This is a genomic window from Janthinobacterium sp. C22, from assembly GCF_057919405.1.
In genome coordinates, this window is sequence record NZ_CP193659.1 from 5,428,134 (window position 1) to 5,485,424 (window position 57,291).

The window sequence follows — 57,291 nt, forward strand, 5'->3', positions numbered from 1 at the left end:
GACAGCGCCACCGTGGCCGTATTGCGCAGCGGATGGGCTTGTATATGGTCAGCATCCCACACGGCCTGGTCCAGTATCAGCTCCACCGATTGCGCGCCGTCATGGATCAGCGCAAACAGGCTGACGGACCCGGGCGTGATGCCCAGATGCTGCAGCAGGCGCTCGGGCGAAGCCATGCTCAGCTTACTGGCCGGCAATAAGCGCCCCAGCGCCGCCAGGTCGATGCGCTTGTCGAAGGGCACGATGACGAGAAAATGCCGCCGGCCCTTGTCATCGCGCACGAACAGGTTTTTCACCATCAGGCCGGGCATGGCGGGCACGTGAATCAGCGCTTCATCAATGGTGTGCACGGCCGGGTGTTCGACCAAGGCGTAATCGCCGGCACTGCTTGCCAGCCAGCGGGACAGGATCTCTTGCATGGGTATTTCCTCAGCGCGAGTGCGATAGGAAATTGTAGCGGATCGGGCCGCTGTCACCGCTAAGGTTTTTTCTCCGCCTCTTCTTTATCGGCCGCCGCCAGCCCCCAGTCATTCCAGCCTTCGCCAAACAGCTCGACTGGATGCTGCGTGCGCTCGGAACCATTGCCGCAGCGCATGGCGTCCGGCGGACAATACTTGTCGCAGCCCCAGCAGATGCGTTCGGGGTTCTTGGGGTTCAGGGGAAAGGGCTTGGCCATGGGGGGCGATAGGGTCGGTGGAGGTCTCTTTGACGACTCTAGACCTGGCGCGGGGGAACGGTCAAACGAATTTCAGTGAGGAATTTGCTTAGGTCAAGTTTGCGAAGATTGCTGCGGCAGCAGCTTGCATCCTATGTTCACCCAAGAGACCAGCGAACGTCATTCCCTCTCATAACTACTTACCGCATCATTAGCATGACTCTTGATGACCTTCATTATTTTTCCATTGCCTTTATATTTCATTTCAAGAACTCTCAGCTGATTTTGCGCCACCTTGCAGTATTTATGTATGTTCTTGAGGAGATCATCCTGCTGCCGCTTAGGTAGCTCCCCATCAAATTCTCCCGCCAAGTGCTCACATGCTTCTGCGTTATAGATAAACCTGCTGACATCCTTAGGGAGTGGCTCGGCTGAAAAGGCAAAAGGAAGAACAAAGCAAATAGGCACTATCAGAAGAAATTTTCGCATGACTGTCCTTTAATAGCCATTATTGGACCAGTGTGGCCGGTCGCTTCCAGGCCCGCTGTATTTCTTTACCCCATATGTTGCAGCGACCGCAATAAGTTGCCTGTTCATGCCCGTCCTCGGCAAAGTGGCAATCCTAACCAGATTGCCGCTCGCATCTTTCACCTCAACCGTTCCGCTCCACAGCAAATCCATATCAATCGCCAGACCAGAATTGTGTTGCGAGCGCAGTGCGGGTTTGATGGGTAAATGATTAATCTGCAAGACAATCAACATTGCCTTTGCAGCCTTGACAGATGCGTCAATTTCACCGTGATCCCATTCGATATGCACACCCGCCATTTTCGGGATGTGTTGGGGATCAAGCTGTTTTCTTGCGATTCTCCACGCATAATGCATCAGGTAGGAGCGCTGCGGCGGTCTGTAGGTGGCATTGATTGCAACCCTGATCCCCGCCTCTTTCATTGCATATAGAAAATCTTCCACTGCCAAACGAAAATTTCCCGACAAATCCCTGGTGTTGGTGCTGCCTGGAAATTTTCGCCCCCATTTCTCACCACTGAGTTCGTCGTCCATCTCGCCTCCATCATCAAATGTCCTTAATTTAATGCAAACCTGGAGGGATGGTGTTGACAGAGAACAGGAGGCTTTGGCAGCAATATCAAGTGGCTATAGACGCCTTATCCCGCAGAAACAGATACTTCCAGCACGGTCCGCGCGTAGCAGGCACCACCGTCAGCCGCCTGCGCCTTCATCTCGTCCAGCGCATACACCATCGTCACCGTAGCGCCGGGCACGAACAGCTTGATGTCCTGCTTGCGGTGCGTGTAGATGCTCTCGTTGACTGTCGAGCCATCGGCCAGACGCAAAGTGAAGCTGTTGACTTGATCGCCGCGCCGGCTATCCTGGCCAGCGAAATACGTGCGCTCGATGCAGCCCGTCAACGTTTGCGTCTGGAGGCGGCCGGCTTTGATGCTTTCCCACCACTCGTCGGAGGCGAACAGGCCGTGCCTGCCTTTCAGGCCCATGTGGGGCCTGGAGCTGTCGAGGGTAAGAGCCTGGGTCTTGGCCACGCGAGCGGGGTCTTGTGCCAGGGCTTCGGCGAGGGTGTAGACGGGTCTCATAAAGGCACAAGCGTTCCTGGAAGCGCTCACTTAATGTTTGCGCCGAATGATAAAAGCATTCGCGGCAGGTTCAAAACCGAGCGTCGGATAGTAGGACATGACATCGGGAGCGGAAAGCAATATCAGGGACACTTCGTCGCCGATGACGGCCTGGGTGCGCTGGACAAGCGCTTTGCCGATACCCATGCCCTGGTATTGCTTGTCTACCGCCAGATCCGAGAGATAACAGCAATACGCATGGTCGGTCAGCGAGCGGGCAAGCCCCACCAGCTGGCCATCCACCCATGCCGACAGTACCAGGCAAGGCACAGCAAACATGCGCGCGATTCGCGGGAGGTTGCTGGTGGGCCGCTTGATGCCGGACTGATCGAAGACGCGAACAACGTCCAGCGGATCAAGGGGAAAGTTATGACGATATTCGACAGTGGTGTTTTTCATTGGTTCACGGATGTAAAGAGATGGCGCATGGGAAACCTCTGCCATGCACCTAGTATAACCAGCGATGATCGAGGCATGCGGACGATACGGCATCGGTGACGGGGCGCCAGGAGTGCGCGCCAGAGGCGCCATGCTGCCAGCGGCCACATCGCCGGCATGCCCGTTCAGTGATTAAAGCACCTCCAATCTGTTAAAATAGTTGAAAATTTTAATGATCCATGAATAACCTGTATTTTTCAGACACAAGGAATGTGTTTAGCAAATGAAAGCCATTATATTCTGCACCAGCTTTATAAAAGATGCACCATCATGGGAAAGCCGGTATCAGCGGTGGCTCGATTACTACGAAAACATTCCAATTAATGCAGTAAAGAAGATAATGATTGACGATGGATCGCCATTTCTTCCGCCTGCCGACATTATCAAGACTGTTTCCCATAGCGCTGCGCTGGCTGCAAATGGCGATAAAAACCTCATCATTCGCTTCGACAACAATCTGGGACGACAAAGCGGGGCTGACTACCCGGGCTGGTGGCGCAGTTTTCTTCACTCGGTCAAGGTGGCCAATGAAATGGGCGTGGATAAAATCATCCATATCGAATCGGACGCCTATATCATGACGCCGCGCCTGGTTAATTTCATCAACGAAATCGATCCGGCTGGAATGTCCTGTGGTCCCCGCGCTATCGCATGCCAGAAACGGCCATTCAAGTTATCTGCAGAGATCAATTTGCGATTTTTGAGAAATTCAAGGATGACCACCCGGATTATTCTTTCCCGAATATTGCGGAAAAGTTGCTTCCTTTTACAACTGTACATACACAGTTCAAGGGCGACCGTTACAGCGATTTCACGAAAAACAGATGGATATTTCGTTCTAAAAAATTCAACAAAATCCCCATTTTTAAACATGTTTTTTTCTGGGAAACAATCCCGCCCGATGCGGACTTCGTCACGCAAGGCATCAGCCGTCAACAATTCGTGTTCAGGCGCGATGAAGTGGCTTGATCTTGTGATGGCGGGGGATATCAAACAGACTTGGCAAGGGGTGTAAATATGCAGCTACCGTTACGATGGAATCAACGCATGTGCGCCGCCCTTGCCGGCGCTCTTTTTCTAGTCGCTGGTATCGCCTCGGCAATCGCTGCCACGCTTGACGAGGATAGAACCCGCGGTGACATACATGGCTTGTTTGAGATCAGGGCGGCCGCAGTCAAGTTCATGGCAGCAGAAAATGCCAAAAACGGCACACAGTGGCAGGTATTGGAGCCGAACCGGAAGATTCTGGTGGCGAAATGCGCGCTACCTTTGCATGTGACATGGGTGCCGAAGAGCCATGGCCTGTCTGGACCGAATGTTGCTGTGAGTTGTGCCAAGACCGTAAAGCCGACGATACAACATAAATGGGACGTGTTTGTGCCGGTCGACAAGAGGCCACAACGCGCCGCAGGTATGCCGGCAAACTCCTGAGATTCCCCAACGCGACGGGCAGTTCCGTCATTTGGACACGAACGGATGCGTTGGGCGTCGTAGAAGGCGGCTCGGCGCAAAAGCTACGCAGGCCGACTCGTCAGAGGCTCGATACAGTCGATACGGTGATGACGCGGACTGATGGTCCCTCTCGTCCCATGCCGCTCGGTCAACGTCTTCCGAAACGGTCATGTAACGCACAACTCGTCCCTGCCCGAGTCAAGCTCCGCCAGGGACGAGACTCAAGTACATTGGCGGCGGAACTACTCTGCCGTAGTCGGATCAATGACTGAGATGACTTCCGACACACGGTTTGCAGGAAAGCCACCTTGCTGGGCATGTTCGCGAACCTGCGCTTCATTTTCAGCGATGTAAACACAATAGATTTTATCGCCAGTAACATAGCTTTGCAGCCATTGAATTTGTGGCCCCATCTTGTTTAAGACACTGCAGGACTTCCGCGAAATGGCTTGAAGTTCTTGCTCAGACAACTTCCCGGCCCCGGGAATATCACGCTCAATAACGTATTTTGGCATAGCGGTCTCCTTGTGAGGTTTCCGGGCGAGCACAACGCTCGCCGGTTCTGTGCGTCACACATGCAGTGACATGTATTCGTTATATACCATGCTGGTGGGGTGGTGTTGTTGGAATTGCCATGAAACGTACCGGAGTCTGGTCTGCTATTCAGAGACGGGCTGATGTGTGGAGTGCTGTGAGAGCTGGTTCGGCTGATTGGAACGACGAATGCGCGGCTGGGGTGCGTGGGGGCTGCCGCGCGGAGGCAGTGGTGTAATGCATATAGTCAGCATTCATGCGCCGCCCAAGGCCATCATGGGATTGCATACCTGCTTTTGTACCGTCGCGTAGTACAAGTAGTAAATTTTTAAGCCTCACCCTTGATATACTTAAAAAATTTACCAACAACTCAGGCTCATTCTTTATGATCTGTTTAAACGTATTTAAAAATCTGTGGTACTGTGTATAGGTACAGTAATATTTTGCACCTTGTGCCGATGGATCTGGATTGAAATCCTTTGAGCTAATGTTTTAAAAATAGCGCAACCAAGAGTAAAAATATTTTCTCGCTCCCATATAAATTCATTTAGATATCAATAACAATCATTTGGCATTTCAATTATCCGCACTCGTTTAACTTTCAAGGATATCGTAAGGCGATGAGTCGCCGAGGAAAAATATGAGCGAAGAAATAATTCGTATGGTTGACGAAGCAATTGAGGAAGAATTAAATTCACAGGTCAACTCTTTAATTAAAAATGGTATCTCGATCAACCTCGCTGGAGAGTTTGTAGAGCACTTTTACGCGATAGGCAAGTTTGACATCGCCCAGTACTTTCAAGCGGGACTTGGCATCTTAATTCCAAAGATTATGGAAAATTCCGCCACTCGGAGTTTCATCGCAAGCCCAAACAATGCAAATTCTCGGGATTTAAAACGGATCGGCACTGCACTGGATTTCGGCGCATCATATCGTTGGCTACGTGACATGATTTACATGTCTTATGCTCAGCCAGATTCAGTGTCTTGGAAACTTCGCGGCAACACGATATTAGTCGGCATTAAAGATAAATCAATACCAAGACAATTTGTACATGAGCTTCAAATGTGCATCATGAATTCGCGGTCGCGTAAAGATGGGGTTGAATCAGGGACGTTCGAATATCGGACTTTGAAGGGAACCCAGCAATGGGATTTTAATGATACTCGAGTCACTTCGGCACTGAAGTCAATCAGTATTGAAAGCACTTGGAAAATTCAAAACTATTTCAATCACCTGCCTCCTGATTCGGAAGTCGACGTCGGCGGCTATAGCTATGCGATGTTTTTGTTAGTCTATCGAGAGATCCTTTCCCTTGCTTTGTACGAGCGTTATCACTCGTCCGCGAACTCGATCCCCTGTGTAGTTACCTATTCTGAAGATGCCCTTGCGGATGCAGTAGCAAGAGCAGTAGAACTGGATGTGGAAAAGTGCAGGGCCATTCTTCTAGATGTGTCGGAATGCTCCGATAGCACGCTGAACTATATCTCGGCCACACGTAGCTATGTCCTCTTCCCAAGTGGATTTTCCCTGAAGGATGGAATTGGATCTGCGCTGAAGCAGCTCGCAACACGCAATAGCAAAGGATTCTCTGGAACTTTAGCCGGTCCAATTGGTGAGTCTTTAGTTAAGGAGGTTGCAGGTTACTTTAGCAAATTTAAGAATTTCAAAGTAATGCAGGAAGTTTCTCTACAAGGTTTTGATCTTTCCTTACCAGACATCGACTGCCTGGCTATTTCTTACGAGCCATCGATGGGCTTTCACTTCTTCCTCTGCGAGATCAAGAATAACCTTCCTGCAAGCTGGGCCAAAGAATACTTAAAAGCCTTAGGAAAAAAAGGTTTTATCGAAAAAGCGTTGAGCCAGACAAAAAAGATATCACAATTTCTACGATCTCAAGAAGGGCAAAAGCTCTTGTACGACCTCGCTGTCTCATCTTTTCCTCACCTAGATCTGAAAATTTTGTTTCCAACTGGATTCTGCGGCGTTATTGACATGATTATTGTGTCGTCGCAAAGTGTTGGAATTTTTTTCCTGAGACTGAAATCACGATCATAGACAATGATGGATTAAGGCACATTCTGTCAAATTGCGACGGAGATGTGACTTATATCCAGCATAACCTGAGAAAATGGAATGAAACTCTTGATGCATGTTACACGCTAAAAAAGAAAAAATTAAAAATAGGCAAGTTAAACATCGAGTATGAAGCCCCTACATTGGAGAAAGTACTTAAGCTAGCACAAAACAAATATCTGTCTGTCGGTGTGCTAGAACAGATCGAGTCTGAATCCATGGATTCAGGATACAGGTATATCGATACGTTATTGGAGAAACGCTAGGTTGCATTGATCCACGATACCCGCTCGGTGTTGCACTCAGTCTGACGCTAACTGTGCACCAATTAGTAGACAGCCAACCAAGTGACGAAGATTTTCGGGGCACGAGCGGGGCACGAGGGTCAGGTCCGCTATTCGGACACGAACTGATGCGTCGGGTGCTGTGAAAGCTGGCTCAATCGCAAACCTAATTAGAACCACGAACGCGCGCCCTCGGCGCGCGAAGCTGCCGCGCAGCGGCAGCGGTTGGAGGATTCGGGGCGGGCTGGGCCGGTAGGCCCAGCCCTTCGAATCTCACACGCAGGGCGCGAAGGCGCCCGGGCGCGAGGGTCAGGTCCACTATTCGGACACGAACTGATGCGTCGGGTGCTGTGAAAGCTGGCTCAATCGCAAACCTAATTAGAACCACGAACGCGCGCCCTCGGCGCGCGAGGCTGCCGCGCAGCGGCAGCGGTTGGAGGATTCGGGGCGGGCTGGGCCGGTAGGCCCAGCCCTTCGAATCTCACACGCAGGGCGCGCAGGCGCCCTGCTCGCTTCCGCCAGGAAATAAAAAAGCCGCCCAAGGGGGCGGCTCTTCTTTTATTTCCTGGCGGAAGCGGTGTCAGCCACATACTGCTCCACAGAAATCCATCAAAAACCAGCATAGCAATAGAACATGCGCTTGTTCAGCTAACGCTTGTCCACGTGAATCCAATGGGATGCGCCACCATCGAGTAAAATTTTGATAGTCGATTTGTTAGTCGACCACTTAGGAGAGAGTATGACCAGAGGAATCCACCGTCTGAAGGCATTAACAATCACACAAACCAACAAACCCGGCCTGTACAGCGACGGCGGGGGATTGTACTTACAAGTAACCCGAGCAGGCGTCAAATCCTGGCTGTTTCGATATATGCGGAAAGGAAAAGCCCGCGCTATGGGACTGGGTCCGATACACACTGTTACGTTATCAAAAGCTCGGACCAAGGCGCACGACTGCCGAGAACAACTTCTTGCTGAAATAGATCCATTGGATGCAAAAACAGCCACCAAAGAAGCACATAAATTCGACGCGAAGCAGGCTATTACATTCCGGTCGTGCGCAACCGACTACCACGCTGCCCATGAGGATGGTTGGAGAAACGCAAAACATGGCGCACAGTGGTTATCGACAATCGAAACGTACGCGAATCCGATTATTGGTGACCTTCCTATCTCAACGGTGGACGTCGGACTGGTCATGCAAATTCTAGATCCAATCTGGAAGACGAAGACGGAAACGGCATCGCGTCTACGCGGACGCATTGAGTCTGTGCTCGATTGGGCGACTGTCAGTGGCTATCGTTTCGGCGCAAATCCAGCTCGATGGAAAGGGCACTTAGATCATCTACTCATCAGCCGATCAGCGGCCAAGAAGGTCGAACATCACCCAGCCCTACCATATGTGGAAGTTGCAGAGTTCATCGCTAAGTTGAAGGAGGATGGTGGCGTAACCCAACTCGCATTGGAATTTACCATACTCTGCGCTAGCCGAACGAGTGAAGTGTTGAACATGGTGTGGAGTGAAGTAGATTTACCATCAAGAGTGTGGATAATTCCAGCTGACCGCATGAAGGGAAATCGGGAGCATCGCGTCCCTTTGAGTGCAAGGGCTATTGACATCTTGCAACAGATGAGGAATCAATCAGACTTAAATTATGTTTTCCCAGGGCGTAAAAATGGAAAACCTTTATCCAATATGGCGCTATTGCAATTATTGAAGCGTATGAAAAGGAATGACCTTACAGTTCATGGCTTCAGGTCAACATTCCGCGACTGGTGTGCTGAAGTTAGTGACGCATCACGGGAAGTTGCCGAGATGGCGTTGGCACACGTAAGAGTTGATAAAACAGAGGCAGCCTACGCACGTGGAGACTTATTCGAGAAACGACGGAAGCTGATGGATGCCTGGGAGCATTATTGCATACGCAGAAATCAATAGAAATTCTGTATTTTAGTAACTTTAAAATTCATAGAAAGCAGATTATGTTTAATCTGACCGGTGCAATGTGGGTCGACAAATCAATAATAGTATCTTGGATGCTATACCCAAACCCAATTGACGATGATCAACGATTAGCAATTCGGCGTGCTATTGATCGAACAAGATATTTGAACATTGTAGAAGCAACAAAAAAACCACAAAAATCTCAACCCTATCGATGGGTTGAGACCTCAAAAAATGAATTAACCCGTGAATCCAATTTACCAGCACCAGAATCTGGAATATTTGCCAAAATATTACCTGATGATGAAGGGGTAGCTTTTGAATTAATTTCTCGTATGCTTGAAGAAGAAAGAAATTCAAAAAATAAGGAAGTGAAATCAGTCCAACTAGCATACCGCAAAGGATTTACGGCTGGTTGTGTATTACTTTGTTCATACATTTATGATAGCGATTTTTCCACCGAGAGAAATTCAAGCCAAGCAAAGAGCGAATCAGCAACACAAAACATAACTAAAATGAAAGCGAAAAGTGTCCAGAATTTCTTTCGAGATTTCAATTCGGTAGCCCACTTCTGGTCAGCCTACCATATCTGTACACCATACAGATTCACAGAAGCCTCGGAAAGAGGGATAATGGAATACTCTTCAAAAGAAGTACAGTTCGACTTTCTTGATCAAATCGATTACGAAAAATTCTTAAGTAATGCTGCGGAACTTATTAAGCATGGCTTAACGAAAAATACTGCAAAAACAACACTCATCAATTCTGAAACGGTGCTGGGTATGACCTTTCTGCCGGAAGCCCCAAACTCGCTGAGCATCTCACGAGAAATTCTAGACAATGTTCATAAGTCATACCTTCCAGGAAAGCGTGAAAATGCCTCGACCGGAAGATTTTAATATTTATCGGGGTGGCAAAGTCACTTTGCCATCTTTTCATCGGTTCAATTGCCCCTTACAGTTCGTTTGTGCAAGCCGCACTGACATTTAAGGAGCTCCAAGTGGACATTGATCCGTTAGACAAACTTCCCGTTACAATGATGATTTCTGGCCTGAGTCGTTCAGGAATTTATGCACTGATTGCCAGCAACAAATTTCCGAAGCCAGTAAAACTCGGTCGTGCTAGCGCTAGGCTGCGCTCCGAGGTTTTGGCTTGGGTCAACGCCCGCATTGTGGAGCGTGATGAAAAGATGGAAAAGACGGAAAGTTCGGGGGGATCGCATGAAAATTAAAATGACTCGAATCGAATTGCAGACTTGGCTGCTTGAAAAAGGTTGTGAAGTTATTGAAGAACGCCTCGTAAGTGCCATTAGCACAAATATGTACCTCAACAATAATGGAGTAATTGCCATTTATGACAATGGCACGGTAAACCTGCAAGGAAAACCACCTTTAGATTTTATAAATTCTTTTAAATATTTATGTGAGAAAAAATCTCTCTCAAAATTAGACACCACAGACTCTATTTCTGATGAAGATGTAATTTTTTTAGGCGAAGATACCAACATTGAGGGCTTTGAAAAGGATGTGACAGACCTTTCGGATTTTTTCGATCAAATGCTGATTGAAGCAAAAACCCCAGCCGTAGGTGTACAGGTTCAGCACAACGATGCCGTCAACGACGACGACGACAGTGGTTGGTAGCAAGCTGAACTCGCCATACCAAGACATGAAAAATACTAAATCCGCACAGAACGGATACCGCCAATATCATGCATATTTCATCGACTGTAACGAAAAACTCAAGCGAAATTTGCAAGGTATTGGCGTGTAATTTTCAAACCAATGCGGCATGTTACTGCATTTCAAAAGGCAAAACTTCTGACATACACCGAACCTGCGCTAACGCATCGCAGGACGGTCGTTGGACGGTGTAAAGGCTCAAAATGGCGATTAACGTCAGATCGAGTGATCGAATCACGCATATATATAACTAATGCAGTAACAAACCACAACAGTTGACCATGGCAATCGATAGTTAGGTACATCAGTTGCAGCACTTAACTAGCCACTTCGCTGCATCGCGGATACCACATGGCACCGATACCTGACGATCAAAGCAGATGCCAACACCCTTCAATAGGCCGACCACAATGTGTGACTCCATAACTATCTTGATCCTATTGCCTGACCAGTCTCAGGCTGAATACGACGATTGCAACTACCCCACCCGTGGCAAGGAGGACACTGACGAGGCAAGCAGTGACTTTAGGGATCAGTATCCGAAATCGCCATTGACGGGGGCTGGTTTCAAAATCACACCTGTTGGCGTCAAGCTCAACTCTGCTCGCAACATGGGCTCTGTTCAGACCAGTCGTATGCGCCATGGCAGGGTCGCTGGCTACGTAGTCGATTTCAACCCACCTGCCTGCGCTGTCGGGCACAACCGGCTATTGGTAAATGGGGTTCCATTTGCAGTTCAACTAGGGGTTAGATTGCTGCAATACTGGCTGGCAGACAATGGCTGTACAACTGGCGGACTTGAAGCCATAGGGTATGGCGACAAACGCATCATTTCGGTTACGCCAACATTCTTGTTTAAGTTCGCCTCTGAAGATGAAACCCGTGTAGTCCTTGCCCATTACCGCATGCAAATGGAGACGCTGTGCAATCCACGGAAGCCGAAGCCAGGGCAAAAGGCGCCTGCATATTCCATCCCAGCTAAGCCGCCTGAAGGTCAGACGACATACACGTACACTACGTACCTGAAGCGACGCGAATATACATTAGACTGCTACGTAAAGGTCGCCGGTGCCTGTGGGGCATTTTTCAAACGCATACCAGACGCAGGAGCAGAAGTCGAAGTCGAAAGGGATTCAAAATGTACCCTTCGGATCGGCGTGAAACTCAATGGCAAATGGCTGGAGAATCATGACCTGCATGAGGTGCAAAACTGGGTTGGCAAGGCGGGTATTAAGGCCTATAAGATGGCGTTTGCATTAGTCCGTGCTGAACTCAGGCTTGATGATGCCTTACGGCCAAAACAGTTACGGTCCCCAAGCGTAAAAGCATTGAATTTGCCGAAGAACGATCAAACATTGCTTCTTTACCATTTGAAGGGGAACATTGCACGAGAGCACGATATGTTAAAAATGCTGTCTCCCTTGAAAGCGAGTAAGGCTTATTCTGCCAGCAGGAAGCGGATCTACGACCGTATCCGGATTGATCTCGACATCGAATATTCGCTACAACTCAAGGCCGTCTACCCTGAGCTCACCGATATCCTGGCGTACCCGGGCGAGTACAGCCCGTCTACCAAGGTGGCGTCATTCATTTATTCACGTGTGAGCGTACCCTCTGCGATTGAAAAGTTGGAAAAGTTGACGGCTGAATTGTTAGAAGCCAGCGCTCAGTCGACGTTCCATCCGGTCACAGCGAACGTATCTATCTTTAAGAGCCGCAGATCTGCCAAGGTGAAACACTCTGATGAAAATCCTGGTGCGCGTGGTCGTGGCATTAGCAATGTACCCTTGCCGCCAGACGCGTTGGCTTAAGGTTTTTTGGGTAGGCGGCAAGTAAGCTATTTGTACGTGATCAACTGCGCAAAATGCAAATTTCAAGAGTAACCCTGCTTCATCAATGCAATTTATACATTGGCTATACATTTTGAAGGATCGGTCATGACTGCAATCTGCAAGTGGGGAAACTCTCTCGGCCTGCGCCTACCAGCACCTGTTGCTGCGGCAGCTGGCATTAAGAACGGTACGCGTGTTGGGATACGCTTGCTGGACAATGGTTCAATCCTTGTGACGCCGCTGTCAGGATCCATCTCCATAACAGACGCTGGCCCGTTGGCTAAGACATTGCCAAATACAGAGAAATGGTGAGTATTCTAGGGAAACACTGATTAATTCGCAGCACCCTGTTCCTGCTGGGGCGCCGAACTGAGACAATACAGTCACACCTACTGCCCGCCGTCAACCATACAAAAGAGCTTTTCCGACCTGGAATATGCCGCCAAGGAAAAGCTGACCCGACGCGACCGCTTCCTTGCCTAGATCGACAACGTGACGCCTTGGGGCAAACTGCACAAGGTCATTGAGCCGTTTTATCCAAAGGTCGAGGGCGCCAGCCGTCCACCGATTGGGCTGGCGCGGATGTTGCGTATGTATGTGGCCCAGCAGTGCTTTGGTTTGTCGGACGAAGGCATAAGGACGCCGTCTACGACAGCCAGTCGATCCGTGCCTTTGTTGGCATTGACCTGGGCCGCGAGTCGGCTCCGGATGCAACGACGTTGCTGAAGTTCCGGCACCTGCTGGAAGCAAACAACCTGACGCGCCAAATCTTCGATACCATCAACGGGCATCTGGCTGAGAAAGGTCTGATGATGCGCGAAGGCACCATCATTGACGCCACGCTGATCGCCGCGCCACCGTCAACCAAGAACAAGTACGGCAAACGTGATCTGGAAATGCACCTGCCGAAGAAAGGCAACGCCTGGCACTTTGGCATGAAATCCCATGTCGGCGTCGATGCCGATTCTGGCCTGGTGAATACGGTTATCGGCACGGACGGCAATGTCGCCGATGTGACCCAGGCGCGCTGCTGCATGGCGAGGAGACTGCCGCATTAGGCAATGTCTTTTAGCAAGGCGTGAAAAAGCGGCCTGAAAACATTATCAAACCCATATCATCATACATATTTTTCATTAATAAAATCAATGACTTGCAACCGAATTTCGTCAGGCATCGCGGGCGTCGAGACGAACGAAGAATGCTTGCATTTGATACAAAAATCACACTTTTCACTCATTTTTCACTCATTTTTCAGGCAAAACCTTATGAAAAGCATCGCTCCGAGCTCAATTCGCGCTTGCCGAAGAAAAATGTGTATAACGGTATGGATCAGACGCTGAAGTCAGATTGCGATGGGCAAATAGCAGCCGCAAGGCATGCAACAACTCCGAAATATAATGACATAGGGTATCGGTTTAGGTACAGTTTCTTATCTATCCCGCTGAGATCCCTATATGAATCACAACATGACTCTTACATGCTCCACCTGTTTGAAAGACATTGACTTTCGGTTGGGCATGTCAAACCGCGACCTTCAACCATTTAGCTTAGCTTGTCCGCATTGTAGCGCGCTTATCAATATTACGATTGGTAAAGGCGTCGGCTTCAAGGTGGAAGGCGCAGAGCAGCTAAGTGAGCGCCAATACGGAAAATTCGACGGGCGAAATCCTTTCGTCGATATGCATCTTGATTTCCCTGTTTACTTTGGTCCGTATGTGATGGGTGCTACGCCGTTTTTGATGGCGATTCAAATGATTCAGAAAAGTGCCAAAGCAACAAACTTCGGCAACCCAATGGAGTTATATCAGTTTCACAACAATAGATTAATTCAACTAAATCACTTCCGTGAGAAAAGCGAAAAAATAAGAAATATCATTCGCCTATACCATGGGAAAGACAAGAAACTATTCAAGAAGCAGGTGGGTGATTTTCTTGAAACAAAAGAGAGTTCCTCCCTCCTTCCTCAAGATATTAATGCGACTTTGTATAAATTCATTAGCTTTGTGTTTCTTCCATTCCTGGATCACCATACAATTACCAAATTCGTAGAAGATTTTGGACCGTTTGTAATGAACTTAGCTGAAACGACGAATGGAGCATTCGATAAGTTCGTTGACAGGCTTGTCGATACCAGGTTCTTACAAAATGTACAGCGTGATACCCTTAAACTGTACCCTGAAATTTATGATGCAGAGCTACCGCTTAGGCCGGCACTTTTGCTGGACTTCATTGATTTCTATGACCGTAATAAGGTAGCAGCGAGAGTTTCAAATGAAGATTTCGATACCTACAAAGACCTCTACAAAGACATTGCAGAAGTATTAGGGCGCCAACTTGTTTTGGTTGCAGGACTCAACAATCTTTATCATCGTGGTAATTATGATGATTTTTCAAAGCCTGAACATGGGGCCGCTCTTTCATCACTCGACAAGTTTGCCGATAAGACACTGTCAGACAAATTCAAATACCTAGACGACTGCTGGTACATAATAAGTAAAGACGTTGTAGATACCGGAGTTCGCAACGCCATATCACACTATACAGCCACATATGATCCAGTATCACAGGTAATTACTTATTACCCAGACAAAGAAGGCGTTAGACAGGAGAAGGGTGAAACAATGTACTTTCTGGACTTCATGAGAATGATTCTTCAGTTATTCCGAGAAGTTCACTATCTTCATCATGTTATTAAAATTCTCTTCTACTATGAGCATCTTATTCGTTCCAAAGCCCGGAAATAAGCACTTAGGCCGTTCTGCGATAGTCCAACGGACGGCACCGTCACACGCATTATGTGTGATTGAAAACTGTTTGATGGCTTAACCAGTTCCAAGCGCTAACTATCGAAAAGCCACCATTATCGATAGTTAGCGTGACTCTTTATGCAGCTCGCCGCTTGTGGCGAAGCTCGCCCGCTTCATTAATTAGACGCTCTCCTCTGACTGACTCAGTTTCTCGGATCAACCATAGCCAGTTATCTCCCGTTGCCGAGTCATCGTTACGAAGAAGTAGGTCGATATCTTCTATGGTATGCGCACGGAGCATACTAGCGACGTAACGAACACGGTTTAAATCGACTGGACCTGCTAGTAGCCTTTTAATTAACGCAGCGTGTACTGATCGGTGAAGTGGATTGCTGGTTGCACCAAGCCGCCACATTAAGGTGCCCTGATCAATAAGTGGGGATTCTATACAGCGATAAAGTTCCGAAACGGGGAACGTATCAAGCGCATTTCCAAACACGCTAGGGATCAGCCCAGTTAATTTTGAAGTCGTCAACATGTAGTCGAGAAGGTCCGCATCATATGTCTTTATATTTTGGAGGGATTTTAAAATCAGCTCACTTTTTTCAGCATCGTTCTTCAATTGTCCGAGCACTATTTTTATGGCAAGTTCCGGCAATAATGACAAAATTTTCGGTGTAAAATCCTCATCCCAATTAATTATGCTACGCATTGCTATAAGATGTGAAAAATCGATGGATTCACCGTTCAACAGCGGAATCAAAAAAGTTCCGCCATTTTTTTGCCAGTCAATATAAAGTTGTAGTGCCTGTGATAGATGATAAGCCGGAAGGTCATTCAGTTGTTGACAGACAAATCCGACAAAGCCAGGTGAATCGGCTAAGTCCACTTTTGCCATAGCGTTTAACATGTCCTGTGCCACCTTAGGTTGTATCTTTCCACGAGCACGTTTCAGAATTTCAAAAAGCAAAGACACGGGCGCAGTGTGTAAAAACCTCATTACATCGAGTGCAGGAATATCCCCCTGCTCATCGAACGTTTCAGGTAGCTCTGCAATGAGTTCCGGTAGGACTAGAATGCCATGGCGTGCAATCAGTACGCGCCAGCCGACTTCATGATGACCATTATTAATCCAAGCCCGAGCAGTCTGATCTTCAATATTCAGGGATAATATTTCTTTAAGCTTGTGATGTTGGTAGGCGTTTGGTTTTGCGAAGGCAATTTTCTGGAATTCAGCGATCCATGGTTGGCCTTTTTCAGCCACCGCAAACCCTAAAAGCTCTTGAGCGCGCACTGTCATCGAATTAAAGTCCCTAAGCAGAAGTTTAAATTCAGAATCTTCGCCGCAGCTCGCCAGCGCTTCATTCAGATTAATCCAACCACTCGAATTCGGAGTAACTATTGTTTCTATTAAGCGTTCATAGTTCGTCGCAATGTACTGAGCCAATTCGCGATTGCATCTGCGTGCCTTTGCACCATTCAATGCCCATGGTCTCTGACGAAACAAATCGTCTAGGTATGGCCATCCCCAATCGGGAACACTCGCGTCACAAGCTAACGCAGTTCCTAGTGCGGCCAAGTACGTGATTTTACCTTCTGATGCTACTTGTTCAAGCCATGGAACCCATTCTGAACCTCCACGCTCACCGATAACATCGAGAACCATTCCACTTCCTTCTGAACCGATCCAATCGGCAAGGATCGCGCGCTGGGCATAAAGTACCTCAGGCTTCAGCGCATTTGGCCAATCGGAAACGTATAGATTTGAAGATGTCAGCATGCTCAAGGTGTCGAGTGCTTCTTTCAAATGCGTCGAGCTACCTTTGGCAAGCGCGGCCAGTGCCCCCCGATTACGTACTGCTAAACGTGTGTCCTTTAATAATTCACATATAGCGGCATTTAATGCATTAGAAACAAGATCATGATGAAGGGCGTTGTCAAATACAGCGGCCAGAACAAGATCTTCATGTATAGTGATCTCAACATCGATTTCCTTCGGTCGAGCACCAGACTGTAGAGCTAGGCGATAACTCTCGCGAGTGTGTAGTTGGTTGATCGCGCCTGTGGCGGGTTTGTTTAAAAGTCCTAGGCCAACTAGCCAGCTCCAATAAAGATCATGGATTGGTAGGGCTTGTCCATTGCGCTCGACAATAGTTCCTAAACGTTGAAGGAGTTTTACGGGCTCTGTAATTTTTCTTGTAGAGGCGAACGATTCCAAATGGGCTACTAAAGAGCCGTAAGAGCGATCGCCGGATAATGCAGCAGCTGCAACTGCATCTGCCAGCACTGTGGTAAAACCCTCGGGATGTTCTCTAGCAAGGTGATGATGAAACTGACGTAGCAACGCACCGGTCGCACCTGTCGATGATGCTAGATGGACATGGATTGTTAGAAGTAACGGGAGCCGTAGTAGATCAATGACCGAACTCTGCGGGAGCGGTTTGCCTGGTTGTGCTGTAGTCAAGACGTCGGCGACCTGCGTAGGAGTAAGGAGTTCAAGTGCCCAAGTCTTAAATGGTGTATCGCTAACACTGGAAACCTTCCCGTTGGCGATTATCCGAGTGTTTTGTAGAGCCCTTAGGGTTCTCTGTTTTTCCCTCGCATGTTCGCCGCTAGCAAATTCGGACCACCCATCGATCAAAATACAAACTCGCTGGTCGCGAAGAATATCGTCAAGTTGAAGTCCTGGCGCCGCCTGCTTGAGCATAGCTGCGAGATCGTCCCAACTATCAACTTGGCCGGCAGGCAGGAAAAGCGGAATGAAGTTTCCGTCCTTCAGCAAATGAACGGCAGCTCGCCATAAGGCGTGTGTCTTGCCAGAGCCGGGCGGGCCGAGAATAAGATGTCGTCGCTGCTCCGCAGATACAAGCAGAGCAATTAAGTTGCGAGGGGAACCATTCTGTGATTTATCTACTTCGATGACTGTTCGTTCTATTTTCTCTGCAAAGTCTAAAGCGTTAAGAGCAGTTGATGTGACATCGGAAAAAGCATTCTCATCGACGGTGGTTTACCCGCATCAATAAGGGAACCCGCCATTGCTTTGAGTGCCGATATTTCTGGAAGACTTTCCTTTTTTATACTTGATGTTGCAGGAAAGTCGATTCCGAAGCCCGATAAAATTTCAAAGGCAACAGCAGTTGCTGCATCTGCGGCGCGTTCTTGTGATCCTCCGCGATCGGCATTTGTTTTCCCAGATAGAAGATCTGATATACCACGAACAACACATCCTTGGACTGGATGGTTGATATGTACTCCCTCTAGAAAACCTCGTCCTTCCATCTCAATTGCCACGGCATCACCATACAAATTCTGAATTAGTTTGGCGGTCGCTGCACGTTTGCTTGCGACGACTTTTTCCCCGGCTGCTATTGGGCCAACATGTAAGACTGGGGTATTGTGAGATAACTGCGGATTAAGGCGTGACCTCCACTTCTCGATTTGACGCATGCTCCTTGCACGTTGTTCGAGCGCATGGGAACTTGTCAGCAAGGTAGGGCGGCCCTTAAAGCCGTTAGCATTGTCTTTCCCCGACTCATATCCGTAAACTTTCGTCGCGACGACAATATCGCCAACGACAACATCTTTCACGCCACCAGCAACTCCGATGAAAAACGCTACACTTGGCTTATAGTGTTCGCAGGCCCTAGTAGCGATAGATGCAGCGGCTACGTTACCCGCTCCGGTTTCAGCCACGGCTATATCCCAATCCTCAAATTTTCCTCTAAAAAAAGCGGTACCTGATACCGTCTCGGTCGAAATGTCGGTTAGATGGCGTAATACGGCCTTTGTCTCCAAAGCAAGTGCGGTAAGGATCACCGCACTTGAATTTATACGCATGCGGTTGGATGTGGACATATAGTCTTTCTGCGAAAATGGGAAAATTGCAATCATATCAGATTGCCATATGAAAAAAACACGGATTGTCACTTCGCAATTTTTCTGCGGCCCAAATAGTTATCTTGCTCTTCTCTACATAGTCGTGTCTACCGTATAGTTACCATTTTATCTCCGGCCTACGAGGGGGCACCATAATTCAGTGAGCTAAAATACCTGCATTTTTCTGCTAAACTTGCGATTCTGCTGTACCCATTGACTAGCACGGTTCTAGATGACTCAGGAAGAATTCAGCACATACAGGGCTCTCGTCGAGTCCCTTTTCAATCCTCTATGGCTTGGAAAGTCCGCGCCACATCGGCTAAGAACCATTTGGCGACGAACCGACAACCTTGCCAGAGTTGAGGTTGCGTCGCTGGGCTTCTTCATTAAGCAGTTGCAGACGGAGCACAAGAAATGGCTTGCGGATACCGCCAGGGCTATTCGAGAGCAAACACAGAGTCCTCACGGCCTGCTCTTTGAAATCGTCATTCTTGGTAGCCTTGCTGCCCGTGGCATGAAGGTCCGTCCCATGAAAAAGAATCATCCCGGCTATGACGCCGAGGTGTCGGGTCAAAATGGGCATACGCTTCGTGTATCTATCAAAAATCATGATGTTTCAACGCACGAGGCGCAGTTCCGGTTCGCGAGCGCGAGACTGGCCAACATCGTACGTCGGCGTGTACTTGCGTCAGGAGGAGGATGGCAGGCAGTCATTCGATCTCGCACCCATCTAGACACGCATGCATTTGAAGAGATCGCCGGCATCTTGAGGCGCTCGCCTATTCTATCCGGTGAAATTGCGCCCCGCCATTTGATCCAGAAGAGAGGGGCGTCCGTCCAAATGCTAAAGATTATCGATCCAAAGTTTCTGCCCGGTTCGTACACGTGCAATGTTAGTTGCCCACAAACTGCGTATGAGCAGGATAGGTTCCAAAGTAACATCAATAAAGCAATCAAAAATCTTGACCAGTATTCACTGCGAGATCCCGGGCACAGTAATGTGATCTTTATGCGAGTTCACGGCTCAACAGATGTCGAGGGTGTGAAACGCTACGCGCGCGAAGCTATTGCTAGACCGGGCTGTTCGGTGGACGCGATCCTGTTGTACCAGGCGGTGGTCGGTCACAAACACTCTGCTCAGGGAATAACGTATTACACATGCGAGGTGGTCTCGCCTCAATATAAAGGTCCTAGCCTTAAATTTCCATTGCAACTGCTATCAGGCACTGTCGTTAACAAGCCCCTCGGCAGGGAGCTCGCAATCGTGTCGGGTAAAGAGTCTTTAGCCATTGATGACATCACAGGAGAATACAGCTATCAGCGTGGACAACTACGCTACAGGTTCGACGGCGCCGGTACGTCCTTCGCGTATCCCGATTCGCTCCTTGGAATTGAACAAATGATAATAAGCGAACGGTCAAATGGTCAAATTCACCTTGTTCAACCTTTTGTGCAGGATGAAGATCTCTTCCTTCTCTAGGGAAACGCTGGATCAATTCGGTTTTCTCAGGAGGTTGGCGCGGAATATTCGACAGGTGAGCCGTTCAAACCCTTTTTTGCTCAATTTGAAGCGATGTTTCGCATCTTTCTGAATCCAGACGGATTACGTGATTCGGTGATCGTAAAACGTCTTCTGTCCAGTATCAGTTGGTAAAGCCGAACAGAGTAAAAAGCGGTGTGGTGTTCTTGGCCAAGCCGTGATAGCGCGTTTTGCGATGACGAAACAGTTTCTTGATGACATGAAACGGATGTTCGACTTTCGCCCAGCAAGCTGGCCTTAAGATGCTCCGACTTCTCCGTCAGGTGCCCCAGCTTGTTATTGGGCAGCGCCTTGCGTTTGGAGCGCATCAGGGCCACGTGTCGATCTCGGCAAGGAAGCGATGGCGTCGAGTCAGCTTTTTCTTGGCGACATATTCCAAGTCGGTGAAGCTCTTTTGCATGATGGATCGCGGGCGGTGAAAGTGTCACTATTGTTTCAGGTCGGCGCACAGTAAGGAACCGTATCCGGCGAATAAATCAGGACATTGCCATCCTGGAACGTCGCCTGACAGACTCCTTGCGAGGAACGGAGCAGTGCAAAGAGTTGATCAAAATTCCAGGCGTCGGTTTGCTCACAGCGACCGCAGCGGCTGCCACGATCGGCGATCCTGCCACCTTCAGTTCCGGTCGTCAATTTGCCGCATGGCTCGGCTTGGTACCGCGACAGACCGGAACCGGCGGACGCGTGCGGCAACTTGGTTTAAGCAAGCGCGGCGACGTCTATCTGCGGACACTGCTCATGCATGGCGCCAGGGCGATCATCGCGCGCAGCAAGCACTCGCCTTGGATTGAGGAACTCCTCAAGCGCCGGCCATACAGCGTTGCGGTAGCGGCGCTGGCGAACAAACTGGCGCGCACCATTTGGGCGGTGTTATTTCACCATACCCCATTTGACCCGAGCATAGCTCGGGGCCATCAATATAAAAAGCACGCCACAGCACAGGCCAATACCATTTCACTTCAGGAGCGCAAGCGACGAACACATGATGGCGAACAGGTAGGACCGGGGCGAGGATAACCTGATAGGGAATTGGAGCCGTTGAACTCGCAAATCAGATAAGGACCTCGTCAGCGAATTCCATCAGGGCCAGCAGGTAATCGACCTGCATCAACAGGCCGGATATAAGACTGCGACCTCAACTGGACCCATCTTGTAAAGTTACTTGACCTCCGGGAGGCGTCCATATAAGCGTTTCCCTAACTGTACTCGCATCCGCAAGGATGCATTTATGATGATGCCGTGAGCAGACTTACAACAAACTCGGAATTTTTCTCTTTGCAACTGGTCTAATATAGCGTGCAAGCGTCACGTCCGACCGGTGTCCTGTCTGCTCACGAATTTGGTAAGGTTGTAAGCCAACGGTCGCGGCCTCGGTGCAATATCCCGCGCGCAGGCTGTGACCCGCCACCAACTTTGCAGCGTCATTTCCTGCCATGCTGCGAACGGAAGACTTCACAATCAAAGCGACGGACTGAGGCGTTAGGCCTTTGCTGCCTAAGACTTGGTCGTGTCGGTTAATCGGTCTGAATAATGGGCCATCGACAATCCCGGCCAACTCAAGCCAATTCTTTAGCGCCTTGACCGGACAACGACTACCTCTCGCATGCGGGATGAACACGGTTCGTCCTACTCCTTCTTGGTCTGTCTTAGACCGTCGAATCAACAACTCCACCCCCTCGAATTGCGTCATGTCTTCGTATTGCAGAGCAACCAGCTCAGAACGCCGGAACGCGCCGGAAAATCCGATGAGCAGAAGCGCCTTGTTGCGTGCAGCCTTCATCGGCGCCTGCTGATCGATATGCACCATCATTTCCAGCAGGTCGTCCTTGACGAGGGCCGTTACGCGGCGCTGCTTCGTGCCGAGCGTCCTGCGAATCCCCTGCATCGTCCGTTTGACCAAGTGATCCTTCACTGGCGATTCCAGCCCTTGATCAGTATGCGCCCTATGGATAGCGATAAGGCGGTGTTGCAGAGTGGCGACCGCCAAAATATCGGCAAAGCTTGCCAGATATTCAGCGACCATCGCGGCGCTTGCTGGTATGGCCCCACCATGCTGCTTGAAATGACGAATGTCCGCGTCGTAGGCGCGCGTGGTGGCGTTCGACTGAGCCGCCGCTGAGTAGCTAACCACTAGCGCTGATGGCGCCGCCTGATGCGTTATGATAGGTGGCACGACATGGATACATTTCGACGAATTCGTGGCGATCTTGCTTGAGGTTTTCATATTTGCTTTCGATGCGCTCTGCCGGGCAGTTGCGCTGAAGAGAAACTCTGCAACCAGATCATTTTTCCATGCAGCAGCGACACCTATCGATGCGGAAGGATTCAAACGGTTACAGCGGAAGTGACTGAAATGACGATGCGGCAACTAGTACCTGGGATATGCAGATTGATAGATCAACCATCTGAAAAATTCAGCTTATGCACGATCAGCCTTGTCTATCGGCCAGCGTGCTCCGACTGGAATACGCGACTTCAATACTCGCTTGGCAGCAGCAAGGTGGTGACCGACCGGTCTGCCTCGGTGATTACCCACAGACAAGCTTTGCCGATATCGTAGGCTGAGAACACACGCAGTCCATGTGTGATCGCATCAAGGTTCGATTGCGCATCCTCCGCGCAGATAGATCCAAAGTCACCGTGACGATGCCTGGTCAGGTAGTCGGAAGCATTCACTCCAGCTTGATCAAGTAAATCCAAAGCCCCTGGCGTAGCCACGGTAGCACCTAGAGCAAATTTAGGAAAATCATGTGTCACTGCCTGCCCTGTATTGCAGGGCAACCAACGGCTATTGTAAAAATTTTTCATGTCAACCTTTGATGGTAAGAAATTACGCACGTGCGTACACCGCAGCCTCGACAGAAGAGAGATGCACGGTTTTGCTGATTTGAGGATAGGGAACAGCAGGTCAGAGTAGTTTTTGACCTGCTTGCAAACTAATTGAAGGCATCAATTGACGTAAAGATGCTGTTACTGGAAGGGAACTGCGGGGACTGACAAATGCAATGAGACTACTTGCATGTAGAGGTGGCAGCAGCTATGGCCTCATTCCGCACAAGCTCTTCCATACCAGCACTGGAGCGAAACTCTTCCCCAGCGGCTGTAGCGGCCGCGGCAGCCTGCTCAACTTCGCTGGAGTGCTGTTTGTCCCAAGCCACCATTTTTGCCTCTACGCAAGGAGAGACCTGAGTTGAAGCGTCTTGATCATTGCCCTTTTGCTCACTTCGCGCAGGCGGCGTTACTGCAGCAGTGGAAGATTTAAGTTCGGGACGGTTGGTACCTTCACTAACTGCAGCCCATTCAGCAGCATCCCGACTAAATGCTAACTGCACCAGCTCGCCCCTTAACCGCCAGCCGCTCTCTGATTTGACTAGCTCACCAGCACCAGAGATATCATACTTTTTCGTTGGTAAGCCTCGGATGCGCACATCCACCAATTGCGCAATAACGAAATGGCAGCCTAGATAGGCCGTGTCTCGTTCATGAGCCATAAACGCACTCGATGTTTCCTCTGGCGTTGCTTTTAGAGTTAATTTGGCTGAAAAATCGACCTGATAGGAATCCTCGGTTGCAATTCCATCCAACTTGCGAACATCGCTTACTGACCATAATGGGCAGTTCGACAGCTCTGCCATTACATACGGCTCTATATCCGAAGCACCTGGCTTCGGCTGGCCGCATGCTGAAAGTATGCAGGCAGAACTAAGAATAATCGCCCCTCTAAAGACTTCATGCATGGTGGGCAAAAATAGAATTTTCCGGCAACTTAGCCGGTCCTTTGTCGCGTTCAGTTGCATAATGCTCCTCATAGATAATGTTGAAAACGGCTGGCGACTCACACCTAGCTACTCAAACCCACCTGCCCTGATTGAGCGACGGGATGCCGATTCGATAGCAGCGATGCATTCGTCCCGCTTTTGCTTGTTGGTGAAAGTCATCGCCCGCGAACCGAATGTGCCGTGTACGTACAGGCTTTTACCGGCTTCGCGGGTGATCTTTGTAATTGCGGACAGGGGAACACTGTCTACAGTTCCCATATCTCTCAAGATGCGAAAGCTCAGGTAGTCGGTAACCCCATAGCTGGCCATATCGCATGGAAGCACAACTCTGTCCTGCAAGGGGTCGACTAGAACACCGAAATACGTTGCGGCGAGCCAGCAAGCAACCTGTCGGCCCAAGTATAAGAACAGGAGGGCAAGGCATGGTGCCACGACGATGCTGAGGTACCAAGGCCCCTGTACGAGCGCAAGAATCAAGTAAGCCGACACGATCGTGAGAACGCCCCCAACACCCAGTGGATACCAAAGACTTTCGGTATCGAAAATCCGCTGCGATGAAGCGTTCGCAGCAAACTTCCTTTTTAACCGGCTGTAGTGTCTCCACGCGAAGACAAGAAACGGAATGAAAACGATCATGCTCAATGCGATGTACAAATCGCTATCGTCCTTCTTTTTTGCTGCCAATTGAATCTCCTTAATGAGGAATACAAGAATAGCCAATCAATGAAATAACACTTTGAGTTTACTTATTGTCTCATGGAAATTATTTTAAGCAAACTCAAAGTGGGTGGAGTTAGCTATCGAAAAAATGGATGCTTGCGCCTGTGACAAGCCTCCAATACCAAAAATGCGATGCGCAACTGCTGTTCGCCGCCAACATGAGACGCATACGCCTCGCCAAATCTCTGACCCAAGAGAAGGTCGCGGAGTATGCCGAGCTGCACAAGAATTACATTTCTTCCGTTGAACGCGGCGAGAGAAACATTTCAATCTGCAATATCGAGCGCATCGCACGCGCTCTTGGTGTGTCCATGGCAGAGTTGCTGTCTCCCTCACCGCCTCAGGAATAGAAGATAAAGTCGATCCCTTTACCTACACATAGACGCGCGCCATCTCACTTCTTCGTCGATGAAGCGATCTTTCCCATCGGATGCACGCCGATATACCAAGCAGGCAGTAACACATCGAGATCAGTACGGACGTGCAACTTCACATCTGCTACCGCAGGGTCAATTGCGTAGGTGACAAACTTCCCGTCGTGACTGCCCTTGGCCTTATGGACGACAACAAAGCGCCCCATCTCCCAATCGGTGTCGTAGTCGACCAGGGCCATGCAGAGATCCGGCAGGGTTGCTGGGCCGGTGCACTCTTTCCACACTGTTGCTACCCAGCCATACTTTGCGAAGATACTCGCGAGAAAATCGGCATCGATCCAGTGGCTATACGGCCCAGTTGCAGGCATGCCAAGCTCCTCTGCCTTTTTGAAGACATCCTCAATCGTTGTGGAGGCGATAATCGCAATCGATGCGAATGCATACGCGTGACGATCCTTGGTGCCAACATGTTTGAATGCTGGTTGGAAGCCTGCGGCGCTGGAAGTCACTACATTTGGGAGGATTGGTACGGTGGTCATATTTGTTCCTTGAAATGATAAAAGAAGCGCGTAGCAACGCCTGCCCGAACAAGCGGCGACCAAGATCAGGCTGTAATGACATAGGGGGAATGCTGAAGCATCGATCCGCCGTCCTTGCTTCGGAGGCGACTTGCTCAGACTTGCGGCGCTGCGCGATGAATCGAGTTCTGCACAATGAACGGTGCACAGTTTGAACTCAACATCAATATTTTACCACAAAGACAACATTAACAATAAGCTAAATAACTTTGCCGCCTTCGCTGCTGCTCTAACCATTCAGAAGGAATTTGCTATGCATATCGGCGAACAGCGGCTGAGCATTCGTGCGCAACATGCCAGAGAACCGCTTAAGCGGCCAGACAAGCACATAACGCGCATCATGTGTCACTTTGCATCACCGACGACGCGAAATGGCATACAGCGCGGGATTTTTGGCGCACACGGAACTTCAAGAAAAATCGATGGACAATCTAAGACTGCAGAAAGCAGTCCTTGAGGAAGAGGAAGAGGCAGAGGCAGACCTACTCTCCGAGCAGATGAAAGGCACTGAAACCAGATTACGAGCCTAAACCATCTGCAGCCAACAAATACGCACTATGAATACAAAACGATTTGATAGTTGAATTGTGTGTCGGCGCATGATAAAATAGAAAAAGCCATTAAAAATCAATGGCTTATCTACATATCTTGGCGGAAGCGGTGAGATTCGAACTCACGAACAGTTTAACCCGTCGCTAGTTTTCAAGACTAGTGCCTTCAACCACTCGGCCACGCTTCCAGATGGCAGCATTATACATAAAGGTCACTGGCTTACCAATGGCTAGTACTGTCGTGGCCTTACTCCCCCAACGGCAAGGGCTGGGGCAGACGCCCTACAGGCCCCAGTTTTCCCGCAGCGCCGTCTCGAACTCCCCCGCCGGCAACGGGCGCGAGAACAGGTAGCCCTGCACTTCGTCGCAGCCTGAACTCTTCAGGAAGGCCAGCTGCTCGGCCGTTTCCACGCCTTCCGCTATCACCTTGTGGTGCAGCTGCTGGGCGATGCTGATGATGGTGCTGGCGATGGCGCAGTCGCTGGCGTCGGTCGGGATGCCGGTGGTGAAGGACCTGTCGATTTTCAGGGTGTCGATGGGGAAGCGCTTGAGGTAGGACAAGCTGGAGTAGCCGGTGCCGAAGTCGTCCAGCGACAGGGCCACGCCCAAGGCCGTGATGCGGTCCATGATGCCGATCACGCGCTCGATGTTGTGCATCAGGGTGCTTTCCGTGATTTCCAGTTCCAGCCAGGCCGCTTCCAGGCCGTAGCGGGCCAGGGTCGCCGCCACCCGTGCGGGCAAGGCTGCCGTGAATTCGCGCGCGGAGACGTTGACGGCCAGGCGGATGGGCGGCAGGCCCGCCTGTTTCCACGCCTGAGCCTGGGCGCAGGCCGCTTCCAAGACCCATTCGCCCACCTGCACCACCAGGCCCGTCGATTCGGCCAGGGGGATGAATTCGGCGGGCGGGATCATGCCGTGCTGCGGGTGGTGCCAGCGCACCAGCGCTTCGGCGCCGATGATGCGGCCGCTGCCCAGCGCATACTTTGGCTGGTAGTGCAGCAGCAGTTGCTGTTCAGATAATGCCTGGCGCAAGCCTGTTTCCAGGCGCATGCGTGCCTGCATGCCCAGGTTCATGTCCTGGCTGTAGAAGGCCACGCTTTCCGCTTCGCCGCCGCTGTCCTGCTTGGCGCGGTACATGGCGATGTCGGCCAGGCGCAGCAGGGTTTCCGCATCCTGCCCGTCCTGCGGATACACGCTGATGCCGATGCTGGCGCCCACGCGCAGGTCGTGGCCTTCGATCAGGAACGGTTCCACCAGCGAAGCGAGCAGCTTTTGCGACACCATGCTGGCCTCGAAATGCTGGCCGATGTCGAACAGGCCGACGGCGAACTCGTCGCCGCCCAGGCGCGCCACCAGGTCCTGGTCGCGCAATGCCTGGCGGAAACGCAAGGACACTTGCCGCAGCAGTTCGTCGCCGATGCGCCGGCCCAGGGTGTCGTTGATCAGCTTAAAACGGTTCAGGTCGATGAACAGCACGCAGCCGAGCATCTTGCTGCGCTGCGCCACGCTGAGCGCCTGGTCGACCAGCTTGGCCAGCAGGGTGCGGTTCGGCAGGCTGGTCAGCGGATCGTAATACGCCAGGTGGTGCAAGCGCTCCTCGGCCAGCTTGCGTTCCGTGATGTCCGTCAGGTAGGCGATGAGTCCGATGGGCTTGCCGTCCATGTCCTGCAGCGGCGACAAGGAGAGGCTGGCCCAGAAGATCTCGCCCGACTTCTTTCGGCGGCGCACCTCCATCAGGCGCCCGCCCTGCTCCAGGAATGCGTCGTGGAAACCCGTATCTTCGTCGTCGTACAGGAACAGGATGTTGCGCCCCACGGCTTCCACCGAGGTGTAGCCGAACAGGCGCTCGGCGCCCTTGTTCCAGCTGGTGATGTAGCCCGTCAAGTCCATCGTCAGCACGGATTCGTGCAACTGGTCGAGGATTTGCGTCTGTTGCGCCAGCAAGGCTTCCACTTGCGCGTAGGCATGGGTCGAGCGTTGCGCCAGCGAATGCACCTGCAGCACGCCAGCCGTCAGCGAAGCCAGGCTGGCCAGGTGGCGGCGGTCGGCATCGTTATACACAGGGCGGCCGGCCACGCTGTAATGGCCGAAACAATGGCCATCAAAACTGATTTCCTGCAGCAAGGCGGGCGTATCGCGGGGAAACGGCGCGGACGGCGCAGCCGACGTGGCGGCAGCGGCGCTGGCCGCGGGCAGGAACTGGCCATGCGGGCTGGCCATCACGGCGCTGGCGATACGGCCCAGCTCGGCCACCAGCGCGGGGCCGCGCAAACGCACGACGGCGTCGCACAGGGCGGCGCTGTCACCGAGGTAATCCGACAACGGCAGCAGGGCCATGCTAGAGGTTCCGGCTGACATGGATGGCCCACTGGTAAGCCTGCAGCAGGCTGCGCCAATAGGTTTCTCCATCGATGCCGGCACGGCGCAAGCCTTCGGGCGGCGGCGTGGCGCTGTCGACCAGCGCCAGCAAGGTGCCCAGCTCGCCATTGCGTTCAAGCAAGGCGGTACTGACTTCAGGCGCCAGATTCAGGGTCGCGATGATCTCTTCCATCGGCATGCCCAGCAGGACGTCGAGCAGGGAAAACACGCCCGCCATGAAGGCCAGGTCCTGCGCGTCGCGGTCGCCGCCGCGCAACTGGCACAGCGCTTCCATCTGCGCCGCGCGCACGGCCGCCAGCGGCAGCAGCGCGTGGATCTTGCCGTCGTCTTGCTGGCGCGCATACAGCAGCAGTTGCAGCCAGCGCTGCAGCTGGCGCCGGCCCAGCAGGGTGATGGCCTGGCTGAAGCTGGCAATCGGCGCCGTGAAACCGAAGGCGGCGGAATTGACCAGTTTTAATAGATGATAGCTGAGCGATGGATCTTGCTTGAGCGGCACTTCCAGCTCGTGCGCGTCGGCATCGCGGGCCAGCAGGCCCAGCAGCGCCAGCACGCGGCGGCGCGACGTGGCGTCTTCCGGCTCGCTTTGCTGGCGCGCATGGTGCAGGGCGTAATCGCCGGCAAACCAGCTCACGCCGAGTTCTTGCAATTGGGCAATATGCTCCGCGTCGGCGATATTGTAGGCCAGGTGCGGCCCCGGCAAGGGCAGCAACTGATGCAGGGCCGGGCGGGCGCCGGCCGCGTCAAAGCTCAGCGCGCGCGCATCGACCTGCGCCGCCGTCACGGGACCGGCCCCGGCGCCATCGAGCAGGATGCGGTAGCCGGCGTCGCGCCATTGCCGGCATTTTTTCTGCAGCCCTTTGTCGCCGGCAAGATGGGCCGGCAAACGGAAGATGGTGCGTTGCGGCGCCAGTTGCGCCAGCACGGCCTCGTCCACGCCATGCGGGTCGGCCAGGGGAATGATGCAGTCGAGCGGCGCCAGGAAGGCATACGCATCGGCGGCGGCCAGCGCCGCCAGCAGCGGCGCCGTCGAGGCTTGCGGTACATGCAGGGTGACAGCGACCCACTCGTTATGAGCATTGGCCACTGCTTGTAATCCCACCAACGGAAACAGGTTTGATTCAGACGCTGACATCGGTATCTCAGTGTGGGTAGGGCGCCATAGTAAATAAACTGACCAGCATTGGCAACCCTGGCCCGACAGGGATGCCATTTCGACAGCGAGAATCATTCTATCCGAATCTCACCCACGAAACAGTTTAATTTTGGCAATAAATGTTCAAAAAGAACATTCCCCGCGAGACCCGCCTGTCATGCGGGTTTAATAAAAGCGTGGCGCCGCGCGCGCCTTCTCAGGCGCCGCCGCCATGCGCGTGCTCGACCGCGTATTTGATCAGTTCGGCCTGGCCTTCGATGCCGAGCTTGCGCTTGATGTTCAGCCGGTGCGTCTCCACCGTGCGCACGCTCAGGTCCAGCGCGCGGGCGATCTGCTTGTTCGCCTGGCCCGCCGCGATGTGCTGCAGCACCTGCTGTTCGCGCGTGGTGAGGAAGGAATCGTGGACTTGCGGCCGCGACAGTTGCCGCGCCAGCGCCGCGCTGTAATAAATGCCGCCGGACATCACCGTCTCGATGGCAAACACAATATCTTTCCCTGGAGCATCTTTGAGCACATAGCCGCGCGCGCCCGCGGCGATGGCTTGCGACACATACTCGAGCTTGTCGTGCATGGACAGGATCAGCACGGCGATCTGCGGAAACGCCTGCTTGAACAGCGCCGTCGCTTCGATGCCATTCGTGCCGCGCATATTAATATCCATCAACACGAGGTCCACCTGGTGCGCGCGCGCCTGATTCAACGCTTCGTCGGCGCCGCCCGCCTCGGCCACCACGTCGAAATGCGCGACCGCTTCCAGGCGCGCGCGCAAGCCGTCGCGCACGAGGGGGTGGTCGTCCACCAGCAGGATGTTGATTTTCTCGGTCATGGTTGCGTATCTATAAGTGTGTGGATGGAAGGGCGAGCCGCGCCAGCACCACGGTGCCGGCCGGGGACGAGGTGATGTGCAGGCTGCCGCCGATGGCTTCCATGCGTTCCGTCATGTTGCGCAGGCCGATGCCGCGCTGCGGGTGCAGGGCGATGCCGTCGAAATCGAAGCCGCCGCCATTGTCGCCGATGCGCAATTCCACCGCCTTGCCCGTCTCGCGCAAGCTCACTTCCACGCCGCGGGCATGGGCGTGGCGCTCGCAATTGGTCAGTGCTTCCTGGGCGATGCGGAACAGCACGGTATTCACCATGTCGGGCAAGCCCTCGCCCGCCGCGGCCGGGCTGGCCGTGAAACTGGCTTGCGCGCTGCTGCTGTCATTGAATTCATGCACCAGGTGGTCGAGCGCGGCGGCCAGGCCCAGGTCGTCGAGGATGGCCGGGCGCAGGTTATGCGAAATGCGCCGCACCTCGCCCAGCACCTTGTTCAGCTGCTCGGCGGCCCGCTCGAAGGTGGCGGGCGCTTTTTCTTTCTGCTCGGCATTGCCGGCCAGGCGCGCGATGCCCGCCTCGATCTGCAGCTTGATCGACACCAGCCACTGGCTGATGCCGTCATGCAAGTCGCGCGACAGCCGCGCCCGCTCCTCTTCCTGCGATTCGACCACGCGCTGCGCCAGCACTTTCAGCTTGGCATCGGCCACGCGCAGTTCGCGCAGGTTCAGCACGAGGCCGCAGGCGGCCACCAACAGGGAGCCGAGGATGGCGATGGCGGCGATCAGTTCCATGGTCGAGCGGATATTGCGCGACTGCTGGGCGTCGACCTTGGCCAGCGCCTGGTCCACGTCATCCATGTAGATGCCGGTACCCATCATCCAGCCCCATTCCGGCATCAGGATCACATAGCCGAGCTTGGGCGCGGACTTGTTCGTCGACGGCTTGATCCAGTTGTAGCGCTCGAAACCGCCGCCGCTCTTCGCCCGCTGCATCAGGCGCTGGATGGTCAGATTGCCTTCGGCGTCGCGCAACTCCCACAGATTCTGCCCCACCAGCTCAGGCTGGCGCGGATGCATCAGCGACTTGCCCTGCAAATCGTAGATGAAGAAATAGCCGTCGTCCCCATAGCTGAGGGCGGACAGGATGCGCTTGGCCTCCTCTTGCGTGGCGGCATCCTTACGGCCCGAGCCATATAAGGAGGCGATGGAATGGCTGGCCAGGGTCACGTAATGCTTGAGTTCGGCTTCCTTGCTGGCCAGGTAGGCTTGCTGGATGGTGGCGCGCTGCTGCTCGGCCAGGGTGATCGCCTGGTGCCGCACGGCAAATGCGATGGCGCACAGAGCGAGGATGAGCGGCGTGATGGCCAGGAAGATGACTTTCTGTCTGAGTTTCATGGCCTGGCGCTCCGGCGGCGTCTTTACGGATGGGAAGGCGTGATTTTACGTCGCGGCGCGGCGATCGGTCTGCGTAGTAATACTGAGCGTTACTGCGTAGTGCTGCGCTTGCGGCAATTATACGATTCCTGAATACTCGCCATAAGCTGCAGATACACCAATTCATACCAAACTGGCAACGACCAGGCTCGGCAGCACACATCATCGCACGGCACAGCGCCCGTCACATCTCTGGAGGAAGCATGAACCGCATTTTCAAACAGCTCGGCTGGGCAGCGCTTGCGCTGGCAGGCGCCGGGTCCCTGGGCGTTGTCGCCCTGCAACGTGGCGAACCGATCAGCGCGATCTGGATCGTCATCGCCGCCGTCTGCGTCTACCTGATCGCCTACCGCTTCTACAGCCTGTTCATCGCCGACAAGGTGCTGGGCCTGGACGCGCGCCGCATGACGCCCGCCTTCAAGCACAACGATGGCCTGGACCACGTGCCGACCAACAAATATGTGCTGTTCGGCCACCATTTCGCGGCGATTGCCGGCGCCGGCCCCCTGGTCGGCCCCGTGCTGGCCGCGCAGATGGGCTATCTGCCCGGCATGCTGTGGATTTTGGCGGGCGTGGTGTTCGCGGGCGCCGTGCAGGATTTCATCGTGCTGTTCATTTCCATGCGCCGCGACGGCCGCTCGCTGGGCGACCTGATCAAGGCTGAACTGGGCGAAATCCCCGGCATGATTGCCTTGCTCGGCTGCTTCATGATCATGGTCATCATTTTGGCCGTGCTGGCATTGATCGTCGTCAAGGCGCTGACGGGCTCGCCTTGGGGCAGCTTCACCGTGATGGCGACGATTCCCATCGCCCTGTTCATGGGCGTGTATTCGCGCTTCATCCGCGTGGGCCGCATCGGCGAAATCTCCATCATCGGCTTTGTGCTGCTGATGCTGGCCATCATCGGCGGCCAGTACGTGCAGGAACACGCCGTCCTCGGCCCGATGTTCACGTTCACGGGCACGGAATTGACGTGGATGCTGATCGGCTACGGCTTCATCGCTTCCGTCCTGCCCGTGTGGCTGCTGCTGGCGCCGCGCGACTACCTGTCGACTTTCCTGAAGATCGGCACGATCCTGGGCCTGGCCATCGGCATCATCGTCGTCGCGCCGTACCTGAAAATGCCGGCCATGACCAAGTTCATCGACGGTTCCGGCCCCGTCTGGTCGGGCAATCTGTTCCCCTTCCTGTTCATCACGATTGCCTGCGGCGCCGTTTCCGGCTTCCACGCGCTGATTTCCTCGGGCACCACGCCGAAGATGATTGAAAACGAAAGCCACGCCCGCTTCATCGGCTACGGCGCCATGCTGATGGAATCGTTCGTTGCCATCATGGCCCTGGTGGCCGCCTCGACCATCGAGCCGGGCATCTATTTCGCCATGAACAGCCCGGCCGCCCTGATCGGCACCACGGCGGAATCGGCCGCGCAGGCGATCTCGCAATGGGGCTTCTATGTCACGCCGGAGATGCTGACGCAGACGGCCAAGGACGTTGGCGAGCACAGCATCATTTCGCGCGCGGGCGGTGCGCCGACCCTGGCCGTCGGCATGGCGCAGATCCTGTCCGGCGCCATCGGCGGCAAGGCCATGATGGCCTTCTGGTACCACTTCGCCATCCTGTTCGAAGCGCTGTTCATCCTGACGGCCGTCGATGCGGGCACGCGTGCGGGCCGCTTCATGCTGCAGGACTTGCTGGGCAGCTTCGTGCCAGCGCTGAAACAGACGGAAAACGTCATCGCCAACCTGCTGGCCACGGGCCTGTGCGTGGCGGCCTGGGGCTACTTCCTGTACCAGGGCGTGGTCGATCCATTGGGCGGCATCAACACCCTGTGGCCGCTGTTCGGCATCGCCAACCAGATGCTGGCGGCCATCGCGCTGATCCTCGGCACCTGCGTGCTGTTCAAGATGAAACGTGGCCAGTACGCATGGGTCACGATCACGCCGACCATCTGGCTGCTGCTGTGCACCCTGACGGCGGGCTGGCAAAAGATTTTCGACGCCAATCCGCGCGTCGGTTTCCTCGCGCATGCGAAGAAATACTCGGCGGCCCTCGACGAAGGCACCCTGCTGGCGCCGGCCAAGTCCGTGGCGCAGATGCAGCAGATCATCTTCAACGATTACCTCGATGCCGGCCTGGCCGCCTTCTTCGTCATCGTCGTGATCAGCGTGCTGTTCTTCGGCATCCGCACCATCCTGAAGGCGCGCGCCGACAGCAAGCCTAGCACCAAGGAAACGCCGTTCCAGGCCATGCCCACGGTGCAATGATGATCGATGAAATCATCAAGGCTGGACGGTATCTGGGGCAAAGCATGCGGCTCATGTGCGGCTTGCCCGAGTACGACACCTACGTGGCCCACCGGGAAGTGACCCATCCCGGCGAGCCGATGATGACGTATGAAGAGTTCTTCCGCGAACGGCAGGAAGCCCGCTACGGCGGGGCCGGAAAACGTGGGGGTTGTTGTTAATAGTATGGTCAGTCCCTTCGGTATCGGAATGTGCCCCATTGGGACACATTCCCCCTCCTGCGTCTGACCCCGGCCTTTCAGGGGTTTAATTACATCCCCAAAAGCAAATACCGGGGTCAGTTGCGTAGGTCGGATTAGCGCGCAAGCGCGTAATCCGACAATATCGTTGGCCGGTGATGCTGTCGGATTACGCGCGGCTTTGCCGCGCTAATCCGACCTACGTGCTGCCCTCCGTTGTTTCATCTCTTATAAGTTCCCCTCCCTCTCCTCCCTTAGACCCACATCAATATCGGGATGTGTCTTCGCGTCTATATTTTTCCAATAGGAATTAAATAACAGTCAACGGGCGACCGGGGAAGCAGCGAATTCATGTTCAATTTCCAACGCTCCAGCATCAGCCAGAAGCTGACCATGATTTCGGTATTGTCGTCGGGCTGCGCGCTGCTGCTGGTGTTCGTGGCGTTTGCGCTGACTTCCGTGCTCAACCACAAGAACGATGAAGGCCGGCAATTGCTGTCCCTGGCGGGCGTGATCGGCGCGGCCAGCGCGGCGCCCATGCTGTTGGGCAAGCCGGCGCAGGCGCAGGCGGAACAGGTGCTGGCGGCACTGTCCGCGCGCGACGAGGTCGCCCAGGCTGCGCTGTTCGACCGGGGCGGCCGGCTGTTTGCCCTGTACCGCGCGCCGCAGCATGCGGACGGCCTGGCGGCGCCGGAAGACATGGACCCGGCCCTGCTGGCCGACATGGCCGTGCAGCCCGTCACGCAAGGCTCGGGCACCACCCTGGCGCCCGCCATGCGCTTGTACCGCCCCGTCTACCGGCCAGGCGAACCGCAGCAGATCATCGGCGCCGTGCTGATCGAGGCGGACCTGAACCACATGTGGCGCGACATCGGCCGCCACGTGGGCGCCATCGGCGGCGCCACCGTGCTGTCCTTCCTGATCGCCGTGTTCCTCGCGCGGCGCTTCAAGAGCGTGATCGCCGAACCGATCACCAAGCTGATCGATACGGCGCAAAAAGTGTCGAGCAGCCAGACCTACAGCCACCGCATCGCGCACCAGCGCAGCGACGAGCTGGGCGTGCTGATCGACAGCTTCAACGACATGCTGGCGCAGATCGACAGCCGCGACAGCACCCTGGCCAATTACCGCGACCAGCTCGAGCGCCAGGTGGGCGTGCGCACGGCGCAGCTGGAAAAGGCCAAGGATGCGGCTGAGGCGGCCAGCCAGGCGAAGAGTTCCTTCCTCGCCACCATGAGCCATGAAATCCGCACGCCCATGAATGGCGTGCTGGGCATGACGGAATTGCTGCTGGCCAGTCCGTTGACCCCGCAGCAGCGCCACTACACGAGCATGGTCCAGCGCTCGGGGCAGAATTTGCTGGTGATCATCAACGACATCCTCGATTTCTCCAAGATCGAGGCGGGCAAGCTGAGCGTGGAATACATCCGCTTCAATTTCCGCGAATTGCTCGACGACATAGAACACGTGTTCGCGCCGCAGGCGGAAGCGAAGAATATCAGCCTGGAATTCGATATCGCCTACGATATTCCCATCGCCATCTGCGGCGATCCGAACCGTTTGCGCCAGATCATCGTCAATCTGCTGGGCAATGCCATCAAGTTCACGGAAACGGGCAAGGTCACCGTGAAAGTGACCGTGTGCAGCGAAGACGCGCCCAGCGTGGGCTTGCGCTTCGAGGTGCACGACACGGGCATCGGCGTGTCGAGCGAAGCGCAGACGCGCATCTTCGAATCGTTCTCGCAGGCGGACGGCTCGACCACGCGCAAGCACGGCGGCACGGGCCTGGGATTGACGATCTCGAAACAGCTGGTGGAGCTGATGGGCGGCACTATCGGCGTTAATAATGCTTTAACGCAAGGATCGATCTTCTGGTTCGAAGTAAATTTCGATAAGCGGCGCGTCGACAGCGACGACCCGTCCTTCAACCTGAAAACCACGCGAGGGTTACGCGCCTTGATCGTCGACCACACACCCGCCACGCGCGCCGTGCTGGAGCGGCAACTGGCCAGCTGGCGCATCGTCAGCGACAGCGCCGGCACGGCCAGCGACTGCCTGGCCAAGTTGCGCGCGGCCGCGCAGGCGGGCACGCCGTATGGCGTGGCCCTGCTCGACATGGAATTGCCGCGCACCAGCGGCCTGGCCCTGGCCGCCACCATCAAGAGCGACCCGCTGCTGGCCGACCTCAAATTACTGCTGCTGAGCACGGAACAGGCGGCGGCCGATCCCGTGCAGCGGCGCGAGGCGGGCGTGGCCTTCCAGCTGATCAAGCCGGCCCGCGAATGCGATCTGTTCGACTGCATCGTCACGCCGCCGCGCGCCAGCGAGGGCATGCGCGTCCATCCGCCGCACGCGGCACGGCAGGTGGGCCGGCGCCAGCGCCGCCGCGTGCTGCTGGCCGAGGATAATCCCGTCAACGTGGAAGTGGCACTGGCCATGCTCGACAGCCTGGGCCTGGATGTGGTCTGCGCGCGCAACGGCGAAGAAGCCCTGCAGGCGGCGCAGGCCGAGGATTTCGATCTGATCCTGATGGATTGCCAGATGCCCGTGATGGACGGCTTTGCCGCCACGGCAGAAATCCGCCGCCACGAACAGCAGTGCGGCCACGCGCGCGTGCTGCCCATCGTCGCCATCACGGCCAATGCCCTGCAGGGCGACCGCGAAGCATGCCTGGCGGCCGGCATGGACGATTACCTGAGCAAACCGTTCACGCAGCTGGACCTGGGCCACACGATCGCGCGCTGGATCACCCTGCCGCGCGCGGCCACCGTGCACCACAGCGAAGCGCAGGAGCCGCAGACGCCGCAAGAAGCGCCGCAGGAAGCGCCGCCCGGGCCGCCGCCCGAGGTGACGCCGCCCTCCGCCGCCACGGCATCGGTCCAGCCGCTGAACCGGCAAGCGCTGGAAAACATCCGCGCCCTGTCGCACGCCGACGGCGATGCGCTGCTCGAACGCGTCATCCAGGCCTTTGTCGGCGAAACGCCGCGCCAGTTGACGGCCATGCGCGAGGCGATCGCCGGCGCGGATGCGGAAGCGCTGCGCAAGGTGGCGCACAGCCTCAAATCGGGCAGCGCGAACGTGGGCGCCGATGGCCTGGCGCAGCTGTGCAAGGAGATGGAAAAACTGGGCCGCGCCGGCAGCACCGAGGGCGCGGCTGCCCTGCTGCAGCAGATGCAGCAAGCCTTCCTGGCCGTACGCGAATCGCTGAACGCCATCCTCATGAAGGAACACTGACATGACAGCGCCCCTCTCCCCTCCCCGCGGCCTGGTGCTAGTGGCCGACGACGATCCCGTGATGCGCTTGCTGATGCGGCAGATGCTCACGCAGGTGGGCCTGGACGTGATCGAGGCCGAAGACGGCGTGCAGGCGCTGGCCAGCTACAAGCACAGCGGGCCGGACCTGGTCATGCTCGACGTCGACATGCCGGCCATGGACGGCTTTGCCGTCTGCCGCGAAATCCGCCACCAGGAAGTGGGCGGCACGGTACCCATCATCATGGTGACGGGCGGCGACGAACTGGAAGCCGTCACGCGCGCCTACGAGGTGGGCGCCACCGACTTCATTTCCAAGCCCATCAACTGGCCTATCCTGGGGCACCGCGTGCTGTACGTGCTGCGCGCCAGCGACGCCATCGCCCGCCTGCGCATCGCCGACGCGCACAACCGCGCCGTGCTGGCCGCCATCCCCGACACCTTCTTCCGCCTCAACCGAGAAGGCTTTTATCTCGACTACGAACAGGGTCACGACGCCAGCGCCGGCTTTTCCATCAGCGACTGCGTGGGCAGCCATATCCGCGACGTGCTGCCGCCCGAAATCGCCGCGCGCCTGCTCGACAAGGCGCACGCCGTGCTGGCCACGCAGCACATCGGCTCGGTCGACTACACGCTCACGCACGAGGACAGCACGCGCCACTTCGAGGCGCGCCTGGTGGCGACGGGAGCCGATGAAGTGCTGGGCCTGGTGCGCGACATCAGCGAGCGCAAGCGCACGGAAGAGCAGATCCGCCGCCTCGCCTATTGCGACAGCCTGACGGGCATCCCCAACCGCCAGGCCTTCCTGGAAACCCTGGAACGGGAACTGCTGCGCTCGAAGGAACACGACAAGAAATTCGCCGTGCTGTTCATGGACCTGGACGCCTTCAAGCGCATCAACGACACCCTGGGCCACGATGTGGGCGACCATCTGCTCAAGGTGGTGTCCGAGCGCCTGCGCGAAACCATCCGCCCCAGCGACCTGGTGCTGCGCGCCGAACACGAGTTCGAGGCATCCTCCGGCGGCAGCAACCTGGCGCGCCTGGGCGGCGACGAATTCACGATTCTGATCCCCGACCTGGAGAAGGTGGAGGACGCGCTGAACGTGGCGCACCGGGTCAAGGAAGCCATGCGCCGGCCCTTCATGATCGAGGGGCACGAGATTTTCGTCACGGCCAGCATCGGCATCTCGCTGTATCCGGAAGATGGCGAGGATTGCAACTCGCTGTTGAAATATGCGGACACGGCCATGTACCACGCGAAGAACTGCGGCAAGAACAACGCCAAGCTGTACAGCTCATCGCTGACGATGGAAATCATGAGCCACGTCAAGATGGAAGTGGGCTTGAGGAAAGCGTTGCAGAACAACGAACTGTATCTGCTGTACCAGCCGCAGATCGACGTGCCCAGCACGCAGATCGTCGGCGTGGAAGCGCTGATCCGGTGGCGCCATCCCGAGCGGGGCATCATTTCGCCCACGGAATTCATCCCGCTGGCCGAGGAGACGGGGCTGATCGTGCCGATCGGCGAATGGGTACTGCGCACGGCGTGCAACCAGGCCAAGGCGTGGCAAAGCGATGGCGGACGGGCCATCCGCATGGCCGTCAACCTGTCAGCGAAGCAATTCAAGGATGAAAACCTGATGCAGATCGTGCTCTCGGCCCTGGCCGACACGGGCCTCGATGCGCGCCTGCTGGAACTGGAATTGACGGAAGGAACCTTGATGGACGATGCGCGCGCCACCATGGTGACCCTGGAGCAATTGCGCGGCATCGGCGTCTACCTGTCGATCGATGACTTCGGCACGGGATACTCGTCGATGAATTATCTGAAACGCTTCGACGTGCGGGCTTTAAAAATCGACAAGAGCTTTATCGCCGGCTTGCCGCAGGACACGGAAAACGCGGCCATCACGCGCGCCATCATCGCCATGGCGCATGGCTTGAAAATGGTGGTGGTGGCCGAGGGCGTTGAAACGGACGAGCAGCTGCTGATGCTGGAAGAATACGGCTGCGACATGGCCCAGGGATACTTTTTAGGCCGCCCGTCGCCGCACGACACGATCACGGCCATGCTGGCCAGGCAAGCGGGCCAGCTGGCCAGCATGGAAACTAGAGCACTTCGAAGGCAAGGATTTGCGTGACTTGCTGCGGATTGAAATTATCGTCGGAAATCATCACCAGGCTGCGGCGGCCGTTCTCCAGGCGCGGGCCCCAGCTGATGCCTTCGATATTGTCGATTCTAGCCAGGCCGATTTTTTCCAGGTCCAGCAGCAATCGCTTGCGCGCCGGCACATAAGTCGCGCCCGCCAGGGCCGGCATGGCCTGGATATCGGTGGCGCCATCCGTGTCCATTTCGTAGACGCGCACGTGGTTCGTGTAGAGGCCGTCCGCGTTGGCCACGCCGGCCCGCTCCACCACGAGCACCTGATGGCCGTTCACGGCGAGGATTTCCGACACGCCATTGTCCGCCTCGCGCCCCGGCGCGGGCCGCGACGCCACCGGCTCGATCGGATACGCAAACTGGCCCAGCACCTTGCCGGCGCGGTCCAGGCGCGTGATGCGCACGACGGAGCCGTTATCGGGCGTGGCCAGCGGGCCGTCCTGGTACAGGGCCGCTTCCATACCCAGCCACAAGCTCTTGCCATCGCTGGCAAACGACAGCGCTTCAAACGTCATGTTATTGCGCGAGCCGATTTCTTCCTTCGAGACATTGAACATGGCGGGCGTGGGCAAGGTCGCGAGGAATTTTCCATCGCGGTCGGCATGACGCACGAACGGATGCAAGCCCACCTTGCGGTTGCCTTCGCTGCCGTACCACAGGCTGCCGTCCCGCGGATCGACACGGATAGTTTCGATATCGGCCACCTGGTCGCCCCGCTCCAGTTTTGCATGGGCCAGGTTCGGATAGCGGCTGCCGTCGGGCTGCGTGAAGAAATGCACGCTGTTGAAGGTCACGGCGGAGAACTTCTCGCTGTCGTAATTGAGGCTGGCGCGGTAAAAGCGGGCCGGATTGATTTCCGAGCGGTCATCGCTTTCCATCACCCAACTGTTGCTGGCCGCATCGTAGTCGATGCCGGACAAGCCGCCCACCGTGGTGCTCCCGAACGACTGTTTCAAGGCGATGCGCTGTTCGCCGATCAGGCGCAGGCCGGCGATCGGCGCGTCGTGGGGGAAGCTGGCGCAGGCGGAGAGGAGGATAGTGCTGGATGCCAGGACAAGCGCGGTACGGAAAAATCGATGCATGACAGGTATCAGTGAGTTGCGTAGGTCGGCTTAGCGCGAAGCGCGTAAGCCGACAACATTGTTGGCTTGGCTGGTGGTGTCGGTATGACGTGGTGGTGTCGGTAACGTGACGTGGTGGTTGTCGGATTACGCGGCTACGCCGCTAATCCGACCTACCCGACCTACCCCACCTAGCCGTCACTCATCTATCTGCTCCTATCTATACCACCCCATCGGCCTTCAGTTGCGCGATGGCGGCGGCGTCATAGCCGAGCGACGCCAGCACCTCGTCGTTGTGCTGGCCCAGGGCCGGTCCCAGCCATTGCGTCTTGCCCGGCGTGGCGGACAGTTTCGGGCTGATGGCGGGCAGTTTCACAGGGGTACCGTCGGCGAAATGGTGCTGTTCGAACATGTCGCGGGCGAGAAATTGCGGATCGCTCATCATGTCGCGCACGGAGTAGATTTTGCCGGACGGCACATCGGCGGCCTTCAGCACGGCCAGCGCGCTGGCTATCGTGTGCGTGGCGCACCAGGCGCCGATAGCGTCGTCGATCTCCTGCGTGCGCGCCACCCTGCCGTCGTTGCGCGCCAGCTGCGGGTCGCCCGCCATGTCGATGCGGCCCATGGCCAGCATCAAGCGCTTGAAGATGGCGTCGCCGTTGCCCGCGATGACGATGTTTTCGCCATCGCCCGTCGTGTAGGTATTCGAGGGCACGATGCCGGGCAGGGAGCCGCCCGTGCGCTCGCGCACGACGCCCGCCTGGTCGTATTCGGGCACCAGCGACTCCATCAGGTTGAACACGGATTCATACAGGGCCACGTCGACCATCTGCCCTTCCCCGCCGTCCCGCCCGCCCGTCACGTCGCGGTGACGCAGCGCCATCATGGCGCCGATCACGCCGTGCAGGGCCGCCACCGAGTCGCCGATCGACACGCCGACCCGCACGGGCGGACGGTCGGCAAAGCCGGACACATAGCGCAAGCCGCCCATCGATTCGCCGATGGCGCCGAAACCGGGCAAATCCTTCATCGGTCCCGTCTGGCCAAAGCCGGACAGGCGCACCATGATCAGGGACGGCTTTTCCTTTTTCAGCTGTTCGTAGCCGAGGTCCCACTTTTCCAGCACGCCGGGACGGTAGTTCTCGATGATGATGTCCGCTTCCAGGGCCAGCTGGCGCGCGATGGCCCGGCCTTCCGGCGTCTTCAGGTTCAAGGTCAGACTTTTCTTGTTGCGCGCCTGCACCGACCACCACAGGGACGTGCCATCCTTCAGCACGCGCCAGGTACGGATGGGGTCGCCGCCATCGGGCGACTCGATCTTGATCACGTCGGCGCCGAATTCGGCCAGCATGCGGGCGCAGAACGGCCCCGCGATCAGGGTGCCCAGTTCCAGGACTTTGATTCCTTGGAGGGGGCCGGAAGATGCGGAAACGTCTGTCATGTTGTACTCAGGTTGCCCTGCGGTCGAGCATCGCGCGGGCAATCGTGCCCGCGTCGACGTATTCCAGTTCGCCGCCCACGGGCACGCCGCGGGCCAAACGGCTCACGCGCAAGCCCCGCGCCTTCAGCATTTCGCTGATGTAATGGGCCGTCGCTTCGCCTTCATTCGTGAAGTTGGTGGCCAGCACCACTTCACTCACCACGCCATCGTTGGCGCGGTTCAGCAATTTTTCCAGGTGGATATCTTTCGGGCCGATGCCGTCCAGCGGAGACAGCCGCCCCATGAGGACGAAATACAGGCCCTTGTAGGTGAGCGTCTGCTCGATCATCAGCTGGTCGGCGGGCGTTTCCACCACGCACAGCAAGCGCTTGTCGCGCTCTTCGTCGAGACAGGTCTCGCACACTTCATGTTCGGTAAAGGTATTGCACAGGCCGCAGTGATGCACGGCATCGACGGCCTGGAACAGGGCGCGCGACAGCATGGCCGCGCCTTCCCTATCGTGCTGCAACAAATGAAACGCCATCCGCTGCGCCGACTTGGGGCCGACGCCGGGCAGGCGCCGCAGCGCCTCGGTCAAGAATTCAAGCGACTTGGACATGGATCAACCTTGCCCCGTGCCACAGATCGAGCGCATGCGGTGTTGCATCAGAATGGCATTTTGAAGCCGGCTGGCAAGTTCATGCCGCCGGTCAAGCCTGCCATTTTTTCCGCGGACGTCGCTTCCGCCTTGCGCACGGCGTCGTTGAAGGCGGCAGCCACCAGGTCTTCCAGCATGTCCTTGTCGTCGGCCAGCAAGGACGGGTCGATGGAGACGCGCTTGACGTCGTTCTTGCACGTCATGACGATTTTCACGAGGCCGGCGCCGGACTGGCCTTCCACTTCCACCAGCGCCAGTTGTTCCTGGGCCTTTTTCATGTTGTCTTGCATTGCTTGCGCCTGCTTCATCAGGCCAGCCAGTTGATTTTTCATCATGAGAATGCTCCGTTAATTCAGTTTGTGAGTGTGTTAATCATCAATGCAGGGTCGGCGCGGCGGAGCCGGCCGGTGCAGGGGTAATCGTTCCCGGCACAACAAAAGCGTCGAATGCACGCTTCATGTCGAGCACGAAGGGATCGCTGGCGATGGTTGCCTCCGCGGCAAGCTGGCACGCCTCGCGGTGGGCCTGCGCTTCCGCGCTGGCCGTGTACCAGACGGCGCCCAGTTCCGTATCGACGTTCACCTTGCGGCCGAAGCGTTCGCTCAGCGCGGCCGCCAGCTTTTCCACGTTGGCCGGGCTGCGCCACGTGTCGATCGGCACGCGCAGGCGGAACGTGGTGCTGTGGCCGTCGTGCAGGCATTCGATCAGCTCGGCCTGCACGGCCAGCTGCTGGGCCACGCCGCGCAAGGGCAGCACGGCAGCCACGGCCGGCCAGTTGCCGTCCCAGTCCAGGCCCGGCACGGGCGTGATCACATACGGCCCGCTGGGCGCGGCTTGCTTGGCGGCACGCTGCGGCATGACGACGGCCGGCTGCTCGCTGCTCTGCGCGGCGGGCGCGGCCACGGCGGCCGAGGCGCTGTCGTCGGAAAATTCGGTGACCCACGGCGGCAAGTCGTCATCTGCTTGCTGCTGTGGCGGCGGCGCGGCGGGACGCGCCGGCTGCACGGGCGCCGGAGCTTCCATGACGGCCACGGGCGGCGCATCGTCCCACGGCGCCGGCGCTTGCGCGGCGGCCGGTGGCGGCGGTGCTGCCTGGACGGGCGCTGCCGGAGCTGGCGTAGCGACTACGGCGGCGGGTGCCGGAGCCGCCGGCTTGGGCGCCGACGATGGCGCCGACGGCGCGCTGCCCGGACGGCCTTTCGAGGCGGCGCGGGCCGCTTCCAGCGCCGCATTGATGGCGGCGCGGGCGGAACTGATCGGGGCGCCCGATGCCGCCGGGGCAGCCGCAGGAACAGGCGCGGCTGGCGGCGGCGCTGCCGGTGCCGGGGCTGCTACAGGCGCGGGTGCGGGTGCCGGCGCGGGCGCCGCTGCGCGCGGCGGCGGCGCTTCGCTGCGGGCCATGCTGGCGGCGGCAGCGGCGGCCACCACGGCGGGCGGCGTCACGGCGGCATGGCTGGCCACGCTGTTCGTGGCGGCGCGGGCGGCCGGTGCGGAAGCGCCAGCTGCGGCGCGCGCGGCGGCCACGGCGGCGGGACGGTTGCCTGGAGCCGACGCAGGTACGGCAGCCGGCACGCCATCGGCGCCGCCTATGCCGGGCCGAAAGGCCAGCATGCGCAGCAAGGTCATGGTAAAGCCCGCGTATTCGTCGGGCGCCAGGCCCAGTTCATTGCGGCCATGCACGGCGATCTGGTAAAACAGCTGCACTTCTTCCGCGTCGAAGGCGGCGGCCAGACGCACGATGTCCGCGTATTCAGGCAAATCCTGCGGCAAGGCGGCGGGCACGGTTTGCGCCAGCGCAATGCGGTGCAGCAAGGTGCCCAGGTCTTGCAGGGCGCCGTTGTAGGACAGGCTGCGCGAGGCCATCTCGTCGGCCACGGCCAAGAGATCCGCGCCATCCTGCTGCGCCAGCGCGTCGAGCAGGCGCACCAGATACGACTGGTCGAGCGCGCCCAGCATGCCTTGCACGGCATCGAGCGTGACTTCGCCGGCCGCGTAGGCGATGGCCTGGTCCGTCAAGGACAGCGCGTCGCGCATGGAACCGTGGGCGCCTTGGGCCAGCAGGCGCAAGGCCGGCTGTTCGAAGGCGATGCCCTCCTGCCCCAGGATATTGTCCAGGTGGCTGATGATGTGGCCGGGCGGCATCTGCTTGAGGTTGAACTGCAGGCAGCGCGACAGCACGGTCACGGGAATCTTTTGCGGGTCCGTCGTGGCCAGGATGAACTTGACGTGCTCGGGCGGCTCTTCCAGCGTCTTCAGCATGGAATTGAACGCGTGATTCGTCAGCATGTGCACCTCATCGATCATATAGACCTTGAAGCGCGCATTGCTTGGCGCGTAGACGGCCTGCTCCAGCAGCTGCGCCATTTCATCGACGCCGCGGTTCGATGCCGCATCCATCTCTATATAGTCGACAAAGCGTCCCGCGTCGATTGCCGTGCACGCTTCGCACACGCCGCAAGGCTGGGCCGTGATGCCGCCCGTGCCATCGGGACCGATGCAATTGAGCGACTTGGCCAGGATGCGCGACAGCGTCGTCTTGCCGACGCCGCGCGTGCCCGTGAACAGGTAGGCGTGATGCAAGCGGCCGCTGTGCAAGGCATGCGTGAGCGCGCGCACGACGTGCTCCTGGCCGACGAGCGTCTCGAAATTCTTGGGGCGGTATTTACGGGCGAGGACTTGATAGGACATGCTGAGATTTTACCATGCGATTTTGCGGGTGATCCTGCGCGGCGGGCGCAAGCCTCATGGCCGGGCCAGGCAAACCTGGCAAACGCGGCAAAGCAGCAATTGTATAACATGGCCAGCTGGAAATATGGAAAACACGGCAAGCCCGGCAATGCTGCGGCATCACAAAAAAATGGTGCCGCAAAAGCAAAAAAGCTGCCCATGGCAGCTTGATTGTTGAACCTGATTAAAACATTCCCGAAGGAGGCGAGCCTGATCTGCGGCACTCATGGTTAATAGCCGTGGCTGCTTCGTTCCCGACCTGACCAGGTTAGCCATGCCACGATGCGCAGGGGCCCGCCGGGGACAATTATAACCGACCTGCGCAAGATTGGGAAATTGCCGTGTCAATGCTGTGTGCGTCGGCGCAGGTCGGCGTAGGTCGGCTTAGGCCGCAGGCCGTAAGCCGACACTGCTGAGTACGCGGCCGACACTGCCGAGCCGCAACGTCGGGTTACGCGCAAGCGCTAACCCGACCTACCCCGACCTACGCAGCAACTACAAACCCAGCTCTTGCCAGATCCCATCCACCTTGGCCTTTACTTCCGGCGTCATGGCGATCGTCGTACCCCACTCGCGCGTCGTTTCGCCCGGCCATTTATTCGTCGCATCGATGCCCATCTTGCTGCCCAGGCCGCTGACGGGCGAGGCGAAGTCCAGGTAGTCGATGGGCGTGTTGTCGACCAGGGTGGTGTCGCGGATGGGGTCGACGCGCGTGGTGATGGCCCAGATGACCTCTTTCCAGTCGCGGATATTCACGTCTTCGTCGACCACCACGATGAACTTGGTATACATGAACTGGCGCAGGAAGCTCCATACGCCGAACATCACGCGCTTGGCGTGGCCCGCGTACTGTTTCTTGATCTGCACCACGGCCATGCGGTAGCTGCAGCCTTCGGGCGGCAGATAGAAATCCGTGATTTCGCTGAACTGCTTTTGCAGCAGGGGCACGAAGACTTCGTTCAGGGCCAGGCCCAGCACGGCCGGCTCGTCCGGCGGTTTGCCTGTATACGTGGAATGGTAGATCGGATCGCGGCGCATGGTGATGCGGTCGATGGTAAACACAGGGAAACTGTCCTGCTCATTATAGTAGCCCGTGTGGTCGCCATACGGCCCTTCCAGCGCGTGCTCGTAGCCGCTCGGATGGTTTTCGTCCGGGTAGATATGGCCTTCGAGCACGATTTCCGCCGAGGCGGGCACGCGCAGCTCGCTGCCGATGGCTTTCACCAGCTCCGTGCGGCTGCCGCGCAGCAAGCCGGCGAACTGGTATTCGGACAGGCTGTCCGGCACCGGCGTGACGGCGCCTAATATAGTAGCGGGATCGGCGCCCAGTGCGACGGCGATCGGATACGGCTTGCCCTTGCTCTGGATCGCATGCTCGCGGAAGTCCAGCGCCCCGCCCCGGTGCGCCAGCCAGCGCATGATGACCTTGTTGCGTCCCAGCACTTGCTGACGGTAAATGCCGAGGTTTTGCCGCTTCTTGTTCGGGCCCTTGGTGATCACCAGGCCCCAGGTGATCAGGGGAGCGACGTCGCCGGGCCAGCAATGCTGGATGGGCAGGCGCGCCAGGTCGACGTCATTACCCTCCCAGACGATTTCCTGGCACTTGGCGCCGCGCAACTCTTTCGGCGACATGTCCCACACGGATTTCACCAAGGAACCCAGGCCCAGCAGATCCTTGAAATCCTTCGGCGGCTCCGGTTCCTTCAGGCGCGCCAGCACATGGCCGATCTTGCGCAACTCGCTGACGTCTTCCGCGCCCATGCCCAGCGCCACGCGGCGCGTCGTGCCGAACAGATTGCCCAGCACCGGCATGTCGTATCCCGTCGGATTGTTGAACAGCAAGGCCGGTCCGCCCGCGCGCAAGGTGCGGTCGCACACTTCCGTCATCTCCAAAATCGGTGAAATGGGGGTCGAAATGGGCTTAAGTTCACCCATTTGTTGCAGTTGAGAAATAAAATCTCGCAAATCTGAATATTTCATGTGTTTTTAATTTTTTTGACGTCGGACGCCGTTGCTGAAGGATCTATGCCAAGTAATTGATTTTATTGGCTTTTGGCACAATGCAAGTCAAAAAGTAAGACATAAAAGTAATAAAGAATCGATTCGTTAGTATTGACTTGATATAAAACGGCTTCTACAATTCGCCCAACTTGAAAGAGCACGCCGGCCCAGAGCTTGATTTTAGCGTTTCTCTTTCATTCACGGAGTCGGGGCTCCACATGACATTTTAAGGAGTGTTTTCAAAAGGCGTCTGCCTTACCCCCGGTAAAAGTTGTATTGCGACTGATCCAATACCAGCATGGGACCGATCAGCTCAAGCAAGCAATGACGGCGTTTCTCGCACGCATCCATACGCGGCGGAAACGATGATATTTCTGATGCACGGCATTGGCAGTACCCACAACACCGCGACACCGCGGAGGGGCTGCCTGTTGACGCGACATTTCGGGGAACTCTATGACTCATCGTAGCACCGAAGCAGCATTGCCTGCTTCAACCGTGGCTGGCCAGCCAGCGTTGGCGCGTTTGCGCGCCCGCGCACAAGCCATTTCGGCACGTGGCGTTTTGACCACCGCACAACACACTCTGACAGTCTTCGGCATTTCCGCCCTGGCACTGATCGCCCTGCTGATGTTCCGCCCCGACCTGGGCAAGCAACTGACGCACAGCCTGTTCCCGCTGCCGATGGCAGAGGCGCAAGCCGTCGAAGCGCCGGCCCTGTCGGCCCTGATGGAAGCGCCGGCATCCGTGCAAACGGCCGCCGCCAGCGAAGCACCTTTGACCAAGGAAGAAAAAGCCTTGCTGGGCACGCAAAAGCAGCAGCAATGGGTCACCAACTGGCTCTCCAAACGCTACCGCGTGGCCAACGATGCGACCAATATGCTCGTTTCGACGGCCTACCTGACGGCGCGCGAAATCAAGCTGGACCCGCTGCTGATCCTGGCCGTGATGGCCATCGAATCGGGCTTGAACCCGTTCGCGGAAAGCCCCGTCGGCGCGCAAGGCTTGATGCAAGTCATGTCGAAAGTGCACCATGAGCGCTTCCAGGAAATGGGCGGCGTGCAAGCTGCCTTGAATCCCGTCGCCAACATCCGCGTCGGCTCCCTGATCCTGAAAGACTACGTCACGCGTGGCGGTTCCGTCGAAGCGGGCTTGAAAACCTATGTGGGCGCCGCCAACTTCGCCACCGACTCGGGCTACGGCTCGCGCGTGCTGGCCGAATACCGCCGCCTGAAGCAAGTGTCGGCCGGCCAGCGCGTGCCGACCAGCACGCCGGTGATGGCATCGAACACGCCAGCGCCAGCCAAGGCGCCTGCGCCGGAAAGCGGCATCACCATCAAAGTGCTGCCGCATAACGAGATCGCCGGCCTGTGACCCTTTAAAAGCCCTCACAGCAGCATCCGAAAAGCAGCGCCCAGTAAAAAAGCCACCGCACGCAAGTGCCGGTGGCTTTTTTATTGCCCTGCGGCAGCAGCCGCAGGAACTCCTGCTCTATTACTTGCGCTTGTTGGCGCCCACTTCTTCCTCGCGGAACTTCACTGCCAATTTATCCAGCACGCCGTTCACATACTTGTGGCCGTCGATGCCGCCAAACGACTTGGCCAGCTCGACCGCTTCGTTGATGACGACGCGGTACGGGATTTCCATGTTGTTCTTCAGCTCGAACGCGCCGATCAGCAGGATGCCGTGTTCGATGGGCGACAGTTCCGCGATATTGCGGTCGATCAAGGGGGCCATGCTGTCGCGCAGCGCCAGCGAATCCTTGATGGTGCCGTACAGCAGCACCGTGAAATGATCGCCATCGGCCTTGTCGAAGCCGTGGGCCGCGCGAATATTGTTCACGACGGTGGTCGCGTCTTCATTGTTCAGCAGCCACTGGTACAAGCCCTGCAGCGCGAACTCGCGCGCGCGGTGACGCGGCGTGCGGTTTTTGCTGGGATTGGCGAGCAAATTTTTCTCAGTCATGATTGTTACCTGTTCTTAAGTACGTGTTCACTACAAATTCCGGCGAGACAGCACGGCGCGCTTTTCAACGCGCCGCAGCCAAGCGCGTGTCAGAACGTTCGAGAAAATGCTCAGAGCAAGGCGCGAGCCCGAAGACAGTACGAATGTACGGCGAGGGCTTGCAACGCAGCTATGGGCGTTTTATCGGACGTTCACTACACGGCTAGTCCTCCTCGGATTCTTGCAACTCTTCTAGCGCTTGCGCTAAATTAGCCATTTCCACTGCCACGCGTGCCGCTTCCGCCCCCTTGACCAGCATGCGCACTTCCGCCTGCTCGTCGTTTTCCGTCGTCAACACTGCGTTGGCGATGGGGATGCCGTAATCGAGACCGACGCGCGTGATGCCCGCGCCCGATTCGTTCGATACCAGCTCGAAGTGGTAGGTTTCACCGCGAATCACGGCGCCCAGTGCGATCAGGGCGTCGAATTGCTCGGTTTCCGCCATTTTTTGCAGAATCAGCGGGATTTCCAGGGCGCCCGGCACGGTCACGTGCAGGATATCTTCATCGGCCACGCCCAGCTTGCTCAACTCTTCCAGGCATGCCGACAGCAAGCCACCGCCGACGATTTCATTGAATCGTGCCTGGACGATACCGACGCGCAAACCTTCGCCGGCAAAATTGGTTTCGTATGCTCCTACGGTCATCATATGCCTCTTTAATCTGGTGGTTCAGGGCGACATGCACATGCCGCCATCGTTTACTCTTACATCGACGCCTGACAAAATCGTAGCGAGCGGCAGCGAGTTGTGCTCAAGAAGCGCAACTGTACGGATAGTACAGTGAGCATCGCAGGCCGCAAATCGCGACGCGCAGTAGATTTGGTCAGGCGTCCTGGCCTGGATGGCACTGAAAACCTGTGACTTCCAGGTCGAAACCGACCATCGACGGCATCTTGCGGGGGCTGGCCAGCAATTGCATCTTGCTCACGCCCAGGTCGCGCAGGATTTGCGCGCCGATGCCGTAGCTGCGCAAGTCCATGCTGGCGGCGCGGCCTTTCGGCTTGGCTTGCGGCGTATCGAGCGCGGCGAACTGGGCAAACAGCTCGCTCGAGGTCTCGCCGCAGTTCAGCAAGACCATCACGCCCCGCTCGGACTGCTTGATGGCGGCCATCGAGGCAGCCACCGTCCATGAGTGGGTAGTCGCTTCGCTTTCCAGCACGTCCAGCAGGGAAACGGGCTGGTGCACGCGCACCAGGGCTTCCAGGCCGGGCGCCAGGTCGCCATGCACGAGGGCCAGATGGGCCGAGGCGCTGGGCTTGTCGCGGAACGCGATCAGGCGGAATTCGCCGTGCGCCGTGTGCAGGGTACGCTCGGCAACGCGCTCGACCAGGGACTCCGTCTGGCTGCGGTAATGGATCAGGTCGGCAATCGTGCCGATCTTCAGGCCATGCTGCTCGGCAAACACCAGCAAGTCCGGCAGGCGCGCCATGGTGCCGTCGTCCTTCATGATTTCGCAAATCACGGACGCGGGCGTCAAGCCGGCCATGGCCGTCAGGTCGCAGCCGGCTTCCGTATGGCCTGCGCGCATCAGCACGCCGCCTTTTTGCGCTTTCAGCGGGAAGATATGGCCAGGCTGAACGATATCGCTGGGCTGCGTGCCCTTGGCAACCGCGACCTGGATGGTCTTGGCGCGGTCGGCGGCGGAAATGCCCGTCGTCACGCCTTCGGCCGCTTCGATCGACACGGTAAAGTTGGTGCCGTAAGCCGTGCCGTTGCGCGACGTCATCATCGACAGGTTCAGCTCGTCGCAACGCTCTTCCGTCAGGGTCAGGCAGACCAGACCACGCGCATGCGTGATCATGAAATTGATGGCTTCAGGCGTCACGAAATCGGCGGCAAGCACCAGATCGCCTTCATTTTCCCGGTCTTCTTCATCGACCAGTATCACCATGCGGCCGGCGCGTAATTCAGCGACGATCTCTTCGGTGCTGGAAATAGACATCATTGATCCTCTTAGTGAGACTAAAAACTGAAACATCACGTGCGAATATTCCGCGAATTTCCGGGAATTTTCTTATAACCTGCTATTTTAAAGGATTTGGCGCTTGCAGGCCTGAAATAAGACAGGTTTGCGGCATGGGCGCCGCAACCTGCCCCGCAAAGCGCCGATTCCCCGATCCGGCGCACACGGCGGCGGCAAGACGCGCGCCGCCGGCCTTGCGAAGAGCATAAGATCTGCCAGTCACCGCCACGGCGCTGACATCCACTCGCAGCGACACCCCACACAGGAGCGGCAACATGAAAACCCATGGATCGGCCATCTGGTCAGGCGGCATCAAGGACGGCAAGGGCGCCATCAGCACGCGCAGCGGCGCCTTGCAGGAATATCCCTACGGCTTTGCCAGCCGCTTCGAAGGCAAGCCCGGCACCAATCCCGAGGAACTGATCGGCGCCGCCCACGCGGGCTGCTTCACCATGGCCCTGTCGCTGATCCTCGGCGAAGCGGGCCTGACGGCGGAAAAGATGGAAACGACGGCCGAAGTGACCCTCGACAAGGCCGACGACGGTTTTGCCATCACGGCCGTCCATTTAATCCTGAAAGCGAAGATACCGGGCGCCGACCAGGCGAAATTCGCGGAATTGACGGGCAAGGCCAAGGCCGGCTGCCCCGTGTCGAAGCTGCTTAAAGCCAACATCACCCTGGATGCCACCCTGCTGCCCTAGATTTTCGTCACGGGCTTGACGGGCTCCACGGGGGCCACGGGCGCCACCAGCGGCAGGCGCGAGTCGCTGGCCGGCAATGGCCGGTTCATCAAGCCGGGGTTCAGGGCTGCATTGTTCAGGTTATACGCGGCGATGGCGGCCGCCACGGACGGGTCTTGCGATGACGGGGGCGGCACAGCCATGCCCGCGTTTTGCGCGGCCAGCTGCTGCGCCTGCGCATTTTCCTGCGCCTGCGTGGCTTGCGCCGTCGCCAGGCCCGCATCGGCTGTTCCCTGCCCCGCGCGCACTTGCGCCTGGGCCGTCCGCGCGGCGTCCTCCTGCCGCGCCAGCTGCTCGGTATTCATGCGCTCGCTGTCGATGCGCAGGGCATCCACGCGCTGGCTGTCTGCCCGCTGCGCCTGCAAATCCAGGTTCAGCTCTTCCGCTTCCAGCTGCTGCTGCAATTCCAGTTGTCGCTGTGCAATCGCCGCCGTTTGCGGCGGCGCCTCGTCGATGGGCTGCGGCTGCGGGGCTTGCGGCGCCTGCGCGGCGCTGGCCGGCAGTGCTTCGCCCGTCAAATCCGCTTCGACCACGGCGGCCAGCGGCGCGCCCTGCCGCTGGGCAAGCACGGCGCCCACCTGCGCCAGCACGTCCGTTCCCTGTTGCAAGGCATCCAGGGTGGCATTGCTGTCGGCCGCATAAGCGGCCTGCAACGTGATTGGATCGACATCTTCATTGCGCAAGTCGATGCCGATGCGGGCCAGTTGCGCTTGCGTGAGCAGGGTGCCGTCCTGCGCCAGCGCGGCCGCGGCATCCGTCGTGCCATCGCCCGACAGCAAATCGTAGCGCTGCGCCAGGCTGCCCGGCGTGTCGCCGGGCGTCGCCAGCTGGCTGGCATCGATGCCGCTCGTTTGCAGCTGGGCAAACGATTCCGTCAGCTGCCGCGCCAGCGCCAGCAAGTCGTCATTGACATTCACGGGGGTATTTACCGCCCTGGCCTCGTCCGTGGCGCCCTGCAAGGCCAGCAGTTGCCGGCGCGACAAGGCCACGCCGGACAGGAACTGGCCCAGCGGAGAGATGTCGACCTGGGTCGATGACAAAGCGGCAAGGGCCGCCGCCGTGCCGGAAGGCGGCACGGGCAGCGCCGGCGCCAGCGGCGCCGTCTCGCCCACGCGGGACGTGGCCGGGATGGTGTTGGGCACGGTTGCGCGCGAAATCGGGTCCATGGCTAGCCTCCACTGCGGAAAGCTTCATAGTATGCGCGTCTGAAAGAAAAGCAACACACGCTTGACCAGGCGCGGGTGCCGCGCATCCGCCGGAAAATCCGGCGGCGGGTGTGATGCAGAGTTAAGCTGCAGCCTTATCCAGCGACAACATGCGCTCGACATAGCGGGCGATCAAATCGATTTCCAGGTTGACCTTGCCATCGACCGTCAAGTGTTTCAAGGTCGTCATGGCGATGGTGTGGGGAATCAAATTGATCGAGAAGCGGCAGCCGTTGACGGCGCCTGCGCCCAGGTCTTCCACGCGGTTGACGGTCAGCGACACGCCATTGACGACGACGGAACCCTTGAAAGCCAGGTATTTCGCCAGTTCGTGCGGCGCTTCGATCACCAGTTCCCACGATTCGCCCACGGCTTCGAACTTGCGCACGATGCCCAGGCCGTCGACGTGGCCGGACACCAGGTGGCCGCCCAGGCGCTCGGCCAGGGTCAGGGCTTTTTCCAGGTTCACTTCCGTGGTGGTATCTAGGCCCACGGTGCAATTGAGGCTTTCGCGCGAAACATCGACGGCAAAGCCCGTGTCCGACTTTTCCACCACCGTCATGCAGGCGCCATTGATGGCGATCGAATCGCCCAGGGCCACGTCGGCCAGCGGCAAGCCGCCCGCGTGGATGGTCAGACGCACGCCTGCGTCGAGGCCGCCTTCGAGTGCTTGCACGGTTTCAATCTTGCCAATGGCGGCAACAATTCCTGTAAACATGGAGCTAACCCTATAAAAATGAGTAAATTTGTTAATTGCGCTGGGCGAATCTTGCAAGGATACGCAAATCTTCGCCCAATTGCTGGACCTGGTGAAATTGCAAGGTCCGCTGGTGCTTGATATCCGTCAATGCCGGCAAGGCAAACATGCCTTGCGCATCGCCCAGCAAGGTGGGCGCCAGGTAGACCAGCAGCTCGTCGACGCAGCCTTCGCGGATCAGCGAGCCGTTCAGCCTGGAGCCGGCCTCGACGTGGACTTCATTGATTTGGCGGCGTCCCAGTTCCAGCATCAGCGCGGCCAGGTCGACCTTGCCGGCCGCGTTCGGCAACATGATGACTTCCGCGCCGAGCGCCTGCAACTGCGCTTCCTTTTCCGGATTGGCCACGGCCGCCACGATCCACGTGCCGCCCCCTTGCAGAATGCGCGCATCGAGGCTGATGTCGAGCCGGCTGTCGACGACGATGCGGCGCGGCTGGCGCGGCGTCTCGACGGCGCGCACATTCAATTGCGGGTCGTCCGACTTGACCGTGCCGATGCCCGTCAGGATGGCGCAGGCGCGCGCGCGCCACGCGTGACCGTCGGCGCGCGCCTGCGGCCCCGTGATCCACTGGCTTTGCCCGTTGTGCAAGGCCGTCATGCCGTCCAGGCTGGCCGCCGTTTTCATGCGCACCCACGGCTTGCCGCGCTGCATGCGCGAAAAGAAGCCGATATTCATTTCATATGCCTCGTCGGCCAGCACGCCCGTGGTGACGGCGATGCCGGCCGCTTCCAGCTTGGCCAGTCCCTGCCCCGCCACCAGCGGATTCGGGTCCGTCATGGCGGCCACGACGCGCCCCAGCCCCGCGCGCACGAGCGCATCGGAGCATGGCGGCGTGCGGCCATGGTGGTTGCACGGTTCCAGCGTGACATAGGCCGTGGCGCCGCGCACGTCGTTGCCGCGCGCCGCCGCATTGGCCAGCGCTTGCACTTCGGCATGATCCTGCCCGGCCGCCTGCGTCACGCCGGCACCGATCACCTGGCCATCCCGGACGATCACGCAGCCGATGCGGGGATTGGGCGAGGTCGTGTATAAACCGCGCGCCGCCCATTCCAGCGCCAGGCGCATGCCATCGATATCGTTGAGTATTTCCACGGGCTTCTTTGAGAGTGAGTAATAGATAAGTCGGGTTACGAACTGTCGGCCACGCCGCTGCAATTGGCCGCTTGCTGCTGCGGGTCGCACACGCGCACCCTGCCCAGCATATTGATTTTAATATGCCGTACCTGCTTTCCCAAAGCCAGGGACAAGGTCCCCCAGCGCGCCGCCAGACTATTGGTCGCGCTGCAACTGCGACCTGCGCCATTGTAGGCGATATAAAACGGCGCCGTGGCCGACGAAAACACGAACTGGGCCGTGATGCCCGCCGGCAGCGGCCCTTGGCGGAACAGCAATTCGTCCCCGTCGTCGAACGCCAGGTTGGCATTGCGGTCGATGAATGCCAGCCAGCCCGTGCGCCAATCCGTGCCGCCGGGCCCGGCCGGCATCAGCAGCACGCGCCGGCCGCGCGCCATCGCCTGCGCCCGCGTCAATTCGATGGCCGAGAACAAGTCCGTGGCCGCCGCGCGCACCTGCTGGCGCGCCAGCAGTTGCTGCAAATTTGGCATGGCAGCGGCCGCCAACAGGGCGGTAATCGCCAGCACGGCCAGCAATTCGGGCAAGGTATGCCCGCAGGTGCGCCTGCTCCACATTGGCCGCTTGCGCATGGCCATGGTCTAGAACCAGCAATGGCTGGCGGGGCCGCTGCTGCCGCGCTGGCCCGTGCTGCTCAGGGACAGCACGCCGCAATCGGCATCCTGGAACTGCGCATCGACCTTGGACGTGCCCGGCGTGGCGCGCAACAGCACGCATTGCCCGATCGCCAGGCCGGGACAGGCCAGCGCCTCGATTTCATACGCACTGCCGGCCGCGCCCCCTTCGCCCGACCACCATGGAAACGCTTGCGCCTGCGGCGCCGGCGAGGCCGAGGAAAAGGCCAGATAGCGGTTGTTCTGCGAATAATAGCGCTCCTGCTGCTGCATCAGCCGCAGCAGGGCCGCCTGCCCCTGCACCCGCTTGGCCCGCACGACATGGCCGTGATAAGCGGGCACGGCCAGCGCCAGCAGCAGGCTCATGATCGCCAAGGCGGCCAGCAGTTCGACCAGGCTGAAACCCTGGGTGGTGGCATGGGCGCCACCGTTTGTAGCGTGCCAATTTTGCCTTGCCAGCGTTTCCATCTGACCTCCCCTCTTCGCAAAAACCGCCAGCCGCCGCAAGTGGCCAGCCTGCACGCCTGCCACTTGCGACACGCCAGCCATGCCCGCGCCTATTTCTTCTTGGCCGCCTCGTGCAATTCGCGCCAGTTCGCCACTTCGCGCCAGCTCAG

General features: G+C 57.0%; 52 protein-coding genes, 1 tRNA gene, 1 other RNA gene and 3 pseudogenes (2 of these 57 running past the window's edge). 21 read left to right on the plus strand and 36 right to left on the minus strand.

The features are described from left to right. The 6 genes from ACRHIG_RS25380 to ACRHIG_RS25405 form a co-directional block, all read right to left on the minus strand. On the minus strand, positions 1-419 hold the 5' portion of the coding sequence (locus ACRHIG_RS25380; RefSeq protein WP_489628306.1) for a prolyl-tRNA synthetase associated domain-containing protein. Its footprint begins 76 nt before the window's first position; only the first 419 of its 495 coding nucleotides appear in the window; its start codon is at positions 417-419; its stop codon lies beyond the left edge, outside the window. Between the two features lie 59 nt (positions 420-478). Beyond that, positions 479-676 (minus strand): DUF3079 domain-containing protein, encoded by a 198-nt coding sequence (locus ACRHIG_RS25385; protein ID WP_230517605.1) that lies wholly within the window; start codon positions 674-676, stop codon positions 479-481. Between the two features lie 159 nt (positions 677-835). Beyond that, positions 836-1,144, minus strand: a complete 309-nt coding sequence (locus tag ACRHIG_RS25390; RefSeq protein WP_489628307.1) for a hypothetical protein — start codon at positions 1,142-1,144, stop codon at positions 836-838. Between the two features lie 9 nt (positions 1,145-1,153). After that, positions 1,154-1,717, minus strand: coding sequence for a hypothetical protein (locus tag ACRHIG_RS25395; protein ID WP_489628308.1), 564 nt, complete (start codon positions 1,715-1,717; stop codon positions 1,154-1,156). A 104-nt stretch (positions 1,718-1,821) separates the two neighbouring features. After that, positions 1,822-2,265: a hypothetical protein gene (locus tag ACRHIG_RS25400; RefSeq protein WP_489628309.1), complete on the minus strand. Its 444-nt coding sequence runs from the start codon at positions 2,263-2,265 to the stop codon at positions 1,822-1,824. Positions 2,266-2,295: 30 nt separating this feature from the next. Continuing rightward, a complete protein-coding gene (locus ACRHIG_RS25405; protein WP_489628310.1) occupies positions 2,296-2,703 on the minus strand; it encodes a GNAT family N-acetyltransferase in 408 nt (135 codons plus the stop codon). A 262-nt stretch (positions 2,704-2,965) separates the two neighbouring features. Here ACRHIG_RS25405 and ACRHIG_RS25410 point away from each other — a divergent pair, with 262 nt between their 5' ends. Both ACRHIG_RS25410 and ACRHIG_RS25415 read left to right on the plus strand, forming a co-directional pair. Then, positions 2,966-3,757, plus strand: a complete 792-nt coding sequence (locus tag ACRHIG_RS25410; RefSeq protein WP_489628311.1) for a hypothetical protein — start codon at positions 2,966-2,968, stop codon at positions 3,755-3,757. Positions 3,758-3,789: 32 nt separating this feature from the next. Then, positions 3,790-4,173, plus strand: a complete 384-nt coding sequence (locus ACRHIG_RS25415; RefSeq protein ID WP_489628312.1) for a hypothetical protein — start codon at positions 3,790-3,792, stop codon at positions 4,171-4,173. A 263-nt stretch (positions 4,174-4,436) separates the two neighbouring features. Here ACRHIG_RS25415 and ACRHIG_RS25420 read toward each other — a convergent pair whose 3' ends face one another. Then, the gene (locus ACRHIG_RS25420; RefSeq protein ID WP_070224858.1) at positions 4,437-4,709 is read right to left on the minus strand and encodes a DUF4242 domain-containing protein; all 273 of its coding nucleotides are present in this window, start codon (positions 4,707-4,709) and stop codon (positions 4,437-4,439) included. Between the two features lie 659 nt (positions 4,710-5,368). Between ACRHIG_RS25420 and ACRHIG_RS25425 the strand changes: the two genes are divergently transcribed. The 9 genes and pseudogenes from ACRHIG_RS25425 (at position 5,369) to ACRHIG_RS25465 (ending at position 15,292) form a co-directional block, all read left to right on the plus strand. Beyond that, positions 5,369-6,787: a hypothetical protein gene (locus tag ACRHIG_RS25425; protein ID WP_489628313.1), complete on the plus strand. Its 1,419-nt coding sequence runs from the start codon at positions 5,369-5,371 to the stop codon at positions 6,785-6,787. Positions 6,788-7,828: 1,041 nt separating this feature from the next. Further along, positions 7,829-9,028, plus strand: coding sequence for a tyrosine-type recombinase/integrase (locus ACRHIG_RS25430; protein ID WP_489628314.1), 1,200 nt, complete (start codon positions 7,829-7,831; stop codon positions 9,026-9,028). A gap of 44 nt (positions 9,029-9,072) precedes the next feature. Beyond that, on the plus strand, positions 9,073-9,933 hold the full coding sequence (locus tag ACRHIG_RS25435) for a hypothetical protein (protein ID WP_489628315.1): 861 nt from the start codon (positions 9,073-9,075) through the stop codon (positions 9,931-9,933). A 101-nt stretch (positions 9,934-10,034) separates the two neighbouring features. Then, complete coding sequence (locus ACRHIG_RS25440) at positions 10,035-10,265, plus strand: helix-turn-helix transcriptional regulator (RefSeq protein WP_489628316.1); 231 nt, start codon at positions 10,035-10,037, stop codon at positions 10,263-10,265. Next, positions 10,255-10,677, plus strand: coding sequence for a hypothetical protein (locus tag ACRHIG_RS25445; protein WP_489628317.1), 423 nt, complete (start codon positions 10,255-10,257; stop codon positions 10,675-10,677). The genes ACRHIG_RS25440 and ACRHIG_RS25445 overlap by 11 nt, the downstream gene beginning before the upstream one ends. 470 nt (positions 10,678-11,147) lie before the next feature. After that, the gene (locus ACRHIG_RS25450; protein WP_489628318.1) at positions 11,148-12,527 is read left to right on the plus strand and encodes a hypothetical protein; all 1,380 of its coding nucleotides are present in this window, start codon (positions 11,148-11,150) and stop codon (positions 12,525-12,527) included. 126 nt (positions 12,528-12,653) lie between these two features. Then, the gene (locus ACRHIG_RS25455) at positions 12,654-12,860 is read left to right on the plus strand and encodes an AbrB/MazE/SpoVT family DNA-binding domain-containing protein (RefSeq protein ID WP_489628319.1); all 207 of its coding nucleotides are present in this window, start codon (positions 12,654-12,656) and stop codon (positions 12,858-12,860) included. Between the two features lie 96 nt (positions 12,861-12,956). After that, positions 12,957-13,611 (plus strand): annotated as a pseudogene (locus tag ACRHIG_RS25460) (IS5 family transposase); the annotation flags it as partial. 454 nt (positions 13,612-14,065) lie between these two features. Next, positions 14,066-15,292: a hypothetical protein gene (locus tag ACRHIG_RS25465; protein WP_489628320.1), complete on the plus strand. Its 1,227-nt coding sequence runs from the start codon at positions 14,066-14,068 to the stop codon at positions 15,290-15,292. A gap of 139 nt (positions 15,293-15,431) precedes the next feature. On the opposite strand, the gene ACRHIG_RS25470 is transcribed toward ACRHIG_RS25465, so the two are convergent. Together ACRHIG_RS25470 and ACRHIG_RS25475 are read right to left on the minus strand one after the other, a co-directional pair. Beyond that, the gene (locus ACRHIG_RS25470) at positions 15,432-18,077 is read right to left on the minus strand and encodes a hypothetical protein (protein ID WP_489628321.1); all 2,646 of its coding nucleotides are present in this window, start codon (positions 18,075-18,077) and stop codon (positions 15,432-15,434) included. A gap of 167 nt (positions 18,078-18,244) precedes the next feature. Then, complete coding sequence (locus tag ACRHIG_RS25475; protein WP_489628322.1) at positions 18,245-19,222, minus strand: 5'-methylthioadenosine/S-adenosylhomocysteine nucleosidase family protein; 978 nt, start codon at positions 19,220-19,222, stop codon at positions 18,245-18,247. A 181-nt stretch (positions 19,223-19,403) separates the two neighbouring features. Between ACRHIG_RS25475 and ACRHIG_RS25480 the strand changes: the two genes are divergently transcribed. Then, positions 19,404-20,651 (plus strand): hypothetical protein, encoded by a 1,248-nt coding sequence (locus ACRHIG_RS25480; RefSeq protein WP_489628323.1) that lies wholly within the window; start codon positions 19,404-19,406, stop codon positions 20,649-20,651. A gap of 80 nt (positions 20,652-20,731) precedes the next feature. Here the strand turns inward: ACRHIG_RS25480 and ACRHIG_RS25485 are convergent. Then, positions 20,732-20,931, minus strand: a pseudogene (locus ACRHIG_RS25485) (hypothetical protein); the annotation flags it as partial. A 239-nt stretch (positions 20,932-21,170) separates the two neighbouring features. Between ACRHIG_RS25485 and ACRHIG_RS25490 the strand changes: the two are divergent. Further along, positions 21,171-21,602, plus strand: a pseudogene (locus ACRHIG_RS25490) (IS110 family RNA-guided transposase); the annotation flags it as partial. Positions 21,603-21,960: 358 nt separating this feature from the next. Here the strand turns inward: ACRHIG_RS25490 and ACRHIG_RS25495 are convergent. From ACRHIG_RS25495 to ACRHIG_RS25510, 4 genes are all read right to left on the minus strand, one after another. Beyond that, positions 21,961-23,040, minus strand: a complete 1,080-nt coding sequence (locus ACRHIG_RS25495; RefSeq protein ID WP_489628324.1) for a site-specific integrase — start codon at positions 23,038-23,040, stop codon at positions 21,961-21,963. A gap of 146 nt (positions 23,041-23,186) precedes the next feature. Then, entirely contained in the window at positions 23,187-23,519 is a 333-nt protein-coding gene (locus ACRHIG_RS25500; protein ID WP_489628325.1) for a hypothetical protein, read from the minus strand. Positions 23,520-23,722: 203 nt separating this feature from the next. Further along, complete coding sequence (locus tag ACRHIG_RS25505; protein ID WP_152256724.1) at positions 23,723-24,508, minus strand: hypothetical protein; 786 nt, start codon at positions 24,506-24,508, stop codon at positions 23,723-23,725. 48 nt (positions 24,509-24,556) lie between these two features. Then, positions 24,557-25,174 (minus strand): hypothetical protein, encoded by a 618-nt coding sequence (locus tag ACRHIG_RS25510; RefSeq protein WP_152256723.1) that lies wholly within the window; start codon positions 25,172-25,174, stop codon positions 24,557-24,559. A gap of 140 nt (positions 25,175-25,314) precedes the next feature. Here ACRHIG_RS25510 and ACRHIG_RS25515 point away from each other — a divergent pair, with 140 nt between their 5' ends. Next, complete coding sequence (locus ACRHIG_RS25515) at positions 25,315-25,560, plus strand: helix-turn-helix domain-containing protein (protein ID WP_489628326.1); 246 nt, start codon at positions 25,315-25,317, stop codon at positions 25,558-25,560. 44 nt (positions 25,561-25,604) lie between these two features. Here the strand turns inward: ACRHIG_RS25515 and ACRHIG_RS25520 are convergent, their stop codons facing one another. Further along, positions 25,605-26,123, minus strand: a complete 519-nt coding sequence (locus ACRHIG_RS25520) for a hypothetical protein (RefSeq protein WP_489628327.1) — start codon at positions 26,121-26,123, stop codon at positions 25,605-25,607. A 190-nt stretch (positions 26,124-26,313) separates the two neighbouring features. On the opposite strand from ACRHIG_RS25520, the gene ACRHIG_RS25525 reads away from it, so the two are divergent. Next, positions 26,314-26,619: a hypothetical protein gene (locus tag ACRHIG_RS25525; RefSeq protein ID WP_489628328.1), complete on the plus strand. Its 306-nt coding sequence runs from the start codon at positions 26,314-26,316 to the stop codon at positions 26,617-26,619. Between the two features lie 192 nt (positions 26,620-26,811). Here the strand turns inward: ACRHIG_RS25525 and ACRHIG_RS25530 are convergent. The 5 genes from ACRHIG_RS25530 to ACRHIG_RS25550 form a co-directional block, all read right to left on the minus strand. Further along, a tRNA-Ser gene (locus tag ACRHIG_RS25530) sits at positions 26,812-26,901 on the minus strand. A gap of 94 nt (positions 26,902-26,995) precedes the next feature. Then, complete coding sequence (locus tag ACRHIG_RS25535) at positions 26,996-29,050, minus strand: putative bifunctional diguanylate cyclase/phosphodiesterase (RefSeq protein WP_489628329.1); 2,055 nt, start codon at positions 29,048-29,050, stop codon at positions 26,996-26,998. 1 nt (position 29,051) lies between these two features. Continuing rightward, entirely contained in the window at positions 29,052-30,176 is a 1,125-nt protein-coding gene (locus ACRHIG_RS25540) for an EAL and HDOD domain-containing protein (protein WP_489628330.1), read from the minus strand. 265 nt (positions 30,177-30,441) lie between these two features. Further along, on the minus strand, positions 30,442-31,071 hold the full coding sequence (locus ACRHIG_RS25545; protein ID WP_489628331.1) for a response regulator transcription factor: 630 nt from the start codon (positions 31,069-31,071) through the stop codon (positions 30,442-30,444). A 10-nt stretch (positions 31,072-31,081) separates the two neighbouring features. Beyond that, positions 31,082-32,455 carry a cache domain-containing protein gene (locus tag ACRHIG_RS25550; RefSeq protein WP_489628332.1) on the minus strand — a complete coding sequence of 458 codons (1,374 nt, stop codon included), beginning with the start codon at positions 32,453-32,455 and terminating at the stop codon, positions 31,082-31,084. 242 nt (positions 32,456-32,697) lie between these two features. On the opposite strand from ACRHIG_RS25550, the gene ACRHIG_RS25555 reads away from it, so the two are divergent. From ACRHIG_RS25555 to ACRHIG_RS25570, 4 genes are all read left to right on the plus strand, one after another. Continuing rightward, entirely contained in the window at positions 32,698-34,758 is a 2,061-nt protein-coding gene (locus ACRHIG_RS25555) for a carbon starvation CstA family protein (RefSeq protein ID WP_489628333.1), read from the plus strand. Then, complete coding sequence (locus ACRHIG_RS25560; protein ID WP_010396213.1) at positions 34,758-34,958, plus strand: YbdD/YjiX family protein; 201 nt, start codon at positions 34,758-34,760, stop codon at positions 34,956-34,958. The genes ACRHIG_RS25555 and ACRHIG_RS25560 overlap by 1 nt, the downstream gene beginning before the upstream one ends. A gap of 369 nt (positions 34,959-35,327) precedes the next feature. Further along, a complete protein-coding gene (locus tag ACRHIG_RS25565) occupies positions 35,328-38,210 on the plus strand; it encodes a hybrid sensor histidine kinase/response regulator (RefSeq protein WP_489628334.1) in 2,883 nt (960 codons plus the stop codon). Position 38,211: 1 nt separating this feature from the next. Continuing rightward, positions 38,212-40,371, plus strand: coding sequence for a putative bifunctional diguanylate cyclase/phosphodiesterase (locus ACRHIG_RS25570; protein ID WP_489628335.1), 2,160 nt, complete (start codon positions 38,212-38,214; stop codon positions 40,369-40,371). Here the strand turns inward: ACRHIG_RS25570 and ACRHIG_RS25575 are convergent. The 7 genes from ACRHIG_RS25575 to ubiD all read right to left on the minus strand — a co-directional run bounded on the left by ACRHIG_RS25575 (position 40,340) and on the right by ubiD (position 48,237). After that, entirely contained in the window at positions 40,340-41,473 is a 1,134-nt protein-coding gene (locus ACRHIG_RS25575) for an esterase-like activity of phytase family protein (protein ID WP_489628336.1), read from the minus strand. The genes ACRHIG_RS25570 and ACRHIG_RS25575 overlap by 32 nt on opposite strands. A 199-nt stretch (positions 41,474-41,672) precedes the next feature. After that, positions 41,673-42,893, minus strand: coding sequence for a CaiB/BaiF CoA transferase family protein (locus ACRHIG_RS25580; RefSeq protein WP_489628337.1), 1,221 nt, complete (start codon positions 42,891-42,893; stop codon positions 41,673-41,675). A 7-nt stretch (positions 42,894-42,900) separates the two neighbouring features. After that, on the minus strand, positions 42,901-43,491 hold the full coding sequence (recR, locus tag ACRHIG_RS25585) for a recombination mediator RecR (protein WP_070291397.1): 591 nt from the start codon (positions 43,489-43,491) through the stop codon (positions 42,901-42,903). Positions 43,492-43,538: 47 nt separating this feature from the next. Next, positions 43,539-43,865 carry a YbaB/EbfC family nucleoid-associated protein gene (locus ACRHIG_RS25590; protein WP_034759121.1) on the minus strand — a complete coding sequence of 109 codons (327 nt, stop codon included), beginning with the start codon at positions 43,863-43,865 and terminating at the stop codon, positions 43,539-43,541. A 40-nt stretch (positions 43,866-43,905) separates the two neighbouring features. After that, positions 43,906-46,218 (minus strand): DNA polymerase III subunit gamma/tau, encoded by a 2,313-nt coding sequence (gene dnaX, locus ACRHIG_RS25595; protein WP_489628338.1) that lies wholly within the window; start codon positions 46,216-46,218, stop codon positions 43,906-43,908. Positions 46,219-46,457: 239 nt separating this feature from the next. After that, an RNA gene (gene ffs, locus ACRHIG_RS25600) (signal recognition particle sRNA small type) lies at positions 46,458-46,556 on the minus strand. A 196-nt stretch (positions 46,557-46,752) separates the two neighbouring features. Further along, entirely contained in the window at positions 46,753-48,237 is a 1,485-nt protein-coding gene (gene ubiD, locus ACRHIG_RS25605) for a 4-hydroxy-3-polyprenylbenzoate decarboxylase (protein WP_071650179.1), read from the minus strand. Between the two features lie 477 nt (positions 48,238-48,714). Between ubiD and ACRHIG_RS25610 the strand changes: the two genes are divergently transcribed. Continuing rightward, positions 48,715-49,632 carry a transglycosylase SLT domain-containing protein gene (locus ACRHIG_RS25610; RefSeq protein WP_475417573.1) on the plus strand — a complete coding sequence of 306 codons (918 nt, stop codon included), beginning with the start codon at positions 48,715-48,717 and terminating at the stop codon, positions 49,630-49,632. Positions 49,633-49,752: 120 nt separating this feature from the next. Here the strand turns inward: ACRHIG_RS25610 and nusB are convergent, their stop codons facing one another. From nusB to ribBA, 3 genes are all read right to left on the minus strand, one after another. Further along, entirely contained in the window at positions 49,753-50,223 is a 471-nt protein-coding gene (nusB, locus tag ACRHIG_RS25615; protein WP_152254358.1) for a transcription antitermination factor NusB, read from the minus strand. A 202-nt stretch (positions 50,224-50,425) separates the two neighbouring features. Then, a complete protein-coding gene (ribH, locus tag ACRHIG_RS25620; protein ID WP_099664961.1) occupies positions 50,426-50,908 on the minus strand; it encodes a 6,7-dimethyl-8-ribityllumazine synthase in 483 nt (160 codons plus the stop codon). 178 nt (positions 50,909-51,086) lie between these two features. Beyond that, complete coding sequence (gene ribBA, locus ACRHIG_RS25625; RefSeq protein ID WP_070311568.1) at positions 51,087-52,205, minus strand: bifunctional 3,4-dihydroxy-2-butanone-4-phosphate synthase/GTP cyclohydrolase II; 1,119 nt, start codon at positions 52,203-52,205, stop codon at positions 51,087-51,089. Between the two features lie 296 nt (positions 52,206-52,501). On the opposite strand from ribBA, the gene ACRHIG_RS25630 reads away from it, so the two are divergent. After that, the gene (locus ACRHIG_RS25630) at positions 52,502-52,927 is read left to right on the plus strand and encodes an OsmC family protein (protein ID WP_489628339.1); all 426 of its coding nucleotides are present in this window, start codon (positions 52,502-52,504) and stop codon (positions 52,925-52,927) included. On the opposite strand, the gene ACRHIG_RS25635 is transcribed toward ACRHIG_RS25630, so the two are convergent. The 6 genes from ACRHIG_RS25635 to ACRHIG_RS25660 form a co-directional block, all read right to left on the minus strand. After that, positions 52,924-54,132 carry a hypothetical protein gene (locus tag ACRHIG_RS25635; protein WP_489628340.1) on the minus strand — a complete coding sequence of 403 codons (1,209 nt, stop codon included), beginning with the start codon at positions 54,130-54,132 and terminating at the stop codon, positions 52,924-52,926. The two genes, ACRHIG_RS25630 and ACRHIG_RS25635, sit on opposite strands and share 4 nt — an antisense overlap. Before the next feature lie 121 nt (positions 54,133-54,253). Continuing rightward, positions 54,254-54,889: a riboflavin synthase gene (locus ACRHIG_RS25640; protein ID WP_070219574.1), complete on the minus strand. Its 636-nt coding sequence runs from the start codon at positions 54,887-54,889 to the stop codon at positions 54,254-54,256. A 31-nt stretch (positions 54,890-54,920) separates the two neighbouring features. Beyond that, complete coding sequence (gene ribD, locus ACRHIG_RS25645) at positions 54,921-56,021, minus strand: bifunctional diaminohydroxyphosphoribosylaminopyrimidine deaminase/5-amino-6-(5-phosphoribosylamino)uracil reductase RibD (RefSeq protein ID WP_489628341.1); 1,101 nt, start codon at positions 56,019-56,021, stop codon at positions 54,921-54,923. Positions 56,022-56,056: 35 nt separating this feature from the next. Next, complete coding sequence (locus ACRHIG_RS25650; RefSeq protein ID WP_489628342.1) at positions 56,057-56,632, minus strand: GspH/FimT family pseudopilin; 576 nt, start codon at positions 56,630-56,632, stop codon at positions 56,057-56,059. 9 nt (positions 56,633-56,641) lie between these two features. Further along, positions 56,642-57,142 (minus strand): type IV pilin protein, encoded by a 501-nt coding sequence (locus ACRHIG_RS25655; RefSeq protein ID WP_489628343.1) that lies wholly within the window; start codon positions 57,140-57,142, stop codon positions 56,642-56,644. Positions 57,143-57,231: 89 nt separating this feature from the next. Beyond that, positions 57,232-57,291 carry the final stretch of a pilus assembly protein gene (locus ACRHIG_RS25660; RefSeq protein ID WP_489628344.1) on the minus strand. Its footprint extends 3,837 nt past the window's final position, so only the last 60 of its 3,897 coding nucleotides appear in the window; its start codon lies off the right edge, out of view; its stop codon occupies positions 57,232-57,234.

Excerpts from the sequence above, each read along its gene's own strand:
- ACRHIG_RS25385 (WP_230517605.1), bottom strand. The coding sequence starts at position 676 with ATGGCCAAGCCCTTTCCCCTGAACCCCAAGAACCCCGAACGCATCTGC.
- ACRHIG_RS25390 (WP_489628307.1), bottom strand. The coding sequence starts at position 1,144 with ATGCGAAAATTTCTTCTGATAGTGCCTATTTGCTTTGTTCTTCCTTTT.
- ACRHIG_RS25395 (WP_489628308.1), bottom strand. The coding sequence starts at position 1,717 with ATGGACGACGAACTCAGTGGTGAGAAATGGGGGCGAAAATTTCCAGGC.
- ACRHIG_RS25400 (WP_489628309.1), bottom strand. The coding sequence starts at position 2,265 with ATGAGACCCGTCTACACCCTCGCCGAAGCCCTGGCACAAGACCCCGCT.
- ACRHIG_RS25405 (WP_489628310.1), bottom strand. The coding sequence starts at position 2,703 with ATGAAAAACACCACTGTCGAATATCGTCATAACTTTCCCCTTGATCCG.
- ACRHIG_RS25410 (WP_489628311.1), top strand. The coding sequence starts at position 2,966 with ATGAAAGCCATTATATTCTGCACCAGCTTTATAAAAGATGCACCATCA.
- ACRHIG_RS25415 (WP_489628312.1), top strand. The coding sequence starts at position 3,790 with ATGTGCGCCGCCCTTGCCGGCGCTCTTTTTCTAGTCGCTGGTATCGCC.
- ACRHIG_RS25420 (WP_070224858.1), bottom strand. The coding sequence starts at position 4,709 with ATGCCAAAATACGTTATTGAGCGTGATATTCCCGGGGCCGGGAAGTTG.
- ACRHIG_RS25425 (WP_489628313.1), top strand. The coding sequence starts at position 5,369 with ATGAGCGAAGAAATAATTCGTATGGTTGACGAAGCAATTGAGGAAGAA.
- ACRHIG_RS25430 (WP_489628314.1), top strand. The coding sequence starts at position 7,829 with ATGACCAGAGGAATCCACCGTCTGAAGGCATTAACAATCACACAAACC.
- ACRHIG_RS25435 (WP_489628315.1), top strand. The coding sequence starts at position 9,073 with ATGTTTAATCTGACCGGTGCAATGTGGGTCGACAAATCAATAATAGTA.
- ACRHIG_RS25445 (WP_489628317.1), top strand. The coding sequence starts at position 10,255 with ATGAAAATTAAAATGACTCGAATCGAATTGCAGACTTGGCTGCTTGAA.
- ACRHIG_RS25455 (WP_489628319.1), top strand. The coding sequence starts at position 12,654 with ATGACTGCAATCTGCAAGTGGGGAAACTCTCTCGGCCTGCGCCTACCA.
- ACRHIG_RS25465 (WP_489628320.1), top strand. The coding sequence starts at position 14,066 with ATGTCAAACCGCGACCTTCAACCATTTAGCTTAGCTTGTCCGCATTGT.
- ACRHIG_RS25480 (WP_489628323.1), top strand. The coding sequence starts at position 19,404 with ATGACTCAGGAAGAATTCAGCACATACAGGGCTCTCGTCGAGTCCCTT.
- ACRHIG_RS25500 (WP_489628325.1), bottom strand. The coding sequence starts at position 23,519 with ATGAAAAATTTTTACAATAGCCGTTGGTTGCCCTGCAATACAGGGCAG.
- ACRHIG_RS25505 (WP_152256724.1), bottom strand. The coding sequence starts at position 24,508 with ATGCAACTGAACGCGACAAAGGACCGGCTAAGTTGCCGGAAAATTCTA.
- ACRHIG_RS25520 (WP_489628327.1), bottom strand. The coding sequence starts at position 26,123 with ATGACCACCGTACCAATCCTCCCAAATGTAGTGACTTCCAGCGCCGCA.
- ACRHIG_RS25535 (WP_489628329.1), bottom strand. The coding sequence starts at position 29,050 with ATGGCCCTGCTGCCGTTGTCGGATTACCTCGGTGACAGCGCCGCCCTG.
- ACRHIG_RS25545 (WP_489628331.1), bottom strand. The coding sequence starts at position 31,071 with ATGACCGAGAAAATCAACATCCTGCTGGTGGACGACCACCCCCTCGTG.
- ACRHIG_RS25550 (WP_489628332.1), bottom strand. The coding sequence starts at position 32,455 with ATGAAACTCAGACAGAAAGTCATCTTCCTGGCCATCACGCCGCTCATC.
- ACRHIG_RS25555 (WP_489628333.1), top strand. The coding sequence starts at position 32,698 with ATGAACCGCATTTTCAAACAGCTCGGCTGGGCAGCGCTTGCGCTGGCA.
- ACRHIG_RS25560 (WP_010396213.1), top strand. The coding sequence starts at position 34,758 with ATGATCGATGAAATCATCAAGGCTGGACGGTATCTGGGGCAAAGCATG.
- ACRHIG_RS25565 (WP_489628334.1), top strand. The coding sequence starts at position 35,328 with ATGTTCAATTTCCAACGCTCCAGCATCAGCCAGAAGCTGACCATGATT.
- ACRHIG_RS25570 (WP_489628335.1), top strand. The coding sequence starts at position 38,212 with ATGACAGCGCCCCTCTCCCCTCCCCGCGGCCTGGTGCTAGTGGCCGAC.
- ACRHIG_RS25575 (WP_489628336.1), bottom strand. The coding sequence starts at position 41,473 with ATGCATCGATTTTTCCGTACCGCGCTTGTCCTGGCATCCAGCACTATC.
- ACRHIG_RS25580 (WP_489628337.1), bottom strand. The coding sequence starts at position 42,893 with ATGACAGACGTTTCCGCATCTTCCGGCCCCCTCCAAGGAATCAAAGTC.
- recR (WP_070291397.1), bottom strand. The coding sequence starts at position 43,491 with ATGTCCAAGTCGCTTGAATTCTTGACCGAGGCGCTGCGGCGCCTGCCC.
- ACRHIG_RS25590 (WP_034759121.1), bottom strand. The coding sequence starts at position 43,865 with ATGATGAAAAATCAACTGGCTGGCCTGATGAAGCAGGCGCAAGCAATG.
- dnaX (WP_489628338.1), bottom strand. The coding sequence starts at position 46,218 with ATGTCCTATCAAGTCCTCGCCCGTAAATACCGCCCCAAGAATTTCGAG.
- ubiD (WP_071650179.1), bottom strand. The coding sequence starts at position 48,237 with ATGAAATATTCAGATTTGCGAGATTTTATTTCTCAACTGCAACAAATG.
- ACRHIG_RS25610 (WP_475417573.1), top strand. The coding sequence starts at position 48,715 with ATGACTCATCGTAGCACCGAAGCAGCATTGCCTGCTTCAACCGTGGCT.
- nusB (WP_152254358.1), bottom strand. The coding sequence starts at position 50,223 with ATGACTGAGAAAAATTTGCTCGCCAATCCCAGCAAAAACCGCACGCCG.
- ribH (WP_099664961.1), bottom strand. The coding sequence starts at position 50,908 with ATGACCGTAGGAGCATACGAAACCAATTTTGCCGGCGAAGGTTTGCGC.
- ribBA (WP_070311568.1), bottom strand. The coding sequence starts at position 52,205 with ATGTCTATTTCCAGCACCGAAGAGATCGTCGCTGAATTACGCGCCGGC.
- ACRHIG_RS25630 (WP_489628339.1), top strand. The coding sequence starts at position 52,502 with ATGAAAACCCATGGATCGGCCATCTGGTCAGGCGGCATCAAGGACGGC.
- ACRHIG_RS25635 (WP_489628340.1), bottom strand. The coding sequence starts at position 54,132 with ATGGACCCGATTTCGCGCGCAACCGTGCCCAACACCATCCCGGCCACG.
- ACRHIG_RS25640 (WP_070219574.1), bottom strand. The coding sequence starts at position 54,889 with ATGTTTACAGGAATTGTTGCCGCCATTGGCAAGATTGAAACCGTGCAA.
- ACRHIG_RS25650 (WP_489628342.1), bottom strand. The coding sequence starts at position 56,632 with ATGCGCAAGCGGCCAATGTGGAGCAGGCGCACCTGCGGGCATACCTTG.
- ACRHIG_RS25655 (WP_489628343.1), bottom strand. The coding sequence starts at position 57,142 with ATGGAAACGCTGGCAAGGCAAAATTGGCACGCTACAAACGGTGGCGCC.